Annotated in this window: 53 protein-coding genes and 1 pseudogene (1 of these 54 running past the window's edge); 30 read left to right on the plus strand and 24 right to left on the minus strand. The window is 62.3% G+C overall.

Annotation, left to right across the window (positions count from 1 at the left end; genetic code table 11):
- Positions 1–427 precede the first annotated feature (427 nt).
- Positions 428–1,171 carry a GntR family transcriptional regulator gene (locus CXQ88_RS17520; RefSeq protein ID WP_219816352.1) on the plus strand — a complete coding sequence of 248 codons (744 nt, stop codon included), beginning with the start codon at positions 428–430 and terminating at the stop codon, positions 1,169–1,171.
- On the opposite strand, the gene CXQ88_RS17525 is transcribed toward CXQ88_RS17520, so the two are convergent.
- Together CXQ88_RS17525 and CXQ88_RS17530 are read right to left on the minus strand one after the other, a co-directional pair.
- Positions 1,139–1,675, minus strand: coding sequence for a DUF5943 domain-containing protein (locus tag CXQ88_RS17525; protein ID WP_219816353.1), 537 nt, complete (start codon positions 1,673–1,675; stop codon positions 1,139–1,141). The two genes, CXQ88_RS17520 and CXQ88_RS17525, sit on opposite strands and share 33 nt — an antisense overlap.
- Complete coding sequence (locus CXQ88_RS17530; protein ID WP_219816355.1) at positions 1,672–2,667, minus strand: dipeptidase; 996 nt, start codon at positions 2,665–2,667, stop codon at positions 1,672–1,674. The genes CXQ88_RS17525 and CXQ88_RS17530 overlap by 4 nt, the downstream gene beginning before the upstream one ends.
- A gap of 323 nt (positions 2,668–2,990) precedes the next feature.
- On the opposite strand from CXQ88_RS17530, the gene CXQ88_RS17535 reads away from it, so the two are divergent.
- From CXQ88_RS17535 to CXQ88_RS17560, 5 genes are all read left to right on the plus strand, one after another.
- Positions 2,991–4,304: an MFS transporter gene (locus CXQ88_RS17535; protein WP_104045414.1), complete on the plus strand. Its 1,314-nt coding sequence runs from the start codon at positions 2,991–2,993 to the stop codon at positions 4,302–4,304.
- Positions 4,305–4,793: 489 nt separating this feature from the next.
- Positions 4,794–5,396: a TetR/AcrR family transcriptional regulator gene (locus tag CXQ88_RS17540; RefSeq protein ID WP_104045415.1), complete on the plus strand. Its 603-nt coding sequence runs from the start codon at positions 4,794–4,796 to the stop codon at positions 5,394–5,396.
- A gap of 116 nt (positions 5,397–5,512) precedes the next feature.
- The gene (locus CXQ88_RS17545) at positions 5,513–6,733 is read left to right on the plus strand and encodes an MFS transporter (protein WP_104045416.1); all 1,221 of its coding nucleotides are present in this window, start codon (positions 5,513–5,515) and stop codon (positions 6,731–6,733) included.
- A 32-nt stretch (positions 6,734–6,765) separates the two neighbouring features.
- Positions 6,766–8,439, plus strand: a complete 1,674-nt coding sequence (locus CXQ88_RS17550; RefSeq protein ID WP_258061973.1) for an amidohydrolase — start codon at positions 6,766–6,768, stop codon at positions 8,437–8,439.
- A 272-nt stretch (positions 8,440–8,711) separates the two neighbouring features.
- Positions 8,712–9,179, plus strand: coding sequence for a DUF3237 domain-containing protein (locus tag CXQ88_RS17560; protein WP_104045419.1), 468 nt, complete (start codon positions 8,712–8,714; stop codon positions 9,177–9,179).
- A gap of 94 nt (positions 9,180–9,273) precedes the next feature.
- Here the strand turns inward: CXQ88_RS17560 and CXQ88_RS17565 are convergent, their stop codons facing one another.
- Entirely contained in the window at positions 9,274–9,966 is a 693-nt protein-coding gene (locus tag CXQ88_RS17565) for a TetR/AcrR family transcriptional regulator (RefSeq protein ID WP_104045420.1), read from the minus strand.
- Positions 9,967–10,138: 172 nt separating this feature from the next.
- Here CXQ88_RS17565 and CXQ88_RS17570 point away from each other — a divergent pair, with 172 nt between their 5' ends.
- The 7 genes from CXQ88_RS17570 to CXQ88_RS17600 all read left to right on the plus strand — a co-directional run bounded on the left by CXQ88_RS17570 (position 10,139) and on the right by CXQ88_RS17600 (position 18,742).
- Complete coding sequence (locus tag CXQ88_RS17570; RefSeq protein WP_181037588.1) at positions 10,139–10,579, plus strand: DUF3237 family protein; 441 nt, start codon at positions 10,139–10,141, stop codon at positions 10,577–10,579.
- A gap of 35 nt (positions 10,580–10,614) precedes the next feature.
- On the plus strand, positions 10,615–12,162 hold the full coding sequence (locus CXQ88_RS17575; RefSeq protein ID WP_104045422.1) for an ABC transporter substrate-binding protein: 1,548 nt from the start codon (positions 10,615–10,617) through the stop codon (positions 12,160–12,162).
- A 64-nt stretch (positions 12,163–12,226) separates the two neighbouring features.
- Positions 12,227–13,660 carry an amidase gene (locus tag CXQ88_RS17580; RefSeq protein ID WP_104045423.1) on the plus strand — a complete coding sequence of 478 codons (1,434 nt, stop codon included), beginning with the start codon at positions 12,227–12,229 and terminating at the stop codon, positions 13,658–13,660.
- Complete coding sequence (locus CXQ88_RS17585) at positions 13,660–14,673, plus strand: ABC transporter permease (RefSeq protein WP_104045424.1); 1,014 nt, start codon at positions 13,660–13,662, stop codon at positions 14,671–14,673. Before CXQ88_RS17580 ends, CXQ88_RS17585 begins: the two co-directional genes overlap by 1 nt.
- Positions 14,666–16,363, plus strand: a complete 1,698-nt coding sequence (locus CXQ88_RS17590) for a dipeptide/oligopeptide/nickel ABC transporter permease/ATP-binding protein (protein WP_104045425.1) — start codon at positions 14,666–14,668, stop codon at positions 16,361–16,363. The genes CXQ88_RS17585 and CXQ88_RS17590 overlap by 8 nt, the downstream gene beginning before the upstream one ends.
- The gene (locus tag CXQ88_RS17595; RefSeq protein ID WP_104045426.1) at positions 16,356–17,141 is read left to right on the plus strand and encodes an ABC transporter ATP-binding protein; all 786 of its coding nucleotides are present in this window, start codon (positions 16,356–16,358) and stop codon (positions 17,139–17,141) included. The genes CXQ88_RS17590 and CXQ88_RS17595 overlap by 8 nt, the downstream gene beginning before the upstream one ends.
- A gap of 2 nt (positions 17,142–17,143) precedes the next feature.
- On the plus strand, positions 17,144–18,742 hold the full coding sequence (locus tag CXQ88_RS17600; RefSeq protein ID WP_258061974.1) for an amidohydrolase: 1,599 nt from the start codon (positions 17,144–17,146) through the stop codon (positions 18,740–18,742).
- An 870-nt stretch (positions 18,743–19,612) separates the two neighbouring features.
- Here CXQ88_RS17600 and CXQ88_RS17610 read toward each other — a convergent pair.
- Complete coding sequence (locus CXQ88_RS17610; RefSeq protein ID WP_219816358.1) at positions 19,613–20,614, minus strand: LacI family DNA-binding transcriptional regulator; 1,002 nt, start codon at positions 20,612–20,614, stop codon at positions 19,613–19,615.
- Positions 20,615–20,929: 315 nt separating this feature from the next.
- Between CXQ88_RS17610 and CXQ88_RS17615 the strand changes: the two genes are divergently transcribed.
- From CXQ88_RS17615 to CXQ88_RS17640, 7 genes and pseudogenes are all read left to right on the plus strand, one after another.
- Complete coding sequence (locus tag CXQ88_RS17615) at positions 20,930–22,258, plus strand: MFS transporter (RefSeq protein WP_104045429.1); 1,329 nt, start codon at positions 20,930–20,932, stop codon at positions 22,256–22,258.
- 230 nt (positions 22,259–22,488) lie between these two features.
- Positions 22,489–22,911: pseudogene (locus CXQ88_RS22715) on the plus strand (alpha-L-rhamnosidase N-terminal domain-containing protein); the annotation flags it as partial.
- Between the two features lie 108 nt (positions 22,912–23,019).
- Complete coding sequence (locus CXQ88_RS17620; protein ID WP_258061975.1) at positions 23,020–24,777, plus strand: family 78 glycoside hydrolase catalytic domain; 1,758 nt, start codon at positions 23,020–23,022, stop codon at positions 24,775–24,777.
- A gap of 261 nt (positions 24,778–25,038) precedes the next feature.
- Positions 25,039–26,445 (plus strand): flavin monoamine oxidase family protein, encoded by a 1,407-nt coding sequence (locus CXQ88_RS17625; protein ID WP_104045431.1) that lies wholly within the window; start codon positions 25,039–25,041, stop codon positions 26,443–26,445.
- Between the two features lie 149 nt (positions 26,446–26,594).
- Complete coding sequence (locus tag CXQ88_RS17630; protein WP_258061976.1) at positions 26,595–27,644, plus strand: agmatine deiminase family protein; 1,050 nt, start codon at positions 26,595–26,597, stop codon at positions 27,642–27,644.
- Positions 27,641–29,362: an amidase gene (locus CXQ88_RS17635; RefSeq protein ID WP_104045433.1), complete on the plus strand. Its 1,722-nt coding sequence runs from the start codon at positions 27,641–27,643 to the stop codon at positions 29,360–29,362. Before CXQ88_RS17630 ends, CXQ88_RS17635 begins: the two co-directional genes overlap by 4 nt.
- Positions 29,363–29,797: 435 nt before the next feature.
- Positions 29,798–30,520 carry a TetR/AcrR family transcriptional regulator gene (locus tag CXQ88_RS17640; RefSeq protein ID WP_258061977.1) on the plus strand — a complete coding sequence of 241 codons (723 nt, stop codon included), beginning with the start codon at positions 29,798–29,800 and terminating at the stop codon, positions 30,518–30,520.
- Between the two features lie 389 nt (positions 30,521–30,909).
- Here CXQ88_RS17640 and CXQ88_RS17645 read toward each other — a convergent pair whose 3' ends face one another.
- Positions 30,910–31,380 (minus strand): MarR family winged helix-turn-helix transcriptional regulator, encoded by a 471-nt coding sequence (locus tag CXQ88_RS17645; RefSeq protein ID WP_104045480.1) that lies wholly within the window; start codon positions 31,378–31,380, stop codon positions 30,910–30,912.
- Between the two features lie 132 nt (positions 31,381–31,512).
- On the opposite strand from CXQ88_RS17645, the gene CXQ88_RS17650 reads away from it, so the two are divergent.
- The 6 genes from CXQ88_RS17650 to menE all read left to right on the plus strand — a co-directional run bounded on the left by CXQ88_RS17650 (position 31,513) and on the right by menE (position 36,957).
- Positions 31,513–32,451 carry an SDR family NAD(P)-dependent oxidoreductase gene (locus CXQ88_RS17650; protein WP_104045435.1) on the plus strand — a complete coding sequence of 313 codons (939 nt, stop codon included), beginning with the start codon at positions 31,513–31,515 and terminating at the stop codon, positions 32,449–32,451.
- Between the two features lie 2 nt (positions 32,452–32,453).
- A complete protein-coding gene (locus tag CXQ88_RS17655; protein ID WP_104045436.1) occupies positions 32,454–33,344 on the plus strand; it encodes an amidohydrolase family protein in 891 nt (296 codons plus the stop codon).
- Positions 33,337–34,584 carry an acyl-CoA dehydrogenase family protein gene (locus CXQ88_RS17660; protein ID WP_104045437.1) on the plus strand — a complete coding sequence of 416 codons (1,248 nt, stop codon included), beginning with the start codon at positions 33,337–33,339 and terminating at the stop codon, positions 34,582–34,584. The genes CXQ88_RS17655 and CXQ88_RS17660 overlap by 8 nt, the downstream gene beginning before the upstream one ends.
- Before the next feature lie 47 nt (positions 34,585–34,631).
- A complete protein-coding gene (locus tag CXQ88_RS17665) occupies positions 34,632–35,087 on the plus strand; it encodes a MaoC family dehydratase (RefSeq protein ID WP_104045481.1) in 456 nt (151 codons plus the stop codon).
- Between the two features lie 69 nt (positions 35,088–35,156).
- Positions 35,157–35,399 carry a hypothetical protein gene (locus CXQ88_RS17670; protein ID WP_373637777.1) on the plus strand — a complete coding sequence of 81 codons (243 nt, stop codon included), beginning with the start codon at positions 35,157–35,159 and terminating at the stop codon, positions 35,397–35,399.
- 13 nt (positions 35,400–35,412) lie between these two features.
- Entirely contained in the window at positions 35,413–36,957 is a 1,545-nt protein-coding gene (gene menE / locus CXQ88_RS17675; protein WP_104045438.1) for an o-succinylbenzoate--CoA ligase, read from the plus strand.
- A gap of 223 nt (positions 36,958–37,180) precedes the next feature.
- On the opposite strand, the gene CXQ88_RS17680 is transcribed toward menE, so the two are convergent.
- The 4 genes from CXQ88_RS17680 to CXQ88_RS17695 all read right to left on the minus strand — a co-directional run bounded on the left by CXQ88_RS17680 (position 37,181) and on the right by CXQ88_RS17695 (position 38,922).
- Positions 37,181–37,585: a hypothetical protein gene (locus tag CXQ88_RS17680; RefSeq protein WP_104045439.1), complete on the minus strand. Its 405-nt coding sequence runs from the start codon at positions 37,583–37,585 to the stop codon at positions 37,181–37,183.
- Positions 37,582–37,926 (minus strand): PadR family transcriptional regulator, encoded by a 345-nt coding sequence (locus tag CXQ88_RS17685; RefSeq protein WP_104045440.1) that lies wholly within the window; start codon positions 37,924–37,926, stop codon positions 37,582–37,584. Before CXQ88_RS17685 ends, CXQ88_RS17680 begins: the two co-directional genes overlap by 4 nt.
- A 152-nt stretch (positions 37,927–38,078) precedes the next feature.
- Entirely contained in the window at positions 38,079–38,504 is a 426-nt protein-coding gene (locus CXQ88_RS17690; RefSeq protein ID WP_181037590.1) for a PadR family transcriptional regulator, read from the minus strand.
- On the minus strand, positions 38,491–38,922 hold the full coding sequence (locus CXQ88_RS17695) for a hypothetical protein (protein ID WP_104045442.1): 432 nt from the start codon (positions 38,920–38,922) through the stop codon (positions 38,491–38,493). Before CXQ88_RS17695 ends, CXQ88_RS17690 begins: the two co-directional genes overlap by 14 nt.
- A 548-nt stretch (positions 38,923–39,470) precedes the next feature.
- On the opposite strand from CXQ88_RS17695, the gene CXQ88_RS17700 reads away from it, so the two are divergent.
- Positions 39,471–39,800, plus strand: coding sequence for a histone-like nucleoid-structuring protein Lsr2 (locus CXQ88_RS17700; RefSeq protein WP_104045443.1), 330 nt, complete (start codon positions 39,471–39,473; stop codon positions 39,798–39,800).
- 90 nt (positions 39,801–39,890) lie between these two features.
- Here CXQ88_RS17700 and CXQ88_RS17705 read toward each other — a convergent pair whose 3' ends face one another.
- The 11 genes from CXQ88_RS17705 to CXQ88_RS17765 all read right to left on the minus strand — a co-directional run bounded on the left by CXQ88_RS17705 (position 39,891) and on the right by CXQ88_RS17765 (position 51,281).
- Complete coding sequence (locus CXQ88_RS17705; protein WP_104045444.1) at positions 39,891–40,331, minus strand: DUF4913 domain-containing protein; 441 nt, start codon at positions 40,329–40,331, stop codon at positions 39,891–39,893.
- Between the two features lie 11 nt (positions 40,332–40,342).
- Positions 40,343–42,112, minus strand: coding sequence for a type IV secretory system conjugative DNA transfer family protein (locus CXQ88_RS17710; protein ID WP_104045445.1), 1,770 nt, complete (start codon positions 42,110–42,112; stop codon positions 40,343–40,345).
- Positions 42,109–43,566, minus strand: a complete 1,458-nt coding sequence (locus CXQ88_RS17715) for a helicase HerA domain-containing protein (protein ID WP_104045482.1) — start codon at positions 43,564–43,566, stop codon at positions 42,109–42,111. Before CXQ88_RS17715 ends, CXQ88_RS17710 begins: the two co-directional genes overlap by 4 nt.
- Positions 43,567–43,703: 137 nt before the next feature.
- A complete protein-coding gene (locus tag CXQ88_RS17720) occupies positions 43,704–45,212 on the minus strand; it encodes an SCO6880 family protein (RefSeq protein ID WP_104045446.1) in 1,509 nt (502 codons plus the stop codon).
- On the minus strand, positions 45,199–46,494 hold the full coding sequence (locus tag CXQ88_RS21950; RefSeq protein ID WP_181037591.1) for a hypothetical protein: 1,296 nt from the start codon (positions 46,492–46,494) through the stop codon (positions 45,199–45,201). The genes CXQ88_RS17720 and CXQ88_RS21950 overlap by 14 nt, the downstream gene beginning before the upstream one ends.
- 1 nt (position 46,495) lies before the next feature.
- On the minus strand, positions 46,496–47,242 hold the full coding sequence (locus tag CXQ88_RS17740) for a hypothetical protein (RefSeq protein WP_104045449.1): 747 nt from the start codon (positions 47,240–47,242) through the stop codon (positions 46,496–46,498).
- 27 nt (positions 47,243–47,269) lie between these two features.
- Complete coding sequence (locus CXQ88_RS17745) at positions 47,270–47,539, minus strand: hypothetical protein (protein ID WP_012623549.1); 270 nt, start codon at positions 47,537–47,539, stop codon at positions 47,270–47,272.
- A gap of 11 nt (positions 47,540–47,550) precedes the next feature.
- Positions 47,551–48,147 carry a DUF6668 family protein gene (locus CXQ88_RS17750; RefSeq protein WP_104045450.1) on the minus strand — a complete coding sequence of 199 codons (597 nt, stop codon included), beginning with the start codon at positions 48,145–48,147 and terminating at the stop codon, positions 47,551–47,553.
- Positions 48,148–48,183: 36 nt separating this feature from the next.
- The gene (locus CXQ88_RS17755) at positions 48,184–49,656 is read right to left on the minus strand and encodes an AAA family ATPase (RefSeq protein WP_104045451.1); all 1,473 of its coding nucleotides are present in this window, start codon (positions 49,654–49,656) and stop codon (positions 48,184–48,186) included.
- A gap of 42 nt (positions 49,657–49,698) precedes the next feature.
- Complete coding sequence (locus CXQ88_RS17760; protein ID WP_104045452.1) at positions 49,699–50,208, minus strand: hypothetical protein; 510 nt, start codon at positions 50,206–50,208, stop codon at positions 49,699–49,701.
- Positions 50,205–51,281 (minus strand): CHAP domain-containing protein, encoded by a 1,077-nt coding sequence (locus CXQ88_RS17765; RefSeq protein ID WP_104045453.1) that lies wholly within the window; start codon positions 51,279–51,281, stop codon positions 50,205–50,207. The genes CXQ88_RS17760 and CXQ88_RS17765 overlap by 4 nt, the downstream gene beginning before the upstream one ends.
- 174 nt (positions 51,282–51,455) lie before the next feature.
- On the opposite strand from CXQ88_RS17765, the gene CXQ88_RS17770 reads away from it, so the two are divergent.
- Entirely contained in the window at positions 51,456–52,607 is a 1,152-nt protein-coding gene (locus tag CXQ88_RS17770; RefSeq protein WP_104045454.1) for an alpha/beta hydrolase family protein, read from the plus strand.
- Here the strand turns inward: CXQ88_RS17770 and CXQ88_RS17775 are convergent.
- From CXQ88_RS17775 to CXQ88_RS17785, 3 genes are read right to left on the minus strand one after another with little or no spacing between them, the layout of a single operon-like run.
- Positions 52,604–53,515, minus strand: a complete 912-nt coding sequence (locus tag CXQ88_RS17775) for a hypothetical protein (protein WP_258061979.1) — start codon at positions 53,513–53,515, stop codon at positions 52,604–52,606. The two genes, CXQ88_RS17770 and CXQ88_RS17775, sit on opposite strands and share 4 nt — an antisense overlap.
- A 3-nt stretch (positions 53,516–53,518) precedes the next feature.
- Positions 53,519–53,965 (minus strand): hypothetical protein, encoded by a 447-nt coding sequence (locus CXQ88_RS17780; protein WP_104045455.1) that lies wholly within the window; start codon positions 53,963–53,965, stop codon positions 53,519–53,521.
- Entirely contained in the window at positions 53,966–54,418 is a 453-nt protein-coding gene (locus CXQ88_RS17785; RefSeq protein WP_104045456.1) for a hypothetical protein, read from the minus strand. It lies immediately after the preceding gene.
- 633 nt (positions 54,419–55,051) lie between these two features.
- On the opposite strand from CXQ88_RS17785, the gene CXQ88_RS17790 reads away from it, so the two are divergent.
- Both CXQ88_RS17790 and CXQ88_RS17795 read left to right on the plus strand, forming a co-directional pair.
- Positions 55,052–55,282, plus strand: a complete 231-nt coding sequence (locus CXQ88_RS17790) for a hypothetical protein (protein WP_258061980.1) — start codon at positions 55,052–55,054, stop codon at positions 55,280–55,282.
- A 236-nt stretch (positions 55,283–55,518) separates the two neighbouring features.
- Positions 55,519–57,339: a MarR family transcriptional regulator gene (locus CXQ88_RS17795; protein ID WP_104045457.1), complete on the plus strand. Its 1,821-nt coding sequence runs from the start codon at positions 55,519–55,521 to the stop codon at positions 57,337–57,339.
- A gap of 77 nt (positions 57,340–57,416) precedes the next feature.
- Here CXQ88_RS17795 and CXQ88_RS17800 read toward each other — a convergent pair whose 3' ends face one another.
- Positions 57,417–57,671 carry the 3' end of a hypothetical protein gene (locus tag CXQ88_RS17800; RefSeq protein WP_104045458.1) on the minus strand. The gene runs 306 nt beyond the window's last position, so the window shows 255 of its 561 coding nt (coding positions 307–561); its start codon lies beyond the right edge, outside the window; the stop codon is at positions 57,417–57,419.

Here is a 57,671-nt window from a genome sequence, read left to right on the forward strand (position 1 = left end):
GTTGGCGCGTCACCCCAGGTAGTGGATCAGCGGCGCTTCAGGGACGATAAAGATCGATCTCTGTGCCTGCTTTGGCCTAGTGGGCCCTCTCTCGTCGGTTTCGATGGAAGGGCCCACTAGCTCCAGCCGTTTAGTCAGCACCTCGTCCGCAGGGCAATACCTGGGTATTCGATGAATCCGTAGCCTTAAAAAGGTCCATTATCGGCTCTTTAGAACCGGCGGGGGAGTGCCTCCAAGAGGGGCTGTTTTCAGGCAGCATTTGATGACCAATCCCCTCGCCAACGACGACCTGCTCCAGCGCGGCGGGAACCCCGGTATAGCCGTCGCGCCGGGATGCATTGGCATCGCTGCGGCTTGGCGATATCCAGGTTCGGCTCTGTAGCATGAAGGTGAGACGTATACAGCTGTAATACAGGAAGCGGGAGAGATGGCTGGTCGCCCCAGAACGGTGATGGAAAGGGCTTATAGCGAGATCAAGAAGAAGGTGATGACTCTTCAACTCGCTCCGGGATCCGTTATCGATGATCTTGGGCTTAGCGAGATGCTCGGTATCAGCCGCACTCCTGCGCGCGAGGCGCTCTTTCGTTTGGTTTCCGAGGGCCTTGTCGTGTCCGATCCTGACAGGAGGGGCTTTTTTGTAAAGCCTCTTGATATCCAGGATTTATCGAGTCTTTTTGAAGCCCACATGGTCTCCGCAAGGGCAATAGGCCGCCTCGTTGCAGTGAGGTGCAACGCAGCTGGGATTGTCAAGCTGCGGAAAGCCGAAAGCAAAGTTATCCGGGCCATCGAGCATGCTCGCCCGGAGGAGGTGGCCTCTAGCAATGCTGAGTTGCATCGGCTGGAGGCCAGCCTTGCGGGCAACGGCTACCTGGCGAATCTTGCCTGTTCCATTCACGATCATGGACAACGGCTGGGCTACTTGGCTTTCGGTGGTGCAACGGCATGGGACACGCTGGAACAGCACTTCATCGAGGTTCAAAAGGACCACTCAGAATTGATTGATGCCTATGAAAATCATGACCCCGATGCGGCGGAAGGCATTGCCGGCCGCCACGTGCTGCTCTTCCGAAACCGTATCTTCAACTTCCTCACGGACGACACCGCCGGGTCCATAAACCTAGGCGGGGATATTCTTCCGTCAATGCAGTTGTCGCGGAGCAACCTGGAATAGCCCGTACTCCGCGCCGTCCTGGCCTTCCCAGTGAACCTGACGGCTGATTGTACGCATGCTGCTCCCCTGGGCGTGCAGGATCTGATCCATTGCCCCGGAGAACCAGCCGGTGAACATGTAATCCCCAGTGCCCTGGTCGTTGGAGTCGGGCTGATGGAAGGCTGAGTTTCTTACACTGACTGATGCCGTCGCTCGTGCTAGGTCGAAATCGAGTACCTCAAAGAGCCCCCAGCCGCGTTGTGAAAGCCGGTTCAAATAGTGCTCGAACACCTCCACGCCGGCCAGATTGTGCAGCTCCGCTTCGTGCTCGCACCACGTCCAGGCGGATTTGTATCCGGCGTCGTAGAGCAACCGGGAGTAGCGCTCGACGCCAAGTTCTCTTTCGATCGCTTTGTGGTTGTTCACGAAGAAGTGAAGGGGAACGTAGAGCATGGGGAGCGAGTCGGTGGTCCACCGGCCAGTTTCCGGGTCGACGCTGATGGGCACCTCGGGTGAATACGTCATGATCCCCACACGTCCCCAAGAACGCGCATCCAGTTCTCGCCCATGATTTTGCGGACGACGCGCTCGGAGTGTCCGCGCTTCAGCAGCGTTTCCGTAAGGTTTGGAAACTCGCCTACGGTGCGGATTCCGAGCGGATTGATGATCTCCCCAAAACTCGTCAACCGGCGTGCATAACCCTTGTCGTGGGTCAGCCACTCAAAGAAGTTCAGGTCCTGGCCCTGGGTGAAGTCCGTCCCGATTCCGATCGAGTCTTCTCCTACGATGTTCATGACGTATTCGATTGCTTCGGCGTAGTCATCGATGGTGGAGTCTGTTCCCTTGGCCAGGAACGGGGCGAACATGGTGACACCTACGAAGCCGCCATGGTCGGCGATGAAGCGCAGCTCTTCATCGGACTTGTTTCGGGGATGAGCCTTGAGCCCATATGGGAGGCAGTGCGAGTAGCAGACGGGCTTGCTGGACTCGAGAATGACTTCTTCCGACGTCTTCGACCCCACGTGCGACAGGTCGCAAAGGATACCGACGCGGTTCATCTCCGCCACCACTTCACGTCCGAAGCCGGAAAGTCCCCCGTCCCGTTCGTAGCAGCCTGTGCCGACGAGGTTCTGGGTGTTGTAACAGAGCTGCACCACACCGACGCCCAGTTGTTTGAAGAGACTGACGTAACCCAACTGGTCCTCAAAGGCGTGCGCGTTCTGGAACCCAAGGATGATTCCCGTCTTTCCTGCATCTTTTGCCGCCAGGATATCGGCTGTTGTGCGAACAGGCATGACCAGCTCGCTGTTCTCGGCGATCAGCTTGTTTACGCCCAGGATGTTGTTCACGGTGTCCTGGAATCCTTCCCAGACAGACACCGTGCAGTTGGCGGCCGTCAGGCCGCCCTTGCGCATATCCAGGAAAAGGTCCCTTTCCCACTTCGCAATGATGAGTCCATCAATCACGATGCTCTCTTCATGCAGAGCGCCTGGATCGATAATCTCCGGAGCGTTCATGGCCGTCCTTCCACACAACTTTGGGTTTCGGTGCCGAATGGCAGTGCGACTTTCATAATACGACTCGTATTTGAAAAGGGGAAGATTCTCGCCCCGTACTTCCCGCTCCACGCCCGCGCCCGGAGGATCGTTGAGAACTGGGCCTGAGTGAGGCGCAACCATAGACAGGCCCGCGAACTGGTAATACGATATGTATTACGAAAGGCCGGCATCGTATGCTGGCCTGGCTTCCATCTTCCACTCGGCGACCTCCTTCCTCCGGCAACGATGCCGGAAGAAACGAGCGGTCCGAGCACGAGGGCCCAGATCCCCAGCAGGAGACGATGAAATTGACCGTGAATCCCACCATTGACCAGACAGGCACCGTTAGTCCAAAGCTGCTGAAGAAGGTGATCTCCGCAGCCGCCGTAGGCAATTTCATCGAGTGGTACGACTTTGCCGTCTACGGATACCTGGCGACGATCCTGGCTGCCAAGTTCTTCCCCGGAAGCAACCCGACCACGGCACTACTGGAAACCTTCGCGGTGTTCGCTGTGGCGTTCGCGTTACGTCCTATCGGTGGGGTCTTCTTCGGCAGACTCGGCGACAAGATCGGGCGGAAGAGAACACTCGTCCTGACGATCCTGCTGATCTCCGGATCCACTGCCTTCATCGGCATCCTGCCCGACTACGCCACGTGGGGCATCTGGGCCCCTATCCTCCTGGTGGTGGCCCGTTGCCTTCAGGGATTTTCAGCAGGCGGTGAATACGCCGGGGCCTGCGCTTACGTCATCGAACACGCCCCAACGGAGAAGAAGAACACTTACGCCAGCTTCGTTCCCGTCAGCACCTTCTTCTCGTTCGCCTTCGCTGCCGGCTTCACATACATCCTTGCCCAGGTCGTGGGCCCCGACAGCATGAACGACTGGGGCTGGAGAATTCCCTTCCTCCTCGCAATACCCCTGGGCCTCTTCGGTTTCTACCTGCGTTCCAAGCTCGGCGAGACGCCACTCTTCCAGAACATAGAAGAAGAAAAGGAAGTCGAAGCAGCTCCACTGCGTGAAACCATTCGGACCCACTGGCGGACGATCCTCACCCTGGCCGGCTTCATCTCCGCCACCGCCCTCTCGTTCTACACGTTCACAACCTACATGGCGACGTTCATGCAGGTCGTCGGCAAACTCAGCCGACCCGAATCGCTGCTCTCAAGCTGCCTCTGCCTTGTATTCGCCGGTTTGCTCTGCCCCTTCATGGGCCGTCTTTCCGACCGGATAGGACGGCGAAACACCACCCGCTCGGCCTGCGTCGTCCTAATCGTCACAGTCTTCCCTGCATTCATGCTCGCCGGGACAGGCAACCTCGGGCTTTCAGTACTCGGGCAGTTCCTGCTCGGCATAGGCGCCGTCATGACCGGCATCGTTACCGCGGTCCTCATGTCCGAACTGTTCCCCACAAAAGTGCGCTACACCGCATCAGCAGCAACCTACAACCTTGCCTACACGATTTTCGGCGGCACCGCCCCGTTCATCGCAACTTGGCTGATCGCCACTACCGGCAACAACCTCTCCCCTGCCATCTACCTCGTCGCCGTCTGCATCATGGCCTTCATCGCATGTTCCAAACTGCCCGAGACATCCAAAAAGTCCCTGGACTTCTAGACACAAAGCTCAAACCCGGAATTGGCCGACGCGGAACCGCGTTGGCCAATTCTGTTTCACCGGTCCGCAATGCGACCGTCTACCAGTACGTGTGCCACGCCAACTGCACCAACCCCTCCCCTGCTCGGGCGGACGTTGCGCCAGTGTCAGAACGTCGCTGCAGCTTGACGAAATATCCGTTATCGGCGATTTGAAAGCGCAAGGGGGAGGGCTGGACTTGAAGGAGCGCCAACGGCGCGGATTAGAGGTACTTTTGATCGCGACGCGTTGCTCCGCGAAGGCGGAAAACTCGCCCGGCCAAACCAGGACATCCAACCTCTGCTAGTCGCATATGTGCCCGCCAAGGTACAGACAAGGCGGCCTGGAACGGCCGCTCACGCCAAGGAGTTCAGCCCGCCCAACGGGTTCGGTGGGCGTAATGCTGGTGATGGCATCCGCCCGGGGAAAGGCCAGTTAGATTGAAAGGACCCTATCCTGCCAAGGAGACCCATGCCGCGCCCACGATCGCCACTTTTGTCCGTCGATGCCATTGTCAGTGCGGCACTGTCACTGGTGGATACCTATGGAGACTTCAGCTTTCCTAAGATCGGGAAGGAGCTGGGGGTCAGTCAGTCGGCCCTCTATAACTACATCGATAACCGTGAGCACATCGTCGAGCTCATGCGCGGCCGCGTTTTTTCCAGTCGGGCGCCTCTCGATATTGAGGGCCTCTCCTGGGAGGACGCGCTTCGGACTTTGGCGCATGGGTACCGTGAGTGCCTTCTGGAGCATCCCCGGCTGGTGCCGCTCCTGGTAACCCAGACAGTTCGGGATCTGGGTGTGATGGGCATTTACGAGGACATGGCCGTCGTCCTGGGGAATGCAGGGTTGGCAGCTTGCGCAGTTGTCCCCGCCATCACCACCGTGGACTATCTCGTCCTCGGGTCCGCCTTGGAGCTTACCGCCCCGGAAGTTGTCTGGTCTCCCCCGCCAGGCCAGTTTCCCGCGCTATCCGCGGCCATCGCCAATCTCGGCTCTCCTGCAAAGCGGTCAGACACGGCCTTCGCTTTTGCCGTGGAGATGCTCCTCACCGGGCTACGTGAAGGGGCGTAACCGGGTTTCTGAAAACCTTTCATAAAACCCTTGCACTGACGGAAGGTGGTCTTCATAATAAATGAAGGCCATTCATTTTGTGACGGTCTTCACTCCATCCCAGCAAGGAGCTGTCCATGTCCCAGGACCACGAAACAGGGCGTGTTCCCCTGACCGCCACGCGGGCCATCTCGGTCTTCGGCATCAGTGTGGTCGGCTTCATGACCGCTAACCTGGTGCCGGTCATGATCGTCGCCCTTACAGGAGAACCCGGCTTCTCAGATACTGAAGCGGGGACACTCATGACGGGTTCGCTCCTCGCCTGTGCGCTCACCTGCCTCCTGACATCAAAGTGGGCATCCCGGAATGGGAGGTACCTTATCGCCCGGGCCGGACTGGTGTTGACCGCGGCAGGCTTCGGTGCTGCTGCCTTCATCCCGTCCGCGCCCGTTGTCATTGCCGGCGTCCTCGTGGGCGGGCTTGGAGCTGGCGGAGCGGTTTCGGCCGGCGGTGCTGCCCTGGGCGCTCTTCGAAATCCTGACCGTGCATCTGGCATCAGCGGATTCACGAACCGTGCCATCGTGTCGGTTCTCCTCTTTGTCATTCCTGTTCTGGGCGCGGGCATGGGCAGCGCATTTGGCCTGCTGGCGGGCCTCGCCCTGGCCGCCCTGTTCACCACCTCCTGGCTGCCGGACCGCCCCTCGACCAAAACCATTGCGCCGGTTTCCCAACCCAGGAAGACGACCTCGCCAACAGCAGCCCTTGCAGGCTTCGGGCTGCTCGCATGCTTCGCTTTGTGGGCTTTGAGCGAAGACTCCCTATGGGCTGTTGCAGCGACCATGGGCGCCGAGCAGGCGCAGCTGGATGAAACCGGAATGGGACTGGTCCTGAGCCTGTCGACCTTGGGCGGCCTGATCGCCTCCGGTCTTGTGGGAATGGCCGGGCGACGGCTTGGCCGGACCATACCGCTGGCGGTGGCCTTGCTGGCCGGCGCTGCCCTGAAGATGCTCTCCGGACTTGTTTCTGATCCCGGCTGGTACATGGCCGTCATCATCGCCTGGAACACCTTCTACATGCTCGCATTCATCTATATCGTGGCCATCGCAGCTGCCTTGGACGCGGCGGGCCGCTGGTCCGCACCGGTCCTGGGGGTCTATCTGGTCGGGTCATCGTTCGCTCCATTCTTCGGAACTTTCGTCTCATCCAGCGCCGGCTACGACGTCCTCGGTTACGTCCTGGCCGGCATGACAGTGGTCCTGATGGTTCCGCTGCTCCTCATTTCCAGGGTCTCGGTCCGGACCGAAAAGGCCAGCGCCAACAACCCTTCCCCCGACATCAACCAGGCGGCAATCGCCTGATGTCCCGCCCCTCCCCCAAAGAAAGCACTCCCTTGCCTCGCACGCTGTATACAAACGCCACCGTCTTCACCACCGACGGCTTCTCCGCCGACGCCTTCGTTGTGGAGGGTTCCCGCTTCATCCACGTAGGGAAGGAAGCCGACGCACAACAGGCGGCAGGAGAGGGTGCTGCTGAAGTGGATCTCGCTGGCGGCTTTGTCCTTCCCGGATTCATCGACGCCCACACACACCTTCTATCGATGGGGCAGTCCCTGCAAAAGGTCCCGCTGCGCGAGGCAACTAACCTTGCTGATCTTCAGCGCCGCCTCCGGGAGGCCGCCGACAGCACCGACGCGCAACGAATCCTTGGCGCCGGATGGCTCTACAGTTCGCTGGACGGAAAACAACCCACCAAGGAATTGCTGGACCAAGCTGTACCCGAACGCCCTGTCTATCTGGATGCCAACGACCTGCACTCGGTATGGGTCAACAGTGCCGCCCTGGCGGAACTGGGAATTAATGACAACACACCCGACCCCATCGGCGGGCGCATCGGCCGGAACCCGCTCACCGGGAAAGCCGACGGGATGCTGTATGAGACCGCGGCACAGCAAATCGTCTGGCCCGCCCTCGCCGCCTACACCAGCGACGAGGACCGGGATGCCCAACTGGAGGAAGCCTTCACCAACTACCTCGCCGTCGGCGTCACAGGGGCTGTGGACATGGCGGTCCAGGACGATGACCTCGCAGCCTTCCGCCGCGCCCTGGCACGGCACCACAACACCCTCCCGATCAGGGTCAAAGGTCACATCCTTGTGGTCCGCCACGAATCCGAGGACCAGAACCTCGCCCAAGTGCAGAAAGCCGTCCAACTGGCCGTCGAGCTCAACAGCGACTGGCTACAGATTTGCGGAATCAAACTGGTCGTTGACGGCGTCATCGACAGCTGCACAGCAGCCATGAAGGAGCCCTACGCCGATGGCAGCTCCTGCGAACCCATCTGGGACCGTAAATCCCTGACCCCCGTCGTGGCGGCCGCCGACGCAGCCGGGCTGCAGATAGCACTGCACGCTATCGGCGACGAGGCCTCCGACATAGCACTCGACGCCCTGGAGGAGGCATATCGTCGCAACGGTCCCCGCGACCGCAGGCATCGCATCGAACACCTCGAAACGGTGACCGAAGACAACGTCAAGCGCCTTGCAGCGCTCGGGGTGGTGGCTTCAATGCAACCCGTCCATGCCGATCCCGCTATCCAGGAAAACTGGCAAGGTGTGCTGGGCGACCACCGCACTGATAGGGCATATCCCTGGACGGAATTCACCGACGCAGGCGCAACCCTTGCACTCAGTACCGATGCACCCACCGCCCCGCACCAGCCCTTGCCCAATATGTATGTGGCATCAACCCGGCTCTCCGCTCTGGACCCGGCCCTTGAAGCCAACCTGCCCAAATACGCCCTAAACCTCGCCGACGCGCTCGGGCATGCCACTCGTGACGCCGCGTTCTCTTGCCGGGCCGAGGATCGGCAGGGCCGCATCGCGGCGGGCTACCTCGCAGACTTCACCGTACTGGACAGCAACCCGCTCGTCGCCGAGCCATCCGAACTGCTAACAAATCACACGCGCATGACCGTCGTTGGGGGCAAAGTGGCCTTCCACCCCAGCACCCCTTTAGCTGCATACGGCACCTTCCAAGACGGGCATCCGCGCAGGCAGCCCGCCTGAAGCAAGCCCGAAAGGTGCAGTGCGTGTGATAGGTGCAGCCACTGCACCGTACCCAAACATCGCCGACGGCTGGGATCGTCTAAGTCGGTGCCACCCGCATATAGTCGTCCTCGACCGCGATCTGCTGATCGTCCAACCTGAAGACCGAGGGCGTGCACAGTAGCTCCCACCCTCTGAGAGGGCCAATTGGCGACTGATTCCGGGGCCGGGATAACTCCAAGACCCGCTCGTGGATGAGTGCCGCTTCGTATCGTCGCAAGAAAAGAGAATTCATGATCGACCCTCCAACGGTTCCCGCGCTCGAGCGTGCGTTTGAGGTGAATGTTCGTCTCGGCCCGCTGGCGGATCATGGTCAAACCCGGGCGGGTCACCGCCGGGTCATCCCGATTACCGGCGGAGAAATTTCCGGCGGCGTTCAGGCCAGGATCCTGCCCGGCGGAGCGGACTGGCAACTTGTTCGCGGGGACGGCGCCATCGACATTGACAGCCGTTACAGTGCTCGCACCCCGGACGGAGAGATGGTTTACCTCCAGGTCACCGGCCTGCGCACCGGCCCAGCCGACGTCCTGGACTCACTGCTCAAGGGCGAGAATATCGCTCCCGCCCGCTACTACTTTCGCACCGTCATAACGATTGAGACCTCGGCAGCAAGATTGCGGCACTTGGAGGATTCCATCTTCATCGCCTCCTGCGCCAGAGACGCTGACGCTGTCCGTTATACCGCCTACCGCATCACCTGATCCTTCGGGAGGTTTATCGGCGACGGTATCGGCCAGCCGCAGACCCCGTCACCGGGGTCAAGCGTCTGACGCCGAGTGCTGCCGCGATAGCGGACTAGGCCGATTGCGACAACTCTCTGCCTTCCAGCATCCGCTCGATACTGGTAACGAACATCTCCACCGTCCGGGAGAACACCTCGGAGGGATCGATTTGGCGCAGGTCTGACATCACGGCGTCCGCGTATGGATACTGCGCGGGATCAACGGGCGCGTACACCTGCGTCCTGAACCAGACACCCTGCGGATTGACCAGCCCCGGGGAGGATAGGAGTGCGCCTTGGGCGGCACTCGATCCAAGCACGATATTCACGTAAACCTGGTACTGGACGACCGCCTCGCGGCCGTGCACGCCAGCGACGTGAAGGGCGCGAAGCACGCAATCGACAGCGCGCAACTCGCTCATGCCACCTGTGAGAAGGTTCATGCCCATCGCCGCCGCAGCCGGGTGTGTGTTAGCGGTCTGCCACGCCCTGTGGGCGAGTTCGCGCAGGTCAGCGCGCCAGTCATCCGTTGGCTCGTAGCCGGCGAGTGAGATCGCGTCGAGCTCGTCGGAGATCGCGCAGATCATGTCGTGGCGGCTGGCGAAGTGCCTGTATACCGCAGTAGGCGAGGCCTGAAGCTCAGCCCCAAGACGTGCGAAAGTTAGCGCCTCCGAGCCCTCGGCGTCGAGGATCCGAATTGCGGCGGCGACGATCTCCGCCTGCGACAGCGATCCTCGGCTTCGGCGAGAGCGGTGTTCCTTGGCCAACTGCAGTCCTCCTTTGCCGTCATTCTATTCGGGTTGAGTTGCCGGCGGGCTTGCGGGCGCACTACGCCACCCATGTAAAGTTTAAGTTAACGCCATTGACTAAGCCATTCACTTAGCTCACACTCGTCATACACCCTCGCATCCAAGCGAGGCAACTACGAATGATGTGACATTGAATAAGCCCCCTGAGCTACGCCTCGTGTTCACCATCACGGCCTTGGTTGACGAGAGCCTGCTATTGGAGCGCCGCTCGACCGAGTCGCTCGACTACATCCCGATCACCGGCGGCCCCGTCCGGGGAGCCGTCGAGGGCGAAATCATCCCCGGCGGCGGCGACTGGTGCCTCAACCGCGCCGACGATTCCTACGAGGTTGAGGCACGGTACCTAATCCGCACCCATGATGACGCAGTCATCGACGTAGTCAACGTGGGCGTCCTCCGCCACCTGCCCGGCGAATCAGGCGGTTCAGAAGACATGGGCTACTTCCTTACGACTCCGCGATTCCGCACCGCAGCGCCGCAGTACCAGTGGCTCACCCGCTCGGTCTTCGTGGGCCGAGCAGCCACCAACCCGAGCGCCACCACGATCGATGTCTTCGAAGTCCAGTCCTAAACTCTCCACCCCCCACCAACAAGAGGAGCAATGTGATGAACCGACGAAACCGTCTCGTTGTGCCCGCGCTTCTGGCCGCAGTCACGGTCGCGGCCACGGGCTGCATCCCAGGAGCCGGCAAAGACGCCACGGCTACCACTGACACCATCCGCACAACGATCGATGTGCCGGCCAACTTCGACCCCACGCTGACGGCGTCGCTTCCGGATTTCGTCCTCGCACGAACCTCGTACGACACTCTTCTCCGCAAGGACGAAAGCGGGCTGGTCGCCGGTCTCGCCACTGAGTGGACGTCGACCCCCAGCCAGGCCGTGCTCACTCTCCGTAAGGGCGCCACGTGCTCCGACGGGACCGAGATCACACCGACGGTCGTAAAGAACTCCCTCGAGTTTTTCGCGCGACCCGACACCGGGTCCACAGTTCCTCCGCAGGTATTCGGTGGCAACGTCCCGGTCATCACAGCGAACGATGACGCGGGCACCGTCACCATCGACCTCGAGACGCCGTGGCCCGACCTGCTCACCGGATTGTCGATCTCTAGCACTGGCATCGTCTGCCCGGCAGGCATCGCTGACCCCAAGGGCCTGGCGGAAGGCAAGGTCGAGGGAAGCGAATCCGGCCCGTACACGCTGACGTCTTTCGAACCCGGGGTGAAGTACGAGTACACACTGCGCGGCGACTACGACGCGTGGCCGGAGTGGACTACCGCGGTGGAGGGAACCCCCGCGAAAAAGCTCGTTTACTCGGTCCCGGCTGACACGACGGCGACCTCCAACCTGGTAATCAGCGGCCAGCTCGACATCGGAGGCATCGCCCCGCAGAACATGCAGCGCTTTGACGGGATGGATGGGTACGAGCTCGCAGTGAACCGCTTCTCCGACTACTACCTTCTCTTCAACGAGCGTGATGGCAGCCCGTTCACGGACGAGGCCCTCCGGCGCGGTGTCGCACAGGCGGTCGACCGGGCGATGTTCGAGAACATCGTGTCGGAGGGTAATGGCGAGCTCGCGTCTTCCCTGGCGTCATTTGCGACTCCCTGCGTGCCCGATAAGAACCCGCTCATCCCTGAGCACGACCCGAAAGCCGCAAAGACGGCGCTTGACGGGGTTTCCATCCGCTTCATCGGGCCGCTGATCGCCGGCGCCGGGAATGAGTACGTCGCGGAAGCGCTCCGCGCTGCGGGTGCCGACGTCGAGATCGAGAACACCGATGTCGGAACCTGGATCACAACGGTCTTCGGCGAGCCCGAGGCTTGGGACGTGACGATGTTCGCCGACCTTAACTTCCTCGGATCCCTGACAAGCCCGCTCAGCTCATTCACCGGACCGGTGATCGAACAGGGCGGTGGCAACATCGGCGGCGTGACGAACCCCGGCGCCGAGGACGCCTTCGCGTCCTCGCGGACGGCAACGGACGCCGACGCGCGCTGCAAGCACCTGAACACGGCCATCGACGCGCTGATCGGGCGGGTTGATGCGGTGCCGCTGATGAACAGTCCTTTCATCTATGTACAGCGCCCGGGCTTCACTGTTCAGATGCTCGGCGGGTCTCTTGATGACCCGGTCTTCCGGATCGCTGACTAACTGTAACGGACGAGGTCGCGCACAGAGCGCGACCTCGTCCCCTGAGGCAAAAGAGGAAAAAGCCATGGACCCCTTTATCTCCGCGGTGGAACTCGCGAGGAAGCTGCGCGACCGTGAGGTGTCCGCGATCGAGATCGCGGAGTTTTACCTGGACCGGCATGACGCGCTCAATCCGGAGGTCAACGCCATCGTCTGGATTGACCGCGATGACGTCTTGCGTCGAGCCGGCGAATCCGACGCACGGCTGCGGTCAGGCCGGAACGTGCGCGCCTTCGAAGGTGTGCCGGTCCCCATCAAAGACTTGACTGCCGTGCGCGGGCAACCCTGCACCTATTCCTCCCTGTCGGTGAACGAGACGCCCGCGGAGCAGAACGAGATCACGGTGGACCTGTTCGAGGAAGCCGGCTTCGTGCTCTTCGGGCGGTCTAACAGTCCTGAGTTCGGACCGCTGACAGTCTCTGAGAATCCCCGGCATGGCAAGACCCGTAACCCGTGGAACCTCGATTTCACCTCGGGCGGGTCCTCAGGCGGTGCCTCCTCCGCGGTAGCCGCAGGTCTGGCACCGGTCGCCCACGCATCTGACGGTGGCGGATCAATCCGTGTTCCCGCCTCAGCGACGGGGCTCGTGGGCCTCAAGCCGAGCCGCGGCCGTGTGCCCGCCGATATCCGAGGATGGGAACAGTCCACGACCGACGGCGTCATCACCCGCACCGTGGCAGACTCTGCCGCCCTGCTTGACGTGCTCGGCGTACCTGACCCGCTGGCATGGTATTCCGCGCCGGCTCCCCACCGACCATACGCCAGCGAAATCGCCCACACCGGTCCCCGGCTACGGGTGGGGCTGCTGCTCAACGCGCCCACCGGTGTCGACGTGGATCCGGAATGCGCCGCCGCCGCTAACGCTCTCGCGACGGCCCTCGAACTCGCCGGCCACTCGGTGGAGCCTGCGAATCCCTTCCTCTTCTCCGAAGAGGCATCGAAGGGATTCGCAGATCTCATCATCAGCGCCTCGATTTGGGCGTCCCCGATTCAGGACCTCGACCGCGTGGACCCCTACATCCGGTATCGGTACGACCGCGCAGCACAGGTACACGCCGGTCAGTACGTCGAACTCGCGAATCGCCTCCAATGGGAGACGCGACAAGTTGTGGCGCAGTGGGGGAGAGAATTCGACGTCCTAGTGACTCCCACCACGGCGTGTCCCACCCCGCTTGCAGGCTCGGTTTACGATGAGGCCAATAAGGCCCCGGATGGACCGCGCCTTACCGAGCTACGCACGATCTCGTTCACGAGCTTCTGCAACATCGCAGGCCTTCCCGCAATCTCCCTCCCCGTTCACACGGGCGCGAACGGTGTGCCCATCGGCGCCCAGCTGGTCGGTGCACCGTTCGATGAGGCCACCCTGCTTCGCGTCTCCGCCGAAATGGAGCAGGTGTTCCGCTGGCATGACCGTCGTGCGCCGCTCGCGCAGCACACGCAGCTCTTTGAGAGGCGATGATGACAACCACTGAGCTAACCACTCCGGCCCCGCCACTCGGAATCGGCCACAGAATCGCCCGGAGCACCTGGGGATCATTCGCGCTGAGCCGCCTCGGAGGCCTTTTTCTCTCGCTGGCATTACTCGTCGTGCTGACGTTCCTCATCGTGCCATTGATCCCCGGGGATCCGGCAGTCGCAATCCTGGGCCCGGACGCGACACCTGAAGCGGTCGCGGCCTTACGAAAGAAGCTCAACCTCGACCTGCCGCTTTATGAACAGTTCGTTCTCTACCTGCAGGGGCTCTTGTCCCTCGATCTGGGCAACAGCTTCCGCTTTGGCACCCCTGTCACCGCCTTGATCGCCACAAAGCTGCCATACACCGCTCAACTGGCGTTTGCCTCGATCCTGGTCGTTATCCTGGTCGCCATCCCCCTCGGAATGCTGATCGGTGTTCTCACGCGCGGCGGACGCCGCCCCGCCCTCGCCCTCGGTTTCGGCACCGTCGCCGGCTTCCTCGCGTCCTTTCCCGGCTACGTGGCGGCCACCCTGCTCGTCGTGGTTTTCGGGCTCTGGCTCAAGGTGCTGCCAGCGGGCGGGGTCGACTCGCCGTTCGCCTTCGTCCTGCCGACCGCGGCCCTCGCGTTCGGTCCGACTTTCGCGGTCGCCCGTGTGGTTCGTCAGGAGACCTACATGGTGCTTGAGCAGGATTATCTCCGCACTGCGCGCGGCCGGCGCCTCAGCACGCTCCGGCTCTACCTCCGGCACGCGCTGCCCAACCTTCTCACGAGCACCCTCACCGTGAGCGGACTCATCCTCGCCGGCCTACTCGGCGGGGCGATCGTCATCGAGACTGTCTTCAGCATTCCAGGGCTCGGCAATGAGGTAGTGAACGCGATCATCGTCAAGGACTACCCGCTCATCCAGGGAATCGTCCTCACGATCGGTGGGCTCGCCATTCTCATCAACCTGCTGATCGACGTCATCCTCGGGGTCATCGACCCCCGCACCCTTGGAGGTTCGAGCAATGGCTGATCAACGCAAAAGAATCCCGGCTTCGCTGATTGCGGGCCTCGTGATGTTGGCTGTCCTCGTTATCGTCGCTGTGCTGGCCCCGCTGTTCTTGTCGGGCGCCGCGACCACGATCGGTCCGGAGAGTCGTGCGCAGCCGTCACCCGAGCACTTGCTCGGCACCGACAGTCTCGGTAGAGACAACCTCTCCCGAGCGCTCGTGGCAACGGGGCTGACCCTGCTCATGTCGCTCGCGGCAACCGTCCTGTCCGTCGTGGCCGGGGTGCTGATCGGCGGGCTGGTCTGGGTAGTGCCGCGGTTGCTTCGTGAAATCGTCCTGCGTGTCGTGGATTCCACGGTCGCGTTCCCCTCGCTCATCCTTGCGCTTGTGATCGCGGCCATCCTGGGTCCTGGTACCGTGTCCGCCGTTATCGCAATCGGCATCGCCGGCATTCCGGCATTCGCACGCATCACGTCCAATATGACGGCAGCCATCGCCCACAAAGACTTCATCGTGACCGCTCGGCTGTTGGGGGTGCCCGGCATCATGGTGTTCGCTCGACACCTGCTTCCCAACATCGGCGGGCCACTGCTCGTGCTCATCGCGTCGAGCTTCGCGCTGTCGCTGCTGGAAATATCGGCCCTCTCGTTCGTCGGGCTTGGCGTGCAGAGCCCTGACTTCGACTACGGGCGCCTGCTTAATGAGGCGCTGCCCTCGATCTTCTCCCAGCCGCTCCAGGTGGTTGGTCCCTCGGTTATGCTGATTTTCGCCGGCATCGCCGCGATGCTCACCGGCGACGGGCTCGCTGCCCGGATGGACCCCTGGAGCCGTGGACGCCGTCGGCGCGCCCGCCCGGTCCCACTCCCTGCGGCTCCTTCGGCTGTCCCGGACGCGCTGCTCGAGGTGCGGGACCTCACGGTCACGGCTCCCAGCGGTGCCGACGTCGTCAAAGGAATCACATTTGATATCGGTCCGGGCGAAATTGTAGGGCTTGTCGGCGAATCAGGATCGGGCAAGTCGATGACCGCGATGGCCGTCGCGGGTCTCCAACCAGAGGGTGTCGCGGTCAGCGCGCGGACGATGCGGCTGGGAGACCTTGATCTGGTCAAGGGGAGTGACAAGTCGCGGCTTGCGCGCGACATTGGGCTCGTCTATCAGGACCCTGGAGGAACCTTCAACCCGGCCCTGCGGCTCGGCGGACAGCTCACCGAAGTAGCTCGCGTGCGCCTCGGGCACTCCCGCCGTAGCGCGCACGACCTGCTGGTCAAATCGCTGGGCGACATGCGCGTCCGCAATCCCGAAGAGCGCATGAGCCAGCACCCGTTCCAACTCTCGGGCGGCATGCTTCAACGAGCGATCATTGCGTCGTCTCTGGTCACCAATCCGCGACTCATCATCGCGGACGAACCGACCACGGCGCTCGATGTCACCGTGCAGGCGGAAGTCCTCCGCATCCTCAAGCGGATCAATCGCGACGAGGGCACTGCCATCCTTTTCATCTCGCACGACATCGGTGTTGTGGAGGCGCTCTGCGATCGAATCCTCGTCATGCGTCATGGTGAGATCATCGAGCGCCTAACCGCCGCGCAGCTGCGCGCCGGCGAAGTCGAGCATCCGTACACGCGTGCGCTGCTCGACGCCACGCCCAGGCTCACTGAGATGCCCGTGACACCGGAGATGCTCGAAACGTCCAAGGAGATTCCCATTGCTTGAGAACACACCCCTGATCGAGTTGGCAGGCGTCAATGTAAGCCTCGGCCACGGGGCGCGCGCAAGTCATATCTTGAAGGACGTCTCCCTGAGCGTTGCGCGTGGTACGACGGTCGGACTTGTAGGTGAGTCCGGCTCGGGCAAGTCGACGATTGCCAAGACCGTCGTCGGCATCCACCGCCCGTCGTCGGGACGCATCACGTTCGACGGGGTCGACTTGACATCCCCAGGCGTCTCGAAGAAGGTCCGCCGACGAATCCAGCTCGTCCCGCAAGACCCCTACTCTTCCCTCGACCCGCGCCGGACCATCGCGCAGACGCTCGCGGAGGCGATCGACCCGGTCGCGGCGCGCGTGGGCCCCCATCGGAGGCGCATTCTCGAAGCTCTGGAGATGGTTTCGCTCGACGCCTCTACCGCGGACCGTTACCCGCACGAATTCTCCGGCGGCCAGCGCCAGCGCATCGCGATCGCTCGCGCCCTTGCAGTTGGGCCAGAGCTCGTGATCGCCGACGAGATAACCTCTGCACTCGATGTGTCGACCCAGGCCGAAATACTCGCGCTTCTGAACCGGCTCCGGCGAGATCTCTCCCTGACGATGGTTTTCATCTCGCACAATCTCGCTGTCGTTCGCGCGCTTTGCGATGAAGTCGTGGTGCTCCTTCACGGTGAGGTCGTGGAGCACGGGCAGGTCATCGACGTCTTTCGCAGGCCTCAGTCGGACTACACACGGCGGCTCCTCGAGTCGGTTCCCGGCGGGCCGGCATTCAGGCTGGTGGGTTAACCGTGACGACCATCTACCGGGCATCGACCGTACACACCCTCTCGCCGGGAGTCGACGGAGATGCGGTCGCGGTCGTCGACGGCCGCGTCACCGCCGTTGGCGGATGGCGGCGAATCCGCGGCGAGTACCCGACGGCGCAGGTCGTCGACCTCGGCGACGCCACTATGGTCCCAGGCCTGATCGATTCGCACATTCACCCCCTCGGCGGCATAGAAATGACACGGGGCGTGGACCTCAGCGCATGCGAAACGCCGGACGACATCGCCCGCGAGCTCGCTCGGCACTGGTCCGACACCCCCGACGACGGATGGCTGCTCGGCTGGGGACTGGACGTGAACGCATTCCATAGAGCGCCGTCCGCGGAAATCCTCGACCGTGTCGCGCCCGGAGTGCTTGCGGCGATTACCCTCGCCGACGTCCACTCGGTGGTCGCGTCCACCGCAGCGCTGCGGCTCGCGGGAGTCACGGGCTCGGAGCAATTCGGCGACGCCTCGGCCGTCGTGGTCGATGCCGCAGGCAATCCGACCGGGCATTTGCTGGAAGGGGCGAGGACACGGGTTCTTGGGCTCGTGCCGCCGATGAGCCACGCCTCGCGCGTCACGTCGCTGCGCGAGACCTTGGTGTCGATGGCGGCGACAGGGTTTACGGCCGGTCACGCGCTGGACATGGGGGCGGAGGACGCCGAGTTGCTGCTCGAGGACGTTTCAGCCCTCGGCGGTCTGCCGTTGGAACTGACGATCTCGCCGATGATAGGCCCGGCAGCATCTCTCGATGACGCCATCACCCACGTGATCGACCTTCAGTCACGCCGCGGCGAGCGATGGGCGGTTTCCGGCGTCAAGCTGATGATCGACGGCACCGTCGACGGCGGAACCGCCTGGCTTTACACCCCGGACACACTCGGAGAATCTACCCAATCGCTTTGGCTCGACCCCCGCCAGTACGCCCACGCTGTCGGCCGTCTTCACAAGGCAGGCGTCCGCACACGTACCCATGCGATTGGTGACAAAGGCGTCCACTTCGTTGCGGAGACCCTCGCGGCTCTCCCGTCAAACGGCATCAGGCACCGAATCGAGCACCTGGAGACGATCACCGACCAGGTGATCGACCTACTCGCCAGCTCCGGAACTGCCGTCAGCATGCAGCCCACGCACTGCACCCGCTTTGTTCGAGCCGACCAGACCGACAACTGGTCTGTGCGACTTGGGCCAGAGCGCGCTGCGCGCGGTTGGAGAACTCGGGATGTCCGTGATCGCGGGCTCACCCTCGCGCTTGGGTCGGACTGGCCGGTTGCGCCGGCCGACGCCCGAGAGATCCTGACTGCGGCGCAGACGCGACGGCATCCCGGCGGTTCCGGTGCGCCTGTCGGACCGGAGCAGGCCCTCACGGCGCTCGAGGCACTCGAAGGCCTCACGACGCACGCCGCAGCGTCTATCGGGGCACCCGCGCGGGCGATACGCCCGGGAGCCGCTGCGACGTTCACGGTCTTCGACCGCGACCCCCTTAACACCGCGCCCGAGGAGTTCACTGAGGCGGCGATTGTCCTCACAACGATCGAGGGGAAGCCCGTCGTCGGAGCGGCGGACCTCGTGAGGAGCTAACTGTGCTCAGGAGTCCTTCCGGCCATATAAGACGCGCAAATTTGCGCCCGCGTAGTAGAGGGAGAGCCAAGTTTGCGTCAGGCCCGATGGCAAGGGACTCGCCTACGTTGGCATCGAGGCAGGCGACTTCACGCAGCCAGGCAGGCTCATTACCATAGCGTCCGACGGCGGTGCTGCCGCCCGCGTTGAAGCCGGACCTGGCCACTGCGACGGGCCCGAGTATTCACCCGACGGGAAGTGGCTCTACCTGAACACGGAGTCGTTCACCTCGGCTCCGGGCCACGCCCCAACTGGCCCGGATCCGGGTGGACGGCAGTGGATTCGAGCAGCTTCTCCAGTCCGAAACCGTCGACTGGTTCCCGCGCCTCTCCCCCGATGGTTGTACGCCAGCTACATCCGGTTCCCCAGCGGTACTGTTGGCCACCCAGCTGACTTGCCGGTCGCCGTCGTACTTGTTTCGATCGAGAAGTGGACCACTCCCCCATACATGGCCAGTTTTCGGCGGCCAAGGTATCCTCAACGTCAACAGTTGGTCGCCCGATTCGGGGCGCTTTGCATATGTAGCGCACTCCCCCACTGACCCACCAGATGACTATGCACGTGACGCTAAGCAAGGGCACCTCTGAAGGACATGGGCATTCTCGGCACAGGATTTATTGCCGGGCTCCAAACCAAGGACTTGAACGAGAAGCTTCACCGTGCAGGCTCTTTTTCGATATTTACCGGCTCAGATCGAGGCCGTTTTTGAAGAAGCTGGCTTAGAAGGCCCCGCAGAAGCTCCGCCTCGCTAACACCAGTAGGCATGTTCGTGGTCAGCCGGACCTGAGGCAGGCCAGTGGACACCCAACCTTCCGCTAAGCGCGCAGTGCCTCAGGAGTCTAAGTCGGGCGCTTGGTATGAAGGTGCGTACTGGCCCCGGAGGCGGGCTCCTTCGAACCATCGGTGAACCGGCTCGGTAGAAGATGCTTCAAGGATGTCGTTTAGCAAGGCGACGGCTTCCAATCCGTAGGACGTTGGGGCCATATCGATGAATAGAGCAGAATCGGATGCTCTTGCCGCCACCAGGGCTGCGACATCGATGTCGCGCCCGACCACCAAGCCTTTGCTTTCGAGGATTACCTCACAAAGTCCGGCCGGGATCTGGCCTCCCACTAAGAGCGCGTCGGCTTGCCGCTGATCCACCGCGGCCTCTATAGCGGCTGCCAAAGCATCCTTCTCGGCGATGTCGCCTAAGTCCTCGACAATTGCCTCAATTCCCTTGTTGCTGCACCACTTTCTGTAGGTCTGCACTGTCTCGAGAGCCCAGGATGTTCTAAAGCCTTGATCTACGGCGAGCAGCGCCGGTCGCAACCGGCCCCGTTCCGCCAACACGTCCAAGGCGGTGGACTGTAAGTCGCTGTGGCGGGATTCCAATGTTCCCCGCACCCTGTGATTTCCGGGTCCTGAGAATAGGCCGACTGTAACTGTCGGGATGCCGGCGTCCAGGAGTGCCGCCACGATGGGGTCGTCCGGTGTTGGATCTACGACTATGGCTCCGTCCAAGTCGAATGACCGGCGGGAGGATGGCTCTCGGGCGATAAGGATCAGGTCGCAGTCATGGGCGGCCGCCCCGCTGACGGATCCAAAGGCGAAGTCCATGTAGAAGTCAAGGTTGTTGGCCGCTGGCGGCAAGTAGAGACCTATAGCGCCCATTCTGTGGGCGCGCAGGCTGCGCGCGGCCCTGTTGGATACATAGCCCAACCGGGCGGCCGCAGCATGAACTGCAGCCTTTTGCTTTACAGATACGCGACCTGTCCCATTCAGCGCGCTGGAGACAGTGGTTTTTGACAGTCCCAGGTCCCGCGCTATATCCACAATGGTCGTTCTTGCCATGTCCCTCATCATAGGTCGGCTTTTTGTAGACGTTTGACAGCTCACGTGGCATAGGCCACACTTACTGCGGGAACGTTCCCGCAAATTGACGCTCCGCTCTATCCGCAAAAGATCCAGCTGGTGAGAGCCGAATATGAAATGAATCGTTTCATTGGAATCCGGGCGGAGCTCTGCACTAGCGAAGAGCTCTGGATCATGGACGGAGCGCACGTGCAGACCGTCCTTGGCTTCAAGCCCGGGACAGGGTTCAGCACCCAACAATTTCATTGATACGCAGAACAGACGCCATGGCGGCGTCTGAAAAGGAGAAGGACTATGGCAACGGTTACAGCCACCAGGCTCTCAACGCCGCGTCCGTGGTGGACGGCCCTGCTGACCGGAATGGCTTCATATCTCGATGCAGGGGCCATTGTCGGCACGAGTATCGCCCTGGTTTTGTACGCCCCGGCTCTAGGGCTGAATGAATGGGATTTCGGTGCACTCTCTGCCCTTCTGACCCTGTGCTTCGCTACTTCCGCGCTCGTCGGCGGCCGGTTGGGGGACCGCTTTGGCCGACGCCGCGTGTTCCTGTCTACCCTGATTCTATTTTCCCTTGGAGTGACGATCCTCACGTTCGCCACCGTCGTACCGATGCTGTACATCGGCATCATTATCGTCGGACTGGCGATCGGGGCTGACTTGCCCGTCTCTCTGGCCATGGCGGCCGAAGGCGCGCCGGCCCAAGACAAAGGAAAAATGGTAGCCCTGTCAGGGGTGCTCTGGTTGGTTGGCATTGCGTCGGTAACCGTCATCAGCATCTTCGTAGGTGACCTTGGCGATCTCGGAGGACGAATCATCTACGGACACTTGCTCGTTGTCGCAATTGTCGTCCTCATTCTGCGCAGCCGCCTGCCTGAATCAGGCGAGTGGACACGAGCCCAAAGCGTCCTTGCCGCTGAAGTCTCCGCTGACCACGGCCAGCCAGAAGGCAGGGTGGAACTTTCTTCCTTGCGCAAGCTGGTTTCCCAGCCGCTCGTGTGGGCTCTGGCGGCCACGGGTCTCTTCTACACTGTCTGGAACATTGGTGCCAACACCATTGGCCAGTTCTCCACCTATCTTTATGTGAACGTCGCGGGCACTGATGTACCCACGGCTTCACTCGTAGGGTTGGTGTCACTACCGCTAGGCATCCTCGGCGGCATCCTCTTCATGCGCATCGTAGACAAGCCCTCACGGAATGCCTGGTTCATCATTGGAACTGTCTGCGCAACGTCGGGCTTCGCAGTGCCCCTGATCTTCGGGATATCGTTCGTCAGCCTGGCTGTAATGGACGTACTTTTCGCTTTCGGCATCGCCTTCGCCGGTGAAACCATTTACAAGGTTTGGACACAGGAACTGTTCCCAACCTTGCTCCGGTCAACGGCGCAGGGATTGACTATCGCACTGTCCAGATACGCAGCCGCCGCTTTCGCCCTCTTCACTCCCGTTCTTGCTGCCTCGAACGTCACAGCCCTCCTGATCGTGATGGTAGCGACCATGGCCGTTTCTGGGCTAATCGGCATCTTGTGGGTGCCTCGACTGAAAGCGGCAGAAACGACCGGATCCACATCTGTGCACGTGACAGAGGCTGACGGTTCTCTTGCGCATGCTGAAGGACAAAGTTGAGCCTCTCAGAGCTGACTGGTGCCCGGGAGGAAGGAGGCCTGTTGGAAGAAAACAAACTCTTCCCGATGGACGACCAGCCCTGGCAGGGCCACTGGATAGGACCGTCACGGGAAGAACCCGTTACCGAACACGCTGGTCTGGGTGCCCGGGTTGATCTCCACGGATTTTCTCGAACGATGATGCGCACCCGCTTCCGATTGGACGTCGTTCCTCCAACCGCGCCGGCCCGCATGACAGCAGACTCGCGCTTCGTGTTGTTTGTGAACGGCCAGGAGGTTTCCCGTGGTCCGGCAAGGTCACAGCCCCACCGGCTCCAGTACGACCTATGCGACCTTTCCCCCTTCCTTCAGGAAGGGGAGAACACCGTAGCCGTGCTGGTCACATATTACGGAACTGCAAACGCCTTCTGGCAGCCAGCCCCGGCCACCGGACGATTGGGCCCTGATGCCGGTTTCGTTTTCGAAGCCCGGCTCGGCAGCACGATGCTTGTCTCGGACCGGAACTGGAAAGTGCACCGGACTGAGGGCTGGTCCCTCTTCCCCGCCACCGACAATCACACCGTCCCCAGGGAATGCGTCAACGCCGCAGCCGTTCCAGCAAACTGGCTGGGCGAGGGCTTCGATGATTCTTCTTGGGAGCCTGCAACTGAACTGGCCGCCGAGCACATTGGCGGTTTGGGGCGGTCCCGACCTCCCGTAGCACCCTACGGAAAACTTGTGCCCCGACTGACGCCCCCGTTGACCGGACAAATCATCCAACCCGTGTCGATCAGGGCAGGGCAAGCGAAGGCCATAGCGGGCCCCTGCCCAGACGAGCCGGGCCCGCTCATAGCTAAAATTCTTGGAGACTCCGGTAAGACACGGTCGCATGCTGAGTATCCAATTTCGATTACGTCCAGCGCCGACAGCTGGCTGTACCTAGAACTAGATTTTGGAAAAATCGTTGCAGGCTTCGTGCGCTTGGACGTAGAAGCACCAGAGGGAACAATCCTCGATCTGCATTACCGGGAGCGACCGCTCAGCCCCTCCGCCCCCGCGCCGACCGGCGCCGAGGGAATGCGCTACATCGCCAGAGGCAGCGGGGACACTTATGAAAGCCTCGAGCTTGCCGGGCTTCGGTACATCTACCTCACAGTCCGTGCGCCCCACGCCGCTACGGTAACCATCAACCGCGTCGATGTGCGTGAGCACACATATCCGTGGCAGGGCGAGGCCGCTTTCCAGTCAAACGATGCCCAACTTGACGCTCTTTTTCTTGCGGGCATCAGGACCGTGCAGCTGAACTCATTCGATGCATTCACCGATTGCCCGACACGCGAGCTGCGTTCTTGGGTCGGGGACGGGGTGGTGCATCAGATGGTGCACCTGACGACGAATGCTGATTGGCGGTTGGCACGGCAGTACGTTCAGCTCGCCGACTCGCCTCGGCCCGACGGGCTCCTTCCGATGAGCGTCGCCGGTGACATCGAGCACTCGGGAACGTTTACGATCCCTGACTACTCTCTTCATTGGATCCACGCAGTCCACAACGTCTTCATCTACGCGGGAGTTGAAGCTGCCCAGCCCCATCTGCCTACTGTGGAAAGGATACTGCGCTGGTTCGCCGCCTACACCGATCCGCACGGCACCCTGAGCGATCTACCGGAATGGAATCTGGTTGACTGGTCCAGCATCTTCACTACTGGCCGCAGCAGCATCCTGACCGCCCTTTGGGGAAGGGCGTTGCTCGAATTTGCTGACATGAGCACGCAATCCGAAAATTCCGGATCAGCGCGATGGGCGCTGCAGCAATGGGAAGCAGCAAAGGAAGGCTTCGAGTCCTTCTGGGACGAGAACCGAGGGACCTACATTGACCACATCCTGGAGGACAACCCTCAGCCTGCTGCATCACAGGCAGCGGGCGCGGCGGCAATAATCGCGGGCTTCGTCCCCGCCCACCGTCTAAACCGAGTAGCGGAAGTTATCACCGACCCCCGGAGTTTGGTGGTGCGGTCTTGGATAGGCGGCGACGACGGAGACTATGACGAGGAACGTATTGATCAACAGGCAAAAGGCATTCAGTACATTGACTGGGACGTGCACCGAGAAATAGTGCGGGCACAGCCTTTCTTCAGCTACGTAGTGCACGATGCACTCGCTGCGGCCGGCCGGACCGATCTGATCATCAAAGGCCTGCGGTCATGGCAGCAGTTCCTTCAGGATGGATACGACACATTCGGGGAGTGCTGGGGCTGGGGAACGACAGTTCACGGCTGGAGTGCCACCCCGGCCCGAGACCTGGTGCAGCACATCCTTGGTGTTACCCCCTACCGCCCGGGCTTCCAAACTGTGCGGATCGCCCCCCGACTAGGCGGTCTAAAGGCTGCCCGCGGGGTTGTGCCGTCACCGGCAGGTGCCATATCGGTGGCCGTCAACGCCGCGCAACTCGAGATCAACTCCCCCCTGCCAATCGTTGTCGTTCGTGAGGACAACGAGGAAATCCACCTTCCAGCAGGAACTCACACAGTATCGATGGCGTAACCGCAAGGAGCAACGCCAACGCACGCAAACCGGCGGTTGCATTAAGTGTGCTGCTCAATAGATCCCTCACAAGGTGGCCTCTGGTCGGACTACGAAGAGATCAAATCCAGCCGTTCCTGAATGGCTGCTCCCCCAGTTCCGAGAGCAAGAGGCGTCAGCCAGCAGGGGAGGACAAAAGTCATTCGAACACCTATCATGACAATAAATGAATGGCATTCATTTAGTGGTCCCCATCACTGCGGGGACCCAAGAGAGGACATCATGCTGAACCTGAACCGCGACGTCGTCGTCGTTGGAGCCGGGCCCTCGGGACTCACCGCAGCCCGCGAACTGAAGAAGGCCGGCCTCACTGTCGCCGTGCTTGAGGCACGCGACCGCGTGGGCGGCCGCACCTGGACCGACACCGTCGACGGAGCCATGCTGGAAATTGGGGGCCAGTGGGTCTCGCCGGACCAGACCGTACTCCTGGAACTGCTCGACGAACTCGGCCTGCAGACGTACCCCCGGTACCGCGAGGGGGAGTCAATGTATATCGGCAAGGACGGTATCCCCGTCCGCTATGCCGGTGACCAGTTCCCGGTAAACGCAGACACCAAAGCCGAGATGGACAAGCTGATCGCATTGCTGGACGGGCTCGCGGCCGAGATCGGCCCTGCCGAACCCTGGGCCCACCCGAAGGCACGGGAACTCGACACCATCTCCTTCCACCACTGGCTGCGGCAGCACTCCGCCAACGAGGAAGCCTGCAACAATATCGGCCTCTTCATTGCCGGCGGTATGCTCACCAAGCCCGCCCACGCATTCTCCGCCCTGCAGGCAGTGCTGATGGCCGCCTCGGCCGGGTCCTTCACCCACCTCACCGACGAGGACTTCATCCTGGACCGGCGCGTCGTGGGCGGCATGCAGCAGGTTTCCCTGCTGCTCGCGCAGGAGCTGGGGGACGACGTCGTCCTTAACTCCCCGGTGCGCACCATCAACTGGGAGCCGGACGCCGACGGCGGGCACCACGTGACCGTGGTCTCGGAACGGGCCACTGTGAATGCCCGGTTCGTGATCATGGCCGTGCCGCCCAACCTCTATTCCCGCGTCTCGTTCAACCCGCCGCTGCCCCGCCGGCAGCACCAGATGCACCAGCACCAGTCACTGGGCCTGGTCATCAAGGTCCACGCGGTCTACAGCCGCCCATTCTGGCGGAACTCCGGCCTGTCCGGAACCTGCTTCGGCGCCGGATCCCTGGTCCAGGAGGTCTACGACAACACCAACTTCGGGGACACCAGAGGCACCCTGGTGGGCTTCATCTCGGACGAAAAGGCCGACGCCGTCTTCGAGTTGAGCCCCGAAGAACGCAAGGGCGCGGTGCTGGAGTCCATTGCCGGATTCCTCGGCGCCGAAGCCCTGGAGCCCGAGGTCTATTACGAGTCGGACTGGGGTTCGGAGGAGTGGACCCGCGGCGCCTACGCCTCCAGCTACGACCTCGGCGGCCTGCACCGCTATGGCAAGGACCAGCACGCCCCCGTCGGGCCCATCTACTGGTCCTCGTCGGACCTGGCTGCCGAAGGCTACCAGCACGTTGACGGTGCCATCCGAATGGGACGCCACACATCAGAACGTATTACCGCAAAAGGAGGGGTTGCGGCTGAAGCTGCCCTTACGAGAAGCCTCAACTAAAGCGATTGCTTCCCGTCTGGCTTCGACAGTAAAGCACTGGCCGTTGCTCCACAGGGCCCAGCGGCATCCTGAAACCACCAAAAAACAAAGAAGAACTGCAGAATCACATGAAACCAGCTCCCGCCCCAGTCCAAGCCACCACTACGGAGATGGCATCCACCCGCATGCCTGCCGAATGGGAGGCGCACGAGCGGACCTGGATGGCATTCCCACCACCCAACGACACTTTCGGTGAGGGAGGAAGCGACACCCTTGACCGGGCCCGCACAGCCTGGACCAAGGTAGCCCATACCATCGCACGCTATGAGCCCGTCACAGTGCTGGCGGATCCCCGCAATGCTACGGCGGCAAGGGAATGGCTCGGGGAAGGCATCGCCGTAGTGGAAGTGCCCCTCGACGACGCCTGGCTACGGGACAGCGGCCCCACGTTCGTGCACCAGCCAGATGGCTCCGTGGCGGCCATCGACTGGATATTCAACGGCTGGGGCGCTCAGGAGTGGGCGTCTTGGGACAAGGACCAGGAGGTGGCTCGGGCGGTGGCCGACCAGGCAGGAGCACCCGCACGTTCCGTCTCCCTAGTCAACGAGGGCGGCGGATTCCATGTGGATGGGGAAGGAACCGTGCTGTTAACGGAAACAGTCCAGCTGGATCCCGGACGCAATCCCGGCGCCACCAAGGAATCAGTGGAGGCCGAAATCCATTCCGCACTGGGGACCAGCAAAGCCATCTGGCTGCCACGCGGACTCACACGGGACTACAACGAGTTCGGCACCCGCGGCCATGTGGACATCGTGGCCGCCTTCGCCGGACCCGGAACCGTCCTGCTGCACCGCCAGGATGACGCTGCCCATCCCGACCACGCCGTCTACCTGCAACTCCGGACAGCCCTCCAAGGCCAGTTGGACGCTCACGGCAGGCCGTTGCGAATTATCGACGTCCCAGCGCCCACCGTCCTGAAGGACGAGGAAGGTTTTGTGGACTGGTCCTATATCAACCACTATGTCGGCAACAACGTGGTGGTGCTGTGCAGCTTCGACGATCCGAATGACACTATCGCCGCCGGCATCCTGGAACGTGCCTACCCCGGCCGGACCGTGGAACTCGTGGACGCCCGTGACATCTTCGCCTTCGGCGGCGGCATCCACTGCATCACCCAGCAGCAGCCGGCAACAGTCAGCAGGGAAGAAGAGCGGTCGTGAGCACCTTCAAAGTTGTCGAAGCCAGCATCGCCGAACTTCGCGCTGCCTTGGAGGCAGGCTCCGTGACCAGCGAGGAACTCGTACGCCTCTACCTCGAACGAATCGAAAAGTACGATTCATCAGGCATACGCCTTAACGCTCTTGTGGTGCTGAACCCGGGCGCCCTGCAGGAAGCGAAAGCATCGGACGAACGCCGGCGCAGCGGAACCCCGCTGGGCCCGCTAGACGGCATCCCATACACCGCGAAAGACAGCTACAAGGTTCGCGGCCTCACCGTCGCCGCAGGGTCCCCGGCCTTCAAGGACCTGGTGGCCCAGCAGGACGCCTTCACCATCGAACGCTTGCGGGCCTCCGGGGCGGTCCTGATCGGCCTGACCAACATGCCGCCGATGGCCAATGGAGGCATGCAGCGCGGGGTGTATGGCCGCGCCGAAAGCCCCTACAACGCCGACTACCTCACGGCAGCCTTCGCCTCCGGATCCTCTAATGGTTCCGGAACGGCCACCGCCGCCAGCTTCGCCGCCTTCGGCCTGGCGGAGGAGACCTGGTCATCCGGCCGGGCGCCGGCGTCCAATAATGCCCTGTGCGCCTACACCCCTTCACGCGGTGTGATCTCTGTCCGCGGGAACTGGCCGCTGGTTCCCACCATGGACGTGGTGGTTCCGCACACCCGCACCATGGACGACCTTTTGGAGGTCCTGAACGTCGTGGTGGCGGACGACGCCGAAACCCGCGGCGACTTCTGGCGGGTACAGCCCTGGGTCCCGCTCCCCAAGGCATCTGAGGTCCGCCCGGACTCGTACCTGGAACTGGCGGTCCAGGACCCGGCGGCGGCTGAACGCATCCTGGCCGGTAAGCGCATCGGAATCCCCCGGATATACATCAACGCAGACCCGGACGCCGGGACCGCGGAGGCACCCGGCATCGGTGGGCCCACGCGCCAGCGCATCGACACCCGGGCGTCCATCGTCGAACTCTGGACCGCTGCAAGGCGCGACCTTGAAACCGCGGGCGCCAGGGTCATCGAGGTGGATTTCCCGGTCGTCTCCAACTACGAGGGGGACCGCCCCGGCGCCCCCACCATCGACACCCGCGGCCTGGTGTCCCCGGACTACCTGCGCCGCGAAATCGTGGACCTCTCAGCTTGGGCGTGGAACGACTTCCTCGACGCCAACGGGGACCCGCACCTCCGCAACCTGGCCGACGTCGACGGCGCTGCGATCTTCCCCGCGCCGGACGGATCCCTTCCGGACCGCTATCACGGCTTCGACGACGACATCAGCGACTACCCCGCCTGGATCCGGAAAAACGGGGTGCCGTCCCTGCCGGACATCCCCCACCTTCCGGACGGACTCGCCGGACTGGAGGAAACCCGCCGGATCGACCTGGAGGAGTGGATGGACCGGCTGGGCTTAGACGCCGTGGTGTTCCCCGCGGTAGCGGACGTCGGGCCCGCCGACGCCGACCGGAACGAGGCCTCGGCTGATCTGGCCTGGCGCAATGGCGTGTGGGTGGCGAACGGGAACCTGGTCCCCCGGCACCTGGGCATCCCCACGGTCACGGTCCCCATGGGCATAGCCGAAGACATCGGCATGCCCGTGGGGCTCACCATTGCCGGCAGAGCCTACAGCGACACGAAACTGCTGCACCTGGCCGCAGCCTTCGAAGCCACCGGCAGCCGCCGACTCCCTCCGCCCCGGACCAGTTCCAGATACTAAATCTGCAAGCACACACGCGATCAGACATCGTCCGGCGCTCCGGAAACATACAGCATCATCCAGCGCCGCAGCGCCTAAGGCCTCATCTGTAGTCAAAAAAGTTGAAGGAGCACAATGACGCCGGAAAAGCACAGCAGTACGCCTCGAGGCGCCCAGGACATCAATACACTTCTGGGACAACGGGTACGGGTCGAGGAATCAGGAGCAGTTATCCGCGAGGGCAGGGTCGAAGCCGTGACGGAAGCAGGTGATCTGTTCTGGATCGGCGCATCAGGGTGCGACTGTCGGGCGATATACGGTCCTGCCCTTGGTCACCAGGTCATTCCACTCCCAGATGAGACTGTGGCATAGGTGCGATCAAACTTGCCTGCTCCGGACCCAATTCTCCTCGAAATATAACCGGGACTGGCAGGGGGCATAGAGAAAGGGCAGGCGGTGGCAGCAACATCAGCCAACCCGGAAGGTCCCGCGGAAGATGACGGGAACCCGCAAAGACGCGCCGGCCGCCCTCCTGCGACGGTGCTGGACAAGGATCGGATCACGAGGGCCGCCCTCGAGTTAATCAACCTCAAGGGATACAGCGGACTCACCATGACAGCACTGGCAAAACTGCTCCACGTCGCGCCGTCCGCCCTGTACAACCACGTCACGGCTAAACGGGATGTCCTGGTACTCCTACAGGAGCATCTGACCGCCAAAGTAGACGTCTCCAAGTTTGGCGTTGCCGCCTGGGAAGAAGCTGTTAGAACCTGGGCCTGGAGTTATAGGGATGTATTTGCGAAACACACTCCATTAATTCCTGTGATTGCCGTCCTGCCAGTGACAGATGCACCACAGACTCTGGCCATGTACGAGAAGGTTAGCGAAACACTTCTCCATGCTGGATTTCCGGCCGAGCGGATCATCTCAGCCATAGTAGCGCTGGAGTCCTTCATCTTCGGATCCGCTTACGATGCCACCGCGCCCTCCGACATATTCGAACCCGGGACGTTGGCAGATACCAATCCACACTTCACTGCAGTCAACAGCTCAACGCACAACCATTCCCCGGGACGGGCTGATACCGCATTTACACTCGGCCTCGAAGCTCTAATTTCCGCCTTCCGTTCATGGCAAAGCACGAGCGGCCACCGAGCTCCCGACGAGATTGTGCCTTGACCTGCTATGCCGAACTTCCGTTTGCGAACGAAAATGCGTTCCAGCACCACGGTTGTTGGTACCGGAACTCCTGGGCCAAGCGGGCGGTGCAGGGGACGAAGGGTTGGAATGGACCCACACAGGCCAAGGCCTACAAAGTGGACGCAGTGACGGCGGGACTCCCGGTTCCTACAAGGCAAGCACCGGGCTCGATACCCGGGAATCCGCGGACAGGCGTGCTGCGTGCTTGAAGAAGCAAACCGGTCGTTGGAAACAGCGCCACGATGCCATAAGCGGAAGGCTGATTGCAGCAGCGCGCCACTTGCAAGCCGGATCAAGGCAAAGGGCAGAATCTTCCCAGGATGCGCAGCGCTCCCTCGTCGGCCGGTGACTCCAGATGCGCGACTAGCCTATACCGGAGTCCGCCACAAGGCCTTCCGAAGCAGCCGCTTCAGTTCCTTTGATTCCTCTTCGGAAAGGACGGCAAGCTGGTCAAGCTCGGCGGCATCCATCGCCGCACGCGCTTTGGTGTGCATCTTCCGTCCCTCGGCGGTGGAAACGACAATTTTGGCCCGCCGGTCCTGCTTTCCTTGCACCCGCTGCACCAGGCCGCGACGTTCCAGTTCGTCGACCAACGTGACCACCTGGCTTGGGTCCAGACTGAGAAAATCCGCCAGTTCCCGCTGCGTCGGCTCCAGTCCGCTGCATGCAAGCGTCAGGACAGAAAAGGAACGCTCCCGCAGACCATAGTCAACCAATGCCCGGTTGTTGAGGACCGAGCCGGCCGCGTGAAGTTTGGCGAGCAGCAGGCCGACGTCATTGCCGATGCTGGCTGCTGCAAGGCGCGGGGCTTCAACGGCTTCTTTGTTATGCACTGCCATGCCCACCTACTGCTGGTAAAAACAATCATTGACATTTTCAACTATCCATAATCTCATGGATACTGACAAGGGTCTCATGTGGAAGTACCAAAGGCCTACCGGCCGCAGCCGGACAGCATGCGAAGGAGCATCATGAGTTTGAATGGAAAAGTTGCGATCGTCACCGGCAGCGGGCAGGGTCTTGGCCTTGCTTACGCGAGGGAACTTGCCCGTCAGGGTGCCGCCATCGTTATAAATGACGTGAACGCTGAGACGGCCGCGCAGGCGGTGGCGCAGATTGAGTCCGACGGCGGGCGCGCCAGCGCCGTAGTGGTTCCGGTAGGAACCACTGAGGCCGCGAGGGCACTTGTTGCCGGTGCTGTGGAGGCCTTCGGCCGGCTGGACATCCTGGTCACCAATGCCGGCATTTTGCGGGACAAGAGCCTGCTGAAGATGACCGACGAGGATTTCGACCTGGTGATCAACGTGCACCTGAAGGGCACGTTCACCTGCGTCCGCGAAGCTTTCGCGTACTTCAAGGAAAACAACGTCCAGGGCCGCATCATCACCATCGGTTCCCCGACTGGCCAGCGAGGCAACTTCGGCCAGACCAACTACGCCGCTGCCAAGGCCGGCATCGTGGGCATGGTCCGCACGTGGGCGTTGGAAATGAAGAAGGCCGGTGTGACCGTCAATACGGTGATCCCCGTTGCTGCCACGGCAATGACCAAGACCGTTCCGTACTTCCAGAAGGCCGTAGAAGCCGAGGAACGCGGGGAGGCCATGCCGTCCTTCTTCCGCCACGACCTTGGCTTTGGTACCGCCGACGACGTGGCCGGACTTATTGCCTTCCTCGCCTCCGACGAAGCCGCCAACATTACCGGCCAGGCGATCGGAGCCGGCGGTGACCGCCTGCAGGTCTGGGCGCACCCCGAAGCCGCAACCACTGAATACCGCGAGGGCGGCTGGGACTACGAGACCCTCCACCAGAAGGCCGACGAACTGTTCAGCCCGGACACCCTGCAAAGCTATGGCGAGGAGTTCCTCCCGCTGCCCGCCGAACTGCAGCCCGAACCGGCACAGGCCCACTGATCATGTCCGACCATTACGAACTGGGCATCGACGCGACCACGCTCGACGCAATCGACATGCACGTCCACCTGGAAGTGGACAGCTGCGGGCACGGCTCCCTTCCCGACGCTTTGACCGAGGCCTCGGCGAAGTACTTCAAGGCCGAGGACCGCACCCCGTCCCTGGACAGGATCGCCGAGGTATACCGGGAACTGAACATGGCAGCGGTGGTCTTCACCGTGGACGCGCGTACCCAGCTCAAGCACGAACCCAACAGCATTCCCGAGCTGATTGCCGGCGCCGCGCGGAACAACGACGTGTTGATCCCGTTCGGCAGCGTTGACCCCCGTACCGGGGAGGACGCGATCGCCGGGGCGAAACACCAAGCCATCGAGCTCGGCGCCCGCGGTTTTAAGTTCCATCCTTCCCTGCAGGGCTTCGATCCCTCGAACGAGGCGTTCTATCCGCTGTGGGAAACGCTGCAGGAACTTGGGCTGCCAGCCATTTTCCATACCGGCCAGAACGGTATGGGCGCGGGCCTTCCCGGCGGTTACGGGATCAAGCTTGCCTACTCCAACCCGCTGCTGCTGGACGCCGTTGCCGCTGATTTCCCGGGCCTGCAGATCATCATGGCCCACCCCTCGGTGCCGTGGCAGGACGAGGCGAACTCCATCGCTACGCACAAGGCGAACGTGTTCATCGACCTCTCGGGCTGGTCGCCGAAGTACTTCCCCGAGTCCCTGGTCCGCTTGTCCAACTCCGTGCTGCAGGACAAGGTGCTCTTTGGCACCGACTTCCCGCTCATCACGCCGCAGAAGTGGCTCGGTGCGTTCGCGGACCTGCCGCTGAAGGACGAGGTACGGCCCAAGATCCTGAAGGACAACGCGGTCCGCCTGCTGGGGCTGGGTGGCTGAATTGAGCACCACCACGACGTCGGAGGCCCGCTTGGGTGCGCGGCTTTATTCGGTGGCTGACTGGTATGACTCCGAGGGTCTGCTGACCACCGAGGAACGCCAGGTCCTGGCCAGGCTCCGGACCTTCCTCGATGAACAGGCCACGCCCCTGCTCACGGAGTACTGGGAACGGGGCGAGTTCCCCGAGCAGCTGGCGCAGCCATTGATCGACCTGGACATCATGGAACCGACGGACCTGACCGGCGCCGTAGGTGGCGAACGCATCCCGGTGCGGGGGATTTACCATGGCTTCCGCGTCTTCGAACTCGCCCGCACGGACGCCTCCGTGGCCACCTGGTACACCGCCCAGGCCGGCTTGTTCCGCACCGCGATCCGCGTGGGCGCGTCCGAGGAGCAGCAGCGCAAGTGGATGCCCAAGGTCATCGACTTCTCGCTCAAAGGTGTCTTCTCCCTGACCGAGCCGGAGCATGGCTCGGACATCGCCGGCGGCCTGGCCACGACGGCCCGCTTCGAAGAGGACACCAATGGCGGCTCCTGGGTTCTGGACGGCGCCAAGCGCTGGATCGGCGGCGCGTCCACCGCCGACGTCCTGGCGGTGTTTGCCCGCGACGTCGCCGACGGGCAGGTCAAAGCCTTCCTCGTCGAACGCGAGGCGGCGGGTGTCACGCTGGAGAAGATCCACGGCAAGACCTCGCTACGGATGATGCAGAACGCCCACATCACCCTCGAAGGCGTCCGGGTCCCGGAGGCCATGCGGCTGCACAACGTGAACTCCTTCAAAGACGTCGCCGCAATGCTGAGGGCCATGCGCTCGGACGTGGCCTGGATCGCCGCCGGCATCCAGGCCGGAGCGTTCGAAGCCGCCCTCTCCTACGTCAGCGAACGCCAGCAGTTCGGCCGCAGCCTGGGCTCGTTCCAACTGGTGCAGGAGAAACTTGCCCGGATGATAGGAAACATCACCGCCAGCCTGTCCCTGGTGGTCCGCCTGACCGAACAGCAGGCCAAAGACATCTACCGGGACCAGGACTCAGCCTTGGCAAAGATGCAGACCAGCCTGCTAATGCGCGAAACCGTGGCGCTGGCCCGCGAAGTAGTGGGCGGCAACGGCATCACCCTGGACACCGCCGTCGCACGCTTCCACGCCGACGCCGAAGCCGTCTACTCCTACGAGGGCACCCACGACATCAACGCCCTCATCATCGGCCGCGCCCTCACCGGCGAAAGCGCCTTCTCCCGCTAAACCACAACTCCCTTAACCAAAAACAAACTAACTGCCAGGAGGCAATGATGCCCAATCTCGTCGTCGACTTCGACAAACTGCTCACCATGACCGGGACCGACCTCGGCACCACGGACTACCGCCAGATCACCCAGGAACAAATCAACCTCTTCGCCGACGCCACCGATGACCAGCAGTGGATCCACACCGATCCCGAGCGCGCCAAGGACGGCCCGTTCGGCGCCCCCATCGCCCACGGCTTCCTCACCCTGTCCCTGATCATCCCGTTCTGGGGCGAGCTGTTCGACGTCGACGGCGTCACCACCAAGGTCAACTACGGCCTGGACAAAGTCCGCTTCACCTCCCCGGTCAAGGTCGGATCCAAGGTCCGCATGCAGGCCACCATCGCCGAGGTCACCGAGGTCAAGGGCGGCGCCCAGATCAAGGTCAACGCCACCATCGAAATCGAAGGCCAGGAACGCCCCGCCGTCGTCGCCGAATTCCTCGCCCGCTTCTACAAGTAGGAACCGCTTCCACACCCAAGAAGGCGCTTCTACAAAACCGCTCTCCAGGCAGAGGCGGCGTCGCACGCGATGCCGCCTCTGCCGGCCAACAAAAACACCACGAACCGCTACACCAATGCCGCCCTCGGCTACCAGCTGGCCACCCTGCTCAGTGCAGGAATCACCCCAGCCATCCTCGCCAGCCTGTACAAGGACCCGGGCCAGAGCATCATCCCCCTGGTGGTGTTCCTGTCAGTCATGGCACTGGTTTCCATTGTCCTCATCCTGCTGACGCGGGAGTCTAAGAACAACGACCACACATCGGTCCGTTAGGAGTACATCAAGCATGAACAACAACGGAGTTGGATCCTGGCTGCACCGCCGCCGCCAAAAGTCAGGGTTAAATGCGGCGCTCATATCCGGCGACCGCACCCTGAGCTACAGCCAACTCGCCGACCGAACGGACCGGCTGGCCAATGCCTTGCAGGACAGAGGAGTGGCCAAAGGAGACCGGGTGGCCTACCTCGGCGAGAACCACCCCTCCTTTGTGGAGACCTTCATCGCCTGCGGGCTGCTCGGAGCAATCTTCGTCCCGCTCAACACGCGGCTGGCGGCCCCCGAACTGCAGTTCCAGCTGCAGGACTCAGGAGCCAAGCTCCTGGTCAACGCCGCAACCCTCGAGGCGGTAGCCTCCTCATCAGTGGAAGCGACAGCGGTGACCCATCGCCTGGTGTTGCCCGACGGCGGGACGGAAGGTTCCGCCGCTCAGCCGCCATCCGCTGTCGAACGCTATGACGAGGTACTTCAGGCTGCAGCCGCGGCCCACCCCGATGTCGCCGTGACCTTGGACGACGGCGCCATGATCCTCTACACCTCGGGGACCACCGGCAAGCCCAAGGGTGCGCTGCTGACGCACGGCAACATCACCTGGAACTGCTTCAACACGGTGGTGGACATGGACCTGAACCGGAACGACGTGGCACTGATGATTTCGCCGCTGTTCCACGTGGCATCCCTGGACATGGGCCTACTGCCCGTGCTGCTCAAAGGTGCCACCGTTGTACTCGAAGCCAAGTTCGATCCGGGCCGGGTGCTGGAGCTGATCCGGTTGCACAAAGTCACCACTCTTAACGGCGTCCCCACCACGTTCCAGATGCTCTGCGACCACCCTGGATGGTCGACGGCGGACCTTACCTCCCTGGACAAGCTCACCTGCGGCGGGTCGGCCATTCCGCGCCGGGTCCTGGACGCCTATGAGGAGCGCGGCATCGGCTTCACCAGTTGCTATGGCATGACCGAAACGGCGCCGGGGGTCACCATGCTGCCGGTGTCGAGGTCGAAGGATAAGGCCGGCTCGGCCGGCCTGCCCCATTTCTTCACGGACGTCCGGATCGCCGATTCCCTGGGCGGGCCCCTGCCGGCGGGACAGGTAGGCGAGATCCAGATTTCCGGTCCCAACGTCATCAAGGAGTATTGGAACCAACCGGACGCCTCAGCGGAGAGCTACGCTGATGGATGGTTCCGCTCAGGGGACATGGGCTACAGGGACGAAGAGGGATTTCTGTTCGTCTCAGACCGCATTAAGGACATGATCATCTCTGGCGGCGAGAACATTTATCCGGCAGAGGTTGAAGCCGCAATCGCCGAGCTTTCCGCCGTGGCGAGCGTGGCAGTAATCGGGGTTAAAGATTCCAAATGGGGCGAGGTGCCGCGTGCCATCATCACGCTCCGCGAGGGCGCCTCGCTTACCGAGGAACAACTCCGCGCGCACTTGGACGGACGGCTGGCCCGCTACAAAATCCCCAAATCTGTCATGTTCATTAAAGAGATGCCCCGGACGGCGAGTGGGAAAATCCGCAAAGTAGACCTCAGGAAGCAGTTCGCATCCTGACCGCACATGCCGCGGTTGGGGTGCTAGTTGAACTACAGCCCAACCTGACGTCAGGCAACAACGTAATGACCGTCAGAGTAGGGTCGGAAGGCTGCTCCTGCAAATGCCCTGCTGCAGAGTCTTAGACTCAAAGCGGACAGACGGCGGGGTCCTTTTCCGACGTCGGAAGCGCCAAGTCGGCCCGTTGTCGACAAGCTGGCTGACGCCTGGAGCGCGGGTGTTCCTAGCGGACGGCTGAGCCGGCAGCCCTGGATCGCTGCACCGGCTGGAAGTAGTCGGTGAGAAAGCCGGCCAGCAAGCCAGCCAGGACAAGTCCCGCGGCCGGCTGGAGCGTGACCGGCCCGACGAAGTCGCGGATGTCCACTCTGAAGACGAGCATCAGGATAACCGCGAGCAGAACATAAGCCGCGGCGAGGGCTGTGCTGATTGTAGTGATGGTTTGTCCCCGAGTGCGCCTCTTCTTCTTGGGGAACTGCTTGGCATATTCCTGCGCGGTGCCGAATTCCTCTTGCGGCGGCGCTCCTGTGGCCGCCTCGTGGGCCCGGACCTCATCGAGGGCTTCGGCTATTTCGACTTCAGACAGCCCGCGCACTCTGAGGTTGAAAGTCAGGCTTCGCTCGTAGCTCATGGTTGTTCCTGTCGGGTCGTCTGGATCTCGGAGAGGGTCTGGCTCATTCGGCGCCAGGCTGTCGCTGAGCGCTCCAATTCCTGGCGGCCTTGGTCAGTGAGTGTGAACTGCTTACGGCCCGGGCCGGACTCGTCGTGGTGCCATGTGTGCTCCACGAGCCTTTGGTCTTCGAGTCTCTTTAGGAGCGGGTACAGCGTCCCGCCTTTGATGCGCGTGAAGCCGTGCTGACGAAGGACCTCGGCGATGGCGTAGCCGTGACTTTCTCCGTGGCTGAGCACCGCGAGCACTGCCTGCGGAAGTGCTGCGCGGGTCAGCTCCTGGTCGAATTCGATGTCACTCACAACTAGATAGTGCCACTAACTAAGTAGCTGCGCAATATGGCGTAGCGGCGTGCGCACGCTTGGGAGTGAGACTAGGCCGCCGGCAGCCCGCTACAAACCATTCCTTGGCTGCTCTGAGCTACGTTGGAAGCTATTGCTGCCACGTTCATAAGTCAGCTTGCTGGGATATGGCGGGCGGCAGCGATTGAATTTTGGAAGAGTTCGGTGTTCACATACGCCATCGGCCCCTGAAGATAGCTTGCCAGGACCCGCTCACCGGAGGCGGTGAGCTCGTAGATCTTGCGTTTGGCGCCGGTGCCCGCCACTGATTCCTGGCTGTGAGTGATGAGGTTTAGTCCTTCCACCCGCCGTAGGGCCCGGTGCATGCTCTGCTCGTCCACCGCCAGATAAGCGCCGCTTAGCTCAGCTACGAAGTCGCGGATTTGTCCGGACCACCGGGGTTCTTGGGATAGGGCCAGCAAGATGAAGAGCATCAGTGTGCTCTTTTTGTGAGTGTCAGTCCACGCGGCGAGGACGTTGCGCTCATAGTCAGAGAGTTCAAGGTCGGGTCCGACCCCTGCCGGGTCAGACTTCGACATGCTCATAGCCCCTGCTGAGCATGGCGCCGATCGTGTGGACCAGGAGCCCGGCGCCCCACAGTACGCTCATCGACACCAGAGGACCGGACCACCCCTGCTGCAATATCTCTTCGCGTCCACTGAGCATCAGGATCCACGCGTGCAGCCAAAAACTGCCGTTGATGATCAGGTAAGCGACAGCGTGTGTGAAGTAGGTTCCATACGCGCGTTGGCGCAACGCGGTCGCATTCCTCACCGTGAACACCACCATGTATAGCGCCACCGCAGCGAGCAGCAGCATGGTGCCGGCCGAGACTCTTCCGTCCTCCACGAAGGCGGTGTATCCCTGAACAACCAGTACGCTAACGACCAGGGCGCCCGTATACCGGGTGAGTCCTTGATTAGTGATCGGGGTGACGCCATCGGATCGATTTCCCATGCCAAACTCCTTAGTAGACTAATGGCATAGTACCTAAGGTGGTTCGCATGGTCCAGTAAGTAGTTCTTGTTCGGCTGGCTTACACAAACTGACGTCAGGCAGCCCGGAAAACACCGGCAGACCAGGATCGGAAGGTAGTCCTGCACATGCTTGGCAAACCGTCTCTTATTCGAACCTGACAGCCGACCCGGTGATGAGTTTGCGTGGGCGGGTGCTCGGCAACTATGCAACATCCTGTTGCGCAATTGTCCAGACACTGTCTGGACAATCAGTTCCGCTGCCCACAGCCGGGGACAATCCTGATGGGTTATCCACCGCTACTGCTGCCAGGGAGCTACCCCAATGGCTCCCGATCCAGCCGTGGATAACCCGGATTGATCCCAACTGTGGACTGCTCACTTCTCTCCGTGCCGTAGGACGTGTGCACCTTTCCTCATTCCCATTAAATTCGAGTACTAAAGGCCTCGTTGTGATGGTTCTGATACCCGTCTGGTGGGTTCCTGTTGGGTAGCGCATCCGCTTGTTCAATAGGCTGCTAGCCTTATTTCATGGCAAAAAAGACAGTTGTGCTGCTGGAAGATGATATTGATGGCTCGGAAGCTAACGAGACGATATCTTTCGCCCTCGATGGTAGTGAATACGAGATTGACCTCAATGAGGGACACGCTAACGAACTGCGTGAAGCACTGGCACGCTTTACCAACGCTGGCCGCAAAGTAGCTGGCGGACGTGGCCGTCCGGCACCTCGTACCAAGTCCTCGCACGGTGGCCCGGACGCCAAAGCGGTACGGTTGTGGGCGGCTGAGAATGGTGTGCAGGTAAATACGCGTGGTCGTATCCAAGCGGAAGTTGTAGAGAAGTACGAAGCGGCTCATTAGAGCCAGGGTAAACAAAATCGGGGCGGGAATTAATTACTGATTCCGGCCCCGATTTCTTCTTTGCGGGACACTGCATCCTGAACTGACATTTCATACAGGAATAGTCCGCACGTCTGGGAACCAGCCCTCTGGGGCCTTTTTAGGTTCCATGTGTTCGGGCTCGCGGTGCTTTTGCATGTCGCATTTGTAGAACGGCCCGCGCGGGTCCAAGAGCACGCTCATGTGGTGGTCTGCGTGGTCTTTGAACCAGACGCTTATGCCGGTGGCTCCGTCGAGTCTGAGGTGCTCCCAGGCGCGCCACATTGCTTCTACACGGGAGACGGCTTCCGGGTGGAAGTACCACTCGGTGCACCACTTTGCGGCGCGCCCGTCGACATCGCGGACGTAGGTAGGGAGTAGTTGCTCGTGCAGGAACTCTTCGGCAGAGCCGTAGACCAGCTGCGGGGGCTTCTGCTGTTCCCCGGCCTTAGCGCCAGTGTCCTCGACGTCCGAGCTGGGGGTTTCGCTGAACCGGCCAATCTCGATGGTCATGCCCTACTCCCCTACCCGGTCACCCATGGATTTGCGGCCGGCGCCGCTGCTACCGGTACTGGTTTTTCCTCTGGCTGCGGGCTGTACTTTTTGATGGACGCTTCCACACCGTCCTTGTGTGGCCCTGTGTACCAGGGCATGGTCCGGACCAATGTGGCCGGCGCGCCGGAGGCGAGGACGACGGCGCGGCCGCGGTCGAGCTCGGCCAGATTGGAGACATCGAAGATGCGTTCCTTGCTCTCCTGCCGGGAGCGGCTGGACCCGGACTTCCCTGATGAGACGGAAACGTTGATGTAGGTGTAGTCCCCAATCAGGTCCGAGAGTGCGCGGAGGAAGCCTTCTTCGGCGGCGCCGCCGCCGTAGACCTTGACGTTGGCGGCTGACCAGATTTTCCGCATGTTCGCTTCGCCCCAGAGTTCGACGCCCTGGGACCAGGACTGCAGGATGCCCATGACGATCAGGCCTTTGGAGCCGTAGTGGCTGAACTGGTCCGGCAGGGCGGCCCAGCGGACCACGTTTGCCAGCTCGTCCAGGGCGAACAGTGCAGGTTTGGGCAGTCGGCCGCCGCTGCGTTCGGCGCGTTCCTCCATGGCCTCAGCGATGGCCACGGTCAGTGCGGTGGTGAGCGGGGCGGCTGAGCCGGCCCCTTCCTTGGAGAGGATGTAGATCGTCTCCTGTGAGGCAGCGAAGGCGTGCGGGTCGAACTGCCGGCGGGCATCACTGGCCACGCTTGCGCCGCGGGTCGGGGCGACCCAGCGGAGCGTGTTCCTGCTCTTGAGGCACTGGATCATCTTCTCGGCGGTGCCGAAGATACCGTCGCGCTGCTTGTCAGCCAGCTTTAGCGTGGATTCCAGGCCCTTGTACTGCAGCTCGTAGTCATGTTCCCGGAGGATTTCGATGGGTTCCTGGCTGACCTGTTCCGTCACCCACAGGTAGACCTGCGTGATCGGCAACCCGCCGAGTGCGGCCGCGAGGAAGTACGAGGAGAGAATGTCCTCGGCCTTGGGATCGAAGTAGGCGTCGGGCTTCGACCCGGGCACCCGGGAACCGACCGAGAAGTGCTGGGTGAGCTTGTACGCCTTTTCTTCGTCGGTGACGTAGGAGAGCGGGTTCCACCACCAGTCCGGTTCTTCCTGGGCGATCTTCTGCGGATCGAAGACCCACACCGTGGCCGTAGCCTCGCGGACGCCGCGGGTGCCGTCCACGACGTCGCGCTTGTTCGAGGTTGAGACCACGGCACCTGGTGCGTCCAGGATGGCGGGCATGACGCGGGAGGTGGATTTACCTGTTCGTGGTCCCCAGATATCGAGGCTGAGGTCTTCCCAGGACTGGATGAACTTTTGACCGGTGGAGACCACCTTGCCGACGACGATCCCGGGGTTGTCTTTCACGCCGAGCCGCTCGGCGGTTGCTGCGGCTCCTTTTTCGGTGAATGCGGCCAGGGACTTGCCGCGGCCCAGGTAGCGGGCGGCCTTATCGACACGGGCGCGCTTGGACGCACCTTTCCGCCACGCAACCAGCACGACCACGGCCAGCGCCAGGACTACACCGGCCATAAGGCACGCCGCGACTGTGGCTTGGGTTGGCCAGGGCACCTTGCCCTTGATCAACCCGGCGACCAGGTCGATGGGGTGGGCAGGCGGGGCGGCGATTCCTGCCATCCAGGACCCGAGGTGCGCGGCGGCGTAGGTGCCGCCGCCGAAGACGACGATGGCGCCGATTGCCAGCCAGACCAGCAGGGCATCTTCGAGGCCGATTCCTTTGCGGTTCGGTGCACTCACAGCCCGCCTCCTTCAGTGGGCAGCGTTGGTGCTGCCGGGTCCATGAGCGTTTCAGCCGGCGCGTGCCAGCGCGTGTCGGTGTCGTTCAATCCGTCGTTCTTCTCAATGGAGGTCAGCCCGATCTGGACGGGGATTCCCGGGCGGCCGCCGACCTTGATGAGGAACTTGCCCCGGCCCGGGGGGTCGACGTCGAGGCCGCGGGAGTCCCAGGCGGGCGGGTCCTGCCAGGAGATGAGCTTTTGCTGCTCCTGCCGGGAGAGGGGAATCGCGGAGGTCAGCAGCGGCATCTCCGAGGCCGGCAGGCCGCCGCAGATCACCATGCCGGAGCGTTCGACGAAGCCGCGGGCCTTCATCCGGTCCTCTTCTGCCGGCAGTGCCAGCAGGTCGGACATGGTGTGGGAAATCATGATCTGCCCGACGCCCACGGACCGGTTCAGGCGGGTGAGGGCGTCGACCCGGTCGACCATGCCCTTGCCGGAGCGCAGCGCCCGCCATAGCTCGTCCAGGACCACGAAGTAGTTCCGGCGCGGTTCCAGGCCAGCGTCGGCCAGGGCGTTGGCGACGTTGACGGTGCCGAAGCCGTAGGACCAGCACGCGAGCAGAACGGCGGCCTGGAGGTCGGTTTCGGTTTCGTCGATGCTGGAGACGTCGAAGACGACGGCGCGGTCCCGCTTCATGGGGTTGGTGGTTTGCCGGGAGAAGATTTCGCCCAGCTTCCCTCCCCCGGTCAGGCCCAGCAGGGTGGCTTCCAGCGCCCGGGTTTCCTGCAGGTAGATGTTCATGTCGCCACGGTCCAGCGCGACCTGCCGCAGCTCGTCCGGGGCGGAGACGATGACGTCCAGGAGGTCTTTCAGGACTGGGATGCCGTCGAACCGGTCATCGAGGACCCGCAGGGCCCGGTCCAGGATGGTTTGTTCCTGGTCGGTGGGAGGGTTGTTCCGGCTGATGGTGATGAGGGAGATGACCATGTTCAGGCGGCGGCCGTGGGCGTCGGCCCGGACCCGGGTGGCGGCTTCGTGGTGGCCGTGGTCCTCGAGGAGCTGGGCGACCTCGACGGCCTGGCCCGGGTCGAGGATGTTCAGGTAGCCGACGCCGCGGCCGAGCTTGATGACCTGCCCGCCGAGGGCTTCGACGGCTTTGACGTGCTCGCCTTTCAGGTCCCCGAGGACCAGCGGGTTAACGCCTTGGGCGGCAAGGCCCAGGAACATGCGCCGGACGAGGGTGGACTTGCCCAGCCCGGGTTTGCCGAGGATGAAAGCGGAAGGGTTGGAGATGAGGCGTGCGCGCTGGAACCAGCTGATCGGGTCGCAGCAGACCGTGGCCTGGGTTTCCTCGTGACGGCCGAGTGGGACGCCGATCATGGGCGAGGACGCACCTGAGGAAAACGGCCACAGGCCGCAGACCTGGACAGTGGTTCCCCGGTACTCCTTCACGGACGGGACGAGCTGGGCCATGCCCCCGCCAGGTCCGGACCAGCCACGGGCACCCGGCCCGGCCTCGCCAGGCTGCTTCTCAGCCTTGCTCTTTGGCACTCCCTTTGATGTCTTTGCTGGCTTTACTGTCATTGACGTCAAAAGGTCTTTGAAGGCCATTAGAGCGCGTCCTTGATTTCGGAGGGCACCATGCTGTGCTTGGGCAGGACCAGGCCCAGCGGCAATGAGGCGGCGAAGGCGGTGTCCTGCGCGCCGTAGGCGCGGCGCAACAGCACCCGGGCGGTGCCGGAGGTCTGTTCGATGGCGGCCACGGCATCAGGCAGCCGTTCTTTGTCGGTCACGGTGGCGGTGACGACCATGCCGAAGTTCACCAGGCCGGCGCCGCGGGCTTCTTCCTGGGCGGTCTGCACTGCGGAGCGGGCATCGACCAGCGCGCGGGCGCTGGGCCGGGTTCCGGAGGTGATGCGGACGTTTGCGTTGTTCTGGTCCCGCTCGACCACGGTGGCGGCCTTGGCGGAATCCATCGGACGGTAGAGCAGCGAGACGCGTTTGCGGTCAATGTCCCCGTGCGGGGCCAGCAGCCGGGACAGAACCGAGGAGTTCACCGAACCCCGCGGCGCACCCGTCATGGTCCAGGAAACCGAGAACGCGGAATCGTGGCGGTAGTCCTCCCAGTTCGCCTGGGTAGCGGTGGGGCCGACCTCACCCCAGGTCAGGGAGACCGGGGAGCCGGCGGCGTGGGCTTCATCAATGATCAACGCTGCAGGCGGGTCGTAGGCGATGCGGACGACCTCGCAGAGTTCCTGCGCGGACATCGGCCGGGCGATACCGGCACCGGTGGACTGCAGCCGGGCTGACAGGCCGGGGATCCGGGAGGCGAGGTCCCGGGCGACGTCTTCGGGCGTGCGCTTCTTTGACCCGGCGCGCAGGGAGGCGTTGAAGGTCAGGGACACCCACGCACGGACCGTGGCTGATCCTTCCGGGTAGGTGTTTACGACCTCGCGCAAAATGGCCTGTGCGAATTCGGGTGCGTTCGGGTCGATGTTCATTTCGACTTCGTTCCGGAGCCGGTACCCGGAATCGGGTGCGGTCTCGACGGTGACGGCCGCGGCGTCCAGTCCGGCTTCGTCGGCAAGGCCGGCGAGCCAGCCGCCCCAGTTAGCGACCCATGCGTCGACCTGCTCAGGGTCCACCAGGGAGGCCCCGTCGGGTTCGGTGGAGAAGATGACGGTGAAGTGGCTGGTGGCCGGCACGTGCAGCATGGCGAACGGGCGTTTGTAGGAGTCTGTGAACTCGTACAGGGTGGACTTCGCGGCCAGGCCGGGGATCTGGTACATGCCCCACTCGGTCACTCCCAGGGGGCCGGAGCGGTAGAGGTTCGTTCCGGAAGACTTGGAGAGCCGGAAGGTCATGCGGGTGCCGAAGCGGTCTACGACGGACTGGCCGTGCTTGTCCTTGACTGTCAGCAGCAGGGCGCTGGCCCCGGCAACGGCGAGGACAGCGAGGCCCGGGAACAGGCCCCAGATAGCGAAGGTGGTGATTCCCAGCAACAGCCCGGCCATCACAATGCCGGTGCCAATGGCACCGAGGTTGCCTAAACCGGCGGAGCGCGGCACGCGCCAGTTGCCGTAGGACGGTTCCTTGTATTCGATGTTAATTGCTGCCACTGGGGCCCTCCCCGGTTGAATCCTGCGCGGTCTTTTCGATTGCCTGCGACGTCTTGGTCGCCACCTGTGCCCCGGCTGCTAGAGCCATGCCGGTCGGGCCAGCAGCTCCTGCCCCGCCACTTGCCCCAGCCGCTGCTCCTGCGGAGCCTGCTTTGCCTGCGGCCGAAGCGCCAGCGGCTCCGCCCGGACCCGTAACACCGGGGGTGGGCTGACCTCCGCCGCCTCGGGGACCAGACGCTCCGTCACTGCCTTTCGGCGAAGCGCCGGCGGAAGTGCTCTGCGTACTGGCCGTAGTGCTTGGTGTCGCGGGGATTGGCGCGGCATTGCCTCGTCCGCTGCCGCCGCGGCCCAGGGACACGGCACCGGTGGCCATCGCACCAACGGCAGCCCCGGCTGCAGCGCCGCTGCCCGAGGCAACGGCACCAACCATCGGCGTGACGAACCGCATTAATGCCGGAAGTGCGAATAGGGCAACGAGCATCAACGTGAACCCCGTGATAGAGCCGACCAGGGCGTCCTTCCCGCTGGTGTTGCCCATCAAAAGGAAAGCGACCGAGTACACGATGGCTGCCGCGGGCTTGTAAAGAATGAACGCGATGGTCCAACCCACTGCTTTTTGGAACCACTGCCGGCCCATCTCCGTGTTCGTGAACGCGGCTGTGGTGGGCAGAATGCCCGCCAGGATTACCAACATGCCGCTGCGGACCACCATCAGGACGATCTGGACCAGTGAAGCAATCAACCCGACCAGGCCCAGGACGATGAGGATGAATACCCCAACCTCCGTCTGGCCGGTCATGACAAGGATGCTCATCGACTGAGCAAATCCCTTCCCGTCCGTGGAACGCTCAATGATGGCGGCCGAAAAAGTATCTGCGGCAATGACCAAAATAGAGATGACTCCCAGGCCAAGGCCGGACACCAGGGTGAGGGTGAGCAGCGAACGGAGCAGATCCTTTAGCGGTGCCCCGCGCTGTTCCCAGATCATCCGGATGCCGCCGATGATGACGGCGAGGACCGCCAGTGTCAGCGTCCAAGTCATCAGCTCGCTGTTGACTATCGACACCACGGGACTTGGCCCAGTCCTGTCCTCGCTGATCAGGTTCACCGTGGGCATCGAAACCCAGAAGGTAGACAGAGTCGTCACCATCTGGCTCATGCCGTCCATGATGGCCTTGGCAAGATTTTCGATTGCATCGTCCGCGATCCCCGCAGCAACGTTGCCGAGGCTCTGTTCGCCCAAGCAATACATGTCCCAGGCTTGGCATTCCTTTTCTGCCATGTCAGACGCCGGCCCAAGGGAGGAACGAACTCAGATCACTGATCTGGCGAACCGCTCCACCGCCCGCGGGCGGGATATCGAGTTTCCAATCGCCGTCCTCCCACAACAGCGACGTTGAGATAGCACCGTATCCGCCATCTGCAGTCTTGAAAGCCAGCTCCACGACTGCTGCTTCGGAGGTGTACGAATGGATCATGAAACCGGCGATCTGAACCTTGGGTGAGGTCCCGCCCCCGACGTCCTTGCCTTCCTTGATGGCCTGAACCGCTTTGTCCCGAGAGGGGCTGTCAGCTGAAAGCTCCAGGTAAAGCTGCTTTGCATAGCCATTGAACGATGAAGCCCACATGTTTGCCGTCGCGTAGAGAGCCCCTGTCGGGGACTGGGCAAAGCATGACCTGAGCCCATCCGTGCCCACTGTTCCAGGACCTGCTGTTGACGGATCTGTGGGAACCGCCATGGTTCCTAGAAGCTCCCACTTGGACTGAGGCGCAGTTCCAAGCGTTGGTTCATTGCTGCCGGGAAGCCCGCAGACGCTCTTGTCAGCCCCAGCTGAAGCACTGGGGCTGACAATGGCTGAGCTGTTGGTTTCTGTCGGGGCAGGGGCTGGCTGTGCGTTTCCCTGTCCTTTGGGGAGAAGGAAGATCACGATGGTTGCTGCGATCAGCGCAACCACCAGCGCGGCAGCAATAATGAACCCGGGCTTGGTGAACGGATTGCTTTCGGTGGTGCTCTCTGTTGACTGGCTCATGGTGAACCTCCCGTTGTTGGTGCTGGCTTAGACGAAGGCGCGGACGATACCGGCGGCACCGGTAATGATGATGCAGCCCAGGAGGACCCAGCCGAGTTTGCCAATAGCCTGTGCGCCTTCACCGCGCTGCAGCTGGATGACCATGCCGATGCCGACGATGATGACGCCCAAGACGCCCAGAACCAGGCCGATGCCGGAGGCCCAGTTCAGGACCAGGAGTAGCCCGTCTGCCTCTGCAGGGATGGTCGGAGTGGGGTTGGGGATGACGCCGGTTGCAAGTGCGGAGAAGTAGTTCATGGTGAGACCTTTCAGTAAGCGGTGTTTGATGTGTCGGCAGCCAAGGTGGCTATGTCAGTAATGAAGCGTTGAAATTCGCGGGTCGGGACCGTGTCGTTTCCCAGCCGCCATGCCTCGACCCAAGGCAGGGTCCAGAGCCGGGGCGCTCCCCCGCCGACGATGGTGGCGAAGTCACGCAGCGCTTTGGGGGTCTTTCCCGGTGCGTCCGCCAGGATCACGAGGCCGAGCAGGTCAGCTTTCGGTGCGGCTCCTGACACCCATTGGGTCAGGGCGCTCCTTGCGGCTGTGAGGCCGCGCATGTCTGAGCGGCAGACCAGCAGCACCCGCGGCTCGCTTCCGTCCTGGAGGACGGGCCAACAGTGATTGGTGGCGCGTGCCCCAAGGAGGTCCGCGATTCTGCTTTCGCCTGCTCCCCCATGTGCGCCGATAATCCACAATGCGGCGGAACCGCTCATGGTGCGGCGGGCCAGTCTGTCCGCTGCGTCGGGTTCGACCATTCCCTTCAGAGGTGCACTGATGACTGCCGGCGGCATGTACGTACCCAGTGTTTCCTCTTCCGAGATGTCGGTAGTGGGGCTGGTGATCCAGGGGTTCAGGGTCTGTTGCATGGTTCCTCCTTTCGAAAGTCCGGATGATGGGTGGGTTTACAAGCCTTTGGCGACGGCGGCCGCGGCCGCCAGCCATGCGCGCTGGGTGGCAGGCTGGAGGGCTTCATAGCGGATGGGGCCGTTGACCAGCGCCGGATCGTAGGGAATCCGGACGACGGCCCGGACGAACGGTTCAAAGCCGTCCGCGATCCGCTGGGCCTCGTCCTTGGCCCGCTTCAAGGCGTCCCCTGACATGGCCCGCTTGGCGTCGGTGGATTCGGAGACGATGACAACGGCGTTGCGGGCCAGTTCAGCATCGTGGCCACCACGGGATTCGAGGGTCTGCAGCGTCAGCCGGGCAGCTTCTGCGCGGTCTTCAATGGCAGTCACCGGTACGACGAGCTGGTTGGTGTGGTGGATCATCCGGCGCCAGTTCGCTGCGCGGGCGGTGTTGCCCGAGTCCATGACCACCAGTCGGTAGTAGCGGGTGAGGACCTGGTGGGCGATGTCGACTTCCTCGGCGGTGACTTCGTGGTCGCCTTCTTCGTTTTCGTCCGAGCGCAGGACGTCGAACTTGTCGGCCGTTTGGTGGTGGACGTACTTGGCGATTTCGGCGGCGTTCGTGGACGGTGAGAGCAGTTCGGTCGAGGAATCGATCAGGTCCAGGACGCTGCGGTCGTGGGCGCCCTTTTCGGTCCGCCAGCCTAGGGTGCCTTGGGATTCGTTGTTGTCCCAGGCGACCGTCGCGGCCCCGCTGTAACGGGCGAGGATGGCCGAGAGCATGACGACCGTGGGGGTCTTGTTCGCCCCGCCCTTGCGGTTGACCACGGCGATGGTCCGGGGACCGGGCCAGTGCTGGCTAACCATGCGGATATCCTCCCGCTCGGAGAGTTCTTCGGCGGACGGGGCCATCCGGAAGCCAAGGCGCGTGAGCGCACCCCGCCAGCCCTGTGTGGCCGGCTCCAGGACGGGGGCGCTGACCAGGAACGAGGTTTCATTCAAACTGCGCCGGGTCGCCGGCCGTTCCTCCGTTAACACTGCCGTCTCCGGGTCCGAGGTGTCCGGCGCGGCCGTGGTCTCTGACGCAACGGGATTCGGCGGCCACTGCTGGCGGTCCACCGCGGCTGCGATGGCAACCGCCGGTTCGGCCGGTGCGGCAACAGGCTCAGGCGAAGGGGCCGGAACGGTATCAATGACGGCCGGAGCTGCCCTCTCTGACGTGGGCCCGGATGCTTCTGCCCGGCGTCGGGCGGGGCGTGGCTCGTAGGAGACGGATTCGATCCTGTTGTCCGGGTGCACGATCAGTTCACCGTGCCCTTCGGGATCCTCGATCTGGACCCTGACGGGACGGTTCAGTGTCTGCGCCTCGCCCACGACGAGGGCCATGGCGTTGTTGCGAAGATCCTGCAGGGACTCCCCGGCGGGGACGATGCGGGAGTTACCCGCGACGACGACCTCAGCCGTTCCGTTGTCACGGACGATGGCCCTGATGTTGGGAAAGGCCAGGACCTCGGTTGATGTGGTGCTCATGGGCTACTTCCTTTACGTGTGTGAGATGGACAGTTCCGGCGCTTAGGACGAGGGGGTCGTTAAGCGGGTGACCTTCCACGGCGCTTCCTCGCCCGTGCGGAGCAGCTGCACCCTGTACGTCCCGGCGTCAGTCGGTACATCTGCCTTGACGCCGTAGCCGTTGGCTTCATCGACGCTCAGCGTGGCCGGGCCGGTGACGCGGCTGGCGGGAATGTTGGCCGGGTCAACAGCCGAGTAATCGGCAGTGGTCTTTGGCGTCAGCCAGCGGGCAAGATCGTTAGCCCACTGCGTTTCCTCCACACCAGGGCGGGCAAAGTCCGCCATGGCCTTTTCAGCGACGTCAACAGCCGCGTCCTTGCTGGCCTGATCCCAGGTAATGCCGATCGTGGCCGGGACCGTACCCCCGGGAGCCTGCGGGCCGCTGCTTGCGCTCAGCGAAACGGGCGCTGAAGGCGTGGCGGTCGATTCTGCCGGTGCAGGCGTGGTGTTTGCTGCCGGTGCGCACGCGGCGCAGAGCAGGGCTACTGCGATGAGGGCCAGGGGCTTCTTCACTTTTTCTCCTCTTGGGTGGGCAGGTACAGGAAAGCTGAAGGGACGTCGCTGCTGACGGTCCGGGTGTAGTAGTTGTGGTCATCCGGGGGCGGGTTGCCGTTGTAGCCCTCTTCGACGTAGGTCCCGTTGTCCTTGACTTCCTTGACCACGGCGACGTGACCGTAGGTTGGGTCCGCTCCCCCTGCCCCGGGTGCGTACCAGACGACCGCGCCCACCCGAGGCGTTTTGCCCGTGGCCCAGCCTTTGGCGTCCCAGCCGGCCTTCCAAGTCAGCGCGGAACCCAGGCCCTGCCCGTCGGGGCGGAAGGTGCCGTTGAGGAACTTGAACGGTGCGCCGGCGGACCCCATCTGCTGGTTCACCCGCCACAGGGCAAAGTCCACGCATTCGCGGTAGAACATGCCGAGCGGCGACGCCGCTGCACCTGTTCCGGCCTGCATCCAGGTCGGTAAGTTCTTCCACGGGTAGTCATCCCCGGCGCCGGACTGTCCTAGGATGGCGCAGCCGCTGCCTTCCAGTGAGAATTGGCCGTCAGAGAGCGCCTGGACGAGTTTCACTGCCTCGGGCCAGTACCGCTGGTAGTGGTACGGGTCAGCGTTGCGCTGGACCTTGTTCCCGGCAATGGTGGGTTCCAACAGCTCCCAGCCGTCCACCTTCTGCAGCGCCTTGATGAAGTTTGTGGCGCTGATGGTCGGGTCCATGCGGTCTGCGTAGGAACCCCACGCGCCGTTGTCGCGTTGCTGGAACAACCCCCGGGAATCCGGGCCGGCACCATCGCCGTAGTCGAGAGCACGCAGCCCGGACTCCCCCAGGGCAACCATGACGCTGATCATTTGACCCTTCACGGGCAGATCCAAGGCCTTGCCGGCGCCCAGGATCGCCGCAGCATTCTTCAACTGCTCCTGAGAATAGCCATCGACTTTGGTGTCGCCGTTGATAGCCACTGAGACGGTCTGACCGCAGTCGCCAGCAGCGGACTTCGCTGGGGCAATAAGCAAGAGTATGGAGAAAACCAGCCCGAACAAGAGGCCGGGGACCACGATCAGCGCCACGAGGCCAAGCGACTTCCGTTGCATGTGGATCCCCCTTTGAGCCTCAGCTGTCGACTGGCTCGACCACAACGATACATGCATGTAGTGAACACGTACAACGCTTGTAGTGGGCATGTTCATATCTGGCACGCTAAGGGAACGTTACGATGATTGGGCTCCGTTCCTCTTCCCTGGCTCGGCACTGAAGGGTGACACCCAATGCTGACGACACCTCGCCGACTGGCCGGCTTGGCGTTCCTTGTACCGGCGGCCGCCCTTTCTGGATTCGCGGTTGTCATGGCCCGCAAGATCGTTAAACGGGGACCAAAGGACTACCGTCGTGCCGAACTGACAGATGATGGACGCAGAGTCCGCATCGATTTGGACGACTACACGAAAGCCCTTGGCGACTTTGGCGTGTTCGACCCTGTGGCAGAGCGCTACACGAGAGTCGGTGAGGTCACGCTGATCGATGAGGATCGAAAGTACGTGGAGCGGCGGATCCATCCCTCGGGCTCGGGGCCGGCGTCCTTGGGGCCCCTGGTCGATTGGACCCCCGATGTGTTCTTTGAACCCTCTGCTGTGGCCGGACGGTTTGAAGAGGTGCACATCCCCACCGTCTACGGCGTGGCGCCCGCGTGGTTGTTCGAAAGAAAGAAGACAGACACATGGGTGATCCATATCCATGGCAGCTGGACCGACCGCTCGATCATGTTCCGGGACGTCCACGCTTTCGGTCCCTTGGGATTTACCTCCTTGGTTCCGTCATTCCGGAGTGACCAAGAGGTCAGCCCACCGCAGGCCGAATCGAGCCACCTTGGGCAAACCGAATGGCGTGATGTGGAAAGCGCTGTGGCCTACGCCGTGGCTCATGGAGCGAAGCGAATCATCCTCTCGGGCTGGTCAATGGGTGGGACCATTGCCCTGCTCACAGCGGAGCGCAGCACTTACCGGGACCGGATTGTCGGGGTCGTCCTGGTAGGGCCGGTCACGAGCTGGCGTAAGACCATCACAGCGGGGGCGGCGCGGGCAGGGGTGCCGACGGTAGGGGCCGGCCTTGTCATGTGCCTGTTGCAGGCCCCCCCGTTCGCGAGGATGCTCGGGCTGGAGGAACCGATCGATTTCGATGCACTTGAATGGGTCGATGTACCTAACCGGGTGGCAGTCCCGACGCTGGTCTTGCACTCCAGCGCAGATCAAGAGGTTCCCTGGGAGTTCTCGGTGGCGTTCCAACGCGCGAATCCTGACACCGTCACCCTGATTCCCCTACCCGAGGCGCACCATACCCAAGAGTGGAATGCCTCTCCTCGTGCTTTCACCAATGAACTCACGAGCTGGATCAGCAAAACGATCTTGACTGAGCAAGGCTAAGTCTGCGCGTCTAGCTTGGCCTCAATTTGGCTTATTCTGCCCTGGACAGGCTCCGGGAATGTCGTCATGTTCCCCCGCTGGTAGTTGTGCAGAACAATGAGGCTTTTGTAGACCCCGTTTTCGAGCGTTTCATTGAAAAGGTCCCTAGCCGGACTGACTCGGGAGTGATCTGCATTGACCCTGATCCTCAACGCAGTCAGCCAGAGCGCATCGATCATCCAGAGCCGCAACTTCGGCAGCTGCTTCGACAGGAAGAGAATCAGCCACCCCGCGGCCGTCACCGAGAGGCCGGCGTAGAAAAGACGGTCAAACCAAGCTCCGATTGCCTCTGCGAAGGTATGCCAGGGCGAGAAATGGAAGAGCAGTACGTACGTGATGTGGCACGAGCAAGCCGCCGCAACCACGAGCAGGCCCGCTGAGAATGTTGCGTACAGGCCCCTCGCCTTGTGCCGAAGCATGTAGATGATCCTGAGCACGGTGAACAGCAACGCGAGCATGTAGGTGCCGCTGTACGTGGCAGTCGCGAGCTGGTCCATGCGGGAATCAATGAAGTCCGCCGAGGTTGGAGCTTTGTCCTTAATTAGGGCGAAGCCGACAATCATGATGGGAATGCTCAGCAACGGAGCGTAGTAAGTCCACCTGACTGGTACGTTCGCTAACCGCCGCACGCTGTCGTTGAAGAAGAAGATCGCCAGTAGCGCGAAGATGGCTTGAAGTAGGTTCGTCACGTTGACGCCACCGAGATAGCTGTCGATGGTCGCTAGCGGTGTAACAGTTCCCAGGACATAGAGCGCCGCGACGCCGAACACCGATGCTACCCACGACGCCCGGGCTTCCGCCGCCTTGACCACTGAGGGGATTCGAAGGAGGCATAGGGCAGTCAGCAGCGCAAAGAGCAGCAGTTTCATGGTCTAGAGGAAAGGCTCAGGCTCGAACGAGCTGCGTGTGCGGGTCTTTTTCGACATCTCGAAAGCGAACTCCTCTACCCAGCGTTCGACAGGATGATTCGGAACAGACCGACAAGTGATACTGATTGCATCCGCAGTTTCCCGCAGCATCTCCTCCGAGAGATCCGGCAGAGCCAAGCAAGTCCGAAAGCTCTCCAAATAGATGTGCCCAAGCTCGTGATAGATGCAATGAAGTTTGTACTGCTGCGACTTCTGCGGCGGGAAGTAAACGTTTATGCGATCTTCAAACTCAGCTTTGAAGGCCGTCAACGCACCCCAGGACTCTTTGTACTCGACCAGATTGATCGGCTTCTCACACATCACGGTCAAGCGCTCGACAACTTCCTCCATCGACGTTGTACCGTCTCCACATAGCTCCTGGACCATTTCTGCGACCGGCGGGAGGCTCATTCAGTCTTCCTCTTCGCCGTTCATCGATCCATCGATGATCCTGGTGATCGTCTTCAGCATCTCGGGCGAGGTGGCCCCCAGGTTTCTTGCGGCAAAGTTCTTTACCTTGAGCTTGCGCATCTGGACAAGGAACTCCATGCGCGCTTCTACTTCCGGGGGAGTCTCGCTGTTGAGATCGCACAGATAACTGGCGGGTACGGCAAAGACGTACTCTGCTATGCCCTTCAGCAGTTCCTGATCTGTCACCAGGCTGCCGCTGCCATTGATCAAGTAGGACCACCGTGTCCGAGACAGCTGGATTCCGTGAGCGGAGAGTGCTTCTTCCACATGGGGGTACGTGAGCGCAGTGTTGTGATCGGACTCCCAGATATCCACCAGGATGCCCATGCGATCCGCCAGCCGCTCTTTCTTCTGTTGCTGCGTAAGAAACACGCTGCGGCCCCCATTTGCCATCTTTACAGCTCCTTAGCCAAGCTCAGCAACTCGTGTAGACCGCCACACAAAGCAGGCGGCAGCTGACACAAAATGTTACCCGATGACTTCCGGCGGGTATAGGCAATGAGTTGTTCATGTGCGAAGCATGTATGTAGTCTGTCGCTTGCATGGTCTTTGACCACTAGAGAATTTCACGGTTGCAGTCATCAATTACATGTAGAGCGCGGAAGGAGGATGCGAGGACAGTGCAACCTTGCGTTGGGACAGAACACAGGTGCAGCCCGTGGCAAAGGCAGCGAAGGGCCCATGCCGGACTGCTGGGTCCCAGGAGCCACCAGCGGAGAGTCCGCGTCACCACCATGTCATCGGGATGAAAGACTTTCCGACCCTAAGGACGTGTTGCAGGTGCCTTCATGTACTTCGTGCCCGGCCAGCGCGTGGGCAACCGCCGGGGTGCGCATGACTGTTTCCGTTTCAACACGCCGGGAACTGTTTCTGTTTCAATACCGAAGCATGGAAGTCCCCGGTGGTAGTTTCAGTTTCAGAGGAGCTTGAAGCCCAAAATTTCACTCCTTAGAGCCACAAGGAATTCGGCTCGACCACTCTATTGAAGTAAAGGCAGCCACGGTTGCCATAGTTCAAAGGACAGGGATGATGGCTCCAGCTACTCGTACAGGCAGGCGCTCCAAAGGCGACCGCAAATTTGTCGGATTCCGCATCGCTACCCCGAAAGCCGATGCAATGGAGGAAATTGCAAAAGCGGAGGGTTACCAGTACGTCAGCGACTGGCTGTCCGACGTGGTCGAAGAACGCTTGGCCAACACCCGACTTCACGCAATCGTTCAGCAAGAGGAGTTGCCGCTTGGCCGCTTAGCTTCTTAAAAGTTGAAGGCCCGCACGAGGCGGGCCTTCGAAGCTTCTGATTCACGCACTGGGATGCTTGCCGGCGAACAGTTCGCGAATCGTTTGGAAGTCCTTTCCAGGGCTTCATTTGTGTAAAAAACCGATCCGCCAAGATCGGCCCCTTTTCATTGCCTCTCACAGCAACTCTCCCCGAAAGGATTGTTCCCATCGTACATGGACACCCATGTGCGTCGCCAGCCATACCTCTCTCTGGCGTGTCGCGCAACCTCTCAACGGGCTCGCCCGCCGAAGCATGGGCCGCCCTCGCACCCGTTCTCGCGGGTCAGCCCCGGGTCCGGCTTTCAAAGGACGCCGGCAAGAGCTATCCACAAAAACATGAACGAAATCTCACCGACGTACTTCCTTCGGTTCCCGCCGCGGTTCGGATCTTCGGCAAGGACGGCACCTGCGCTGCGATCTTCCTCGACTTCGACTCCTCGGTAGCCGGACCGGATTGGGTCCAGGCCGATGTCCGTGCCGTCCAGACCTGGCTGCACTCGGTCGGGGCGCGCTGGATTGAGGACTACTCGCCCAACGGCGGCCGCCACGTCTACATCCCACTGGCGCAGCGGGTCACCTTCTCCGAAGCGCGTGATCTTGTCGAGGCGCTGGGCACCCGGTACCGGACCCTGGACAAGACCCCGCACCAAAACATGCTCCACGGCTGCATGCGAACACCCGGCTCACCGCACAAACGCGGCGGCCACCAGGAACTGGCAATGAGCCTCTCCATGGCCTACGACATCGCCCGCCGGCCCAACAGCGCCGCCGTTTGGACCGCCATGACCAAGGACCTAGCCGCAGAGATCAAGGCTGTCCGGGCCCTCCGGCAGGAAGAAACCTTCACCCCCGCAACCCCGGACGCACCGGTCATCGACCAGCCCGCCGGACGCATGTCCCGGGCAATGCAGGTGCTCGCCCAGACCGGACTGTACGACACCAACCAGTACGCCTCGGACTCCGAAGCACGCCAGGCCGTCATCCTGTCCGCGGCGGCCGCCGGCCTCGAGCTGGTCGATGTTGAACGCCGTATGCTCCAGGGAACCTGGCCCGGGCTCGCCTCCTTCTACGCCCGGTACGCAGCCCGTCACCGGCTCCCGTCCCTGCGCCGCGACTGGATGAGCGCCCTTAGCTACCTCAGCAAAAATGAGGCCAAAAACGATCCGAATAACAATGTCCGCAAATCCCCCACAAGCCAGCCAAATACACAGGGGGGAGGGGTAAAGGGTTCCTCCTCAAATTCAAATCCCGATGCAGAGCAACGGTTCATCCGGACCTGGCGTAGTGCACTCAGGATCAGGGAGGTGAACTACCAGGCATCCAAGACGGGAATGGCACGCCGAATGGTGCTACGGGCAGTGGGGGAGGCAGCCCACATGACAGCTTCCCGGTTCATCGAATTCGGCGTCCGGTCTATCGCCGTGGCCACCGGCCTTGACCACACCACCGTGGGTCTCCACTTGAGGGAGCTGCGTGCTGAGAAGGATCCCCTGGTCACGCTGGTGGAAGAAGCTCGTGGGACCAAAGGCGATCTGTACATGCTGACCGTGCCCGAAGAGCTGAAGACTGCCGCCGAAGATGCGACGTGGCAGAAGGGAAAGATCCACGCCCTGCGCCCGGTGTTCCGGGAGCTGGGACTGCCGGCCGCCTTTGTCTACGAGGCCCTGGAGCACTCCCCCGCCATGCCGACATCGGAAATTGTCCGTGCCACGCGTCTATCGAGGTCAGCGGTGCACGAGGCCCTCGAAGTTCTTACGGCATGGAACCTGGTGGCTCGCGACGTTCGCAGGGCCTGGTCGGTCATTACGGCGACGTCATTGAGACAGCTCGCGGAACAGTTTGGAGTCCTGGAGGCAGTGGCGGCGCAGGTGCAGAGGTACCGGACAGACCGGATCATCTGGCGGGAGTGGCTGGCCAAGAACGTCACCACCGTCGCCGAGCTCCTCTCCCCCGGTGAGGACTACCCGTGGGAAATGTTCGAGGGACCGCCCGATGAGTGGTCACTGTCCGACATGGCCTTCAGACAATCGGCCTGACTCATCCCCCGGGCAAAGGGAGGCCATGCTTTCATGCATGAATGAATGCAAGAAAGCATGGCCAGGGGAAATGCGGGTTAGCGGTTTGAACCCCAGCGCATCCGGACACCCTGCTCGATCGCGTCTCGCAGGGTGACGCCCTCGTTTTCTTGGGCGTCGTAGAGCAGATCCAGGATCTCCTGGGACACGCGGGTGCTAAGCGGGAAGGTGACCTCGCGGCGCTGGGACTTCTTGTTTGTAGTCGCTTTGGCCTTCGACGCTCTGGACGCCTGGCGGGCAGGAGCAGGTGCCGGCGACTCGAAGGGAACCGCGACCGCTGCAGGTGCAGCCTG

Origin of the sequence: Arthrobacter sp. ZGTC412, assembly GCF_002929215.1 — a bacterium.
Classification (GTDB): Bacteria; Actinomycetota; Actinomycetes; order Actinomycetales; family Micrococcaceae; genus Arthrobacter.

Bases quoted from the DNA above. Each gene is read 5' to 3' on its own strand.
- CXQ88_RS17520 (WP_219816352.1), top strand. From the start codon at position 428: ATGGCTGGTCGCCCCAGAACGGTGATGGAAAGGGCTTATAGCGAGATC.
- CXQ88_RS17525 (WP_219816353.1), bottom strand. From the start codon at position 1,675: ATGACGTATTCACCCGAGGTGCCCATCAGCGTCGACCCGGAAACTGGC.
- CXQ88_RS17530 (WP_219816355.1), bottom strand. From the start codon at position 2,667: ATGAACGCTCCGGAGATTATCGATCCAGGCGCTCTGCATGAAGAGAGC.
- CXQ88_RS17535 (WP_104045414.1), top strand. From the start codon at position 2,991: ATGAAATTGACCGTGAATCCCACCATTGACCAGACAGGCACCGTTAGT.
- CXQ88_RS17540 (WP_104045415.1), top strand. From the start codon at position 4,794: ATGCCGCGCCCACGATCGCCACTTTTGTCCGTCGATGCCATTGTCAGT.
- CXQ88_RS17545 (WP_104045416.1), top strand. From the start codon at position 5,513: ATGTCCCAGGACCACGAAACAGGGCGTGTTCCCCTGACCGCCACGCGG.
- CXQ88_RS17560 (WP_104045419.1), top strand. From the start codon at position 8,712: ATGATCGACCCTCCAACGGTTCCCGCGCTCGAGCGTGCGTTTGAGGTG.
- CXQ88_RS17575 (WP_104045422.1), top strand. From the start codon at position 10,615: ATGAACCGACGAAACCGTCTCGTTGTGCCCGCGCTTCTGGCCGCAGTC.
- CXQ88_RS17580 (WP_104045423.1), top strand. From the start codon at position 12,227: ATGGACCCCTTTATCTCCGCGGTGGAACTCGCGAGGAAGCTGCGCGAC.
- CXQ88_RS17585 (WP_104045424.1), top strand. From the start codon at position 13,660: ATGACAACCACTGAGCTAACCACTCCGGCCCCGCCACTCGGAATCGGC.
- CXQ88_RS17590 (WP_104045425.1), top strand. From the start codon at position 14,666: ATGGCTGATCAACGCAAAAGAATCCCGGCTTCGCTGATTGCGGGCCTC.
- CXQ88_RS17610 (WP_219816358.1), bottom strand. From the start codon at position 20,614: ATGGCAAGAACGACCATTGTGGATATAGCGCGGGACCTGGGACTGTCA.
- CXQ88_RS17615 (WP_104045429.1), top strand. From the start codon at position 20,930: ATGGCAACGGTTACAGCCACCAGGCTCTCAACGCCGCGTCCGTGGTGG.
- CXQ88_RS17625 (WP_104045431.1), top strand. From the start codon at position 25,039: ATGCTGAACCTGAACCGCGACGTCGTCGTCGTTGGAGCCGGGCCCTCG.
- CXQ88_RS17630 (WP_258061976.1), top strand. From the start codon at position 26,595: ATGGCATCCACCCGCATGCCTGCCGAATGGGAGGCGCACGAGCGGACC.
- CXQ88_RS17645 (WP_104045480.1), bottom strand. From the start codon at position 31,380: ATGGCAGTGCATAACAAAGAAGCCGTTGAAGCCCCGCGCCTTGCAGCA.
- CXQ88_RS17650 (WP_104045435.1), top strand. From the start codon at position 31,513: ATGAGTTTGAATGGAAAAGTTGCGATCGTCACCGGCAGCGGGCAGGGT.
- CXQ88_RS17655 (WP_104045436.1), top strand. From the start codon at position 32,454: ATGTCCGACCATTACGAACTGGGCATCGACGCGACCACGCTCGACGCA.
- CXQ88_RS17665 (WP_104045481.1), top strand. From the start codon at position 34,632: ATGCCCAATCTCGTCGTCGACTTCGACAAACTGCTCACCATGACCGGG.
- CXQ88_RS17670 (WP_373637777.1), top strand. From the start codon at position 35,157: ATGCCGCCTCTGCCGGCCAACAAAAACACCACGAACCGCTACACCAAT.
- menE (WP_104045438.1), top strand. From the start codon at position 35,413: ATGAACAACAACGGAGTTGGATCCTGGCTGCACCGCCGCCGCCAAAAG.
- CXQ88_RS17680 (WP_104045439.1), bottom strand. From the start codon at position 37,585: ATGAGCTACGAGCGAAGCCTGACTTTCAACCTCAGAGTGCGCGGGCTG.
- CXQ88_RS17690 (WP_181037590.1), bottom strand. From the start codon at position 38,504: ATGTCGAAGTCTGACCCGGCAGGGGTCGGACCCGACCTTGAACTCTCT.
- CXQ88_RS17695 (WP_104045442.1), bottom strand. From the start codon at position 38,922: ATGGGAAATCGATCCGATGGCGTCACCCCGATCACTAATCAAGGACTC.
- CXQ88_RS17700 (WP_104045443.1), top strand. From the start codon at position 39,471: ATGGCAAAAAAGACAGTTGTGCTGCTGGAAGATGATATTGATGGCTCG.
- CXQ88_RS17705 (WP_104045444.1), bottom strand. From the start codon at position 40,331: ATGACCATCGAGATTGGCCGGTTCAGCGAAACCCCCAGCTCGGACGTC.
- CXQ88_RS17715 (WP_104045482.1), bottom strand. From the start codon at position 43,566: ATGGCCCAGCTCGTCCCGTCCGTGAAGGAGTACCGGGGAACCACTGTC.
- CXQ88_RS21950 (WP_181037591.1), bottom strand. From the start codon at position 46,494: ATGGCAGAAAAGGAATGCCAAGCCTGGGACATGTATTGCTTGGGCGAA.
- CXQ88_RS17740 (WP_104045449.1), bottom strand. From the start codon at position 47,242: ATGAGCCAGTCAACAGAGAGCACCACCGAAAGCAATCCGTTCACCAAG.
- CXQ88_RS17745 (WP_012623549.1), bottom strand. From the start codon at position 47,539: ATGAACTACTTCTCCGCACTTGCAACCGGCGTCATCCCCAACCCCACT.
- CXQ88_RS17750 (WP_104045450.1), bottom strand. From the start codon at position 48,147: ATGCAACAGACCCTGAACCCCTGGATCACCAGCCCCACTACCGACATC.
- CXQ88_RS17755 (WP_104045451.1), bottom strand. From the start codon at position 49,656: ATGAGCACCACATCAACCGAGGTCCTGGCCTTTCCCAACATCAGGGCC.
- CXQ88_RS17765 (WP_104045453.1), bottom strand. From the start codon at position 51,281: ATGCAACGGAAGTCGCTTGGCCTCGTGGCGCTGATCGTGGTCCCCGGC.
- CXQ88_RS17770 (WP_104045454.1), top strand. From the start codon at position 51,456: ATGCTGACGACACCTCGCCGACTGGCCGGCTTGGCGTTCCTTGTACCG.
- CXQ88_RS17775 (WP_258061979.1), bottom strand. From the start codon at position 53,515: ATGAAACTGCTGCTCTTTGCGCTGCTGACTGCCCTATGCCTCCTTCGA.
- CXQ88_RS17780 (WP_104045455.1), bottom strand. From the start codon at position 53,965: ATGAGCCTCCCGCCGGTCGCAGAAATGGTCCAGGAGCTATGTGGAGAC.
- CXQ88_RS17785 (WP_104045456.1), bottom strand. From the start codon at position 54,418: ATGGCAAATGGGGGCCGCAGCGTGTTTCTTACGCAGCAACAGAAGAAA.
- CXQ88_RS17790 (WP_258061980.1), top strand. From the start codon at position 55,052: ATGATGGCTCCAGCTACTCGTACAGGCAGGCGCTCCAAAGGCGACCGC.